This window comes from Xanthobacter sp. NM-59 (genome assembly GCF_021401125.1).
GTDB lineage: Bacteria > Pseudomonadota > Alphaproteobacteria > Rhizobiales > Xanthobacteraceae > Xanthobacter.
In genome coordinates, this window is the sequence record NZ_JACBFQ010000015.1 from 1 (window position 1) to 57,671 (window position 57,671).

A 57,671-nucleotide genomic window follows, 5' to 3' on the forward strand; every position below is an offset into this window, starting at 1 on the left:
CTGCGCGGCGCGGGCGGGCGGTGGTGCTGCCGGACGCGGAGGCGGAGCGGGGCGGGCCGCCGCCGGTGGAGGCGGCGCATCGGTGGGAACGTCACCTTGCACGCGCATGCCGCCCCAAGGATCGGCAGATTGCGCATGGGCCAGGGTGGCGGCCAGCAAACCCGCGGAAAATACCGTCCAGCTCGCGAAACGAGAGCGCCCTCGCCTCATGGTGTGGGCGTCCGCAGCAGGATTTCGATGCGCCGGTTCTGCGGTGCATTCGGATCGTCGGCGTTCTTCAGGTCGCGGTCCGCGACGCCTTCGATCTTCACGACCCGCTTCTCGTCCAGCCCGCCGCGCACCAGCATGTAGAGCGCCATGTGCGCGCGCGCCGAGGAAAGGCGCCAATTGTCATACGTCTCGGAGCGGAACGGACGGCCGTCGGTGTGGCCACGAAGACTGACGGCACCGGGCCGCTTTTGGAGTGCGCGCGCGATCTGCTCCATGGCCCGCACCAGCCGGCCGTCGGGAATGGCGGAGCCCACCGGGAACATGGTGTAGTCGATGTCGTCGGTGAGGTCGATGACCAGCCCCTCGGGCGTGGCCTTCACGCTGAGATTGGGGGCATGGGGGCCGTTGACAGCACCGGCGAGAACGCTCTTGAGCTCGCCCTCGAGCGCGTTGGCGGCATTGTCCTGGGCGGCCGCCTGCTGAGCGGCCTTGTCGCCGCCACGCGCCACGCCTTCGCCCTTCGCCTTGGAGCCGGTGCCGTCACGGCCGGCAGCTCCGGACGCGTCGCGCGCGGCCCGCTCCTGGGCAGCCTTCTGCTGTGCGTCACGCGCCTGCTGGGCTGCGGTAGCTTTCCAATAGGTGGGGTCGAACGGATCGCGCGTCACGTCACCGGCGCCGGTGCCCGGCGAGCCTTCACTGCCGGACGAGGGCGGGGGCTGGCCGCCGGGGCTGGGGTCGGAATCGTGGGCGAGCTGCTTGAGCACCGCATAGGGATCCTGGAACGCGGCGCGCTCCTTGTCGCCCTGCTGCCGGTCGTCGCCGGCCCCGGTGCCGTGACCGACACTGTTCTTCAGCGCGGACTGCTCTTTCCCGTCGGCGGATGTTCCCTTGTCGGAGTCATCCTTGGGGTCGTGAAGACCCTTCACGTCGCTGACATTCTCGGCAAGGTCGACGGGATTGAAGTAATTGGCGATGGCCTTGCGGGTTTCGCTGTCGGTGACGTTGATGAGCCACATGATCAGGAAGAAGGCCATCATCGCCGTCATGAAATCGGCGTGCGCAACCTTCCAGGCGCTCGAATGATGCTCGGATTCTTCCTCTTCATACCGCTTGATGATGATGAGGTCGCCGTGGTCCTTCTTGTCAGCCATGGGCGGCTCCTTCATCCACGGCCGTGTCGGGCTCTGCTGTCAGCAGGCGGGCCCAGGCACCCAGGCGCGTCTCGATCAGGGTATCGCCGCAGGTCGCCTCGATCTCCACCCCGGCGCCGGGGTGGAACGCGATTCCCTCGGGCGCGCCAAGGCGCTCCTTCAGCTCCGCGAGCAGATCTTCCGGGCCGCGCACGGTGATAACCGGCTGGTTCGCTTCAGGCGGCAACGGCCGGTTCAGCAGACCGCCAATGGCTTGCCGCGCCTCCTCGAGAGCACGGTTGCGCATGGCCTCGCCCACGAAGGGCAGCAGGATGCGCCCGAGCACGTCGCTGACCCGCTTTTCCAGGGCGCCGAAAGCATCGGTCATGGTCGCTGCGAGGCGGTCGGCTTCGGCCGCCGTCCATTCGGCGCGGGCGGTCGCCATGTGCTCGCTCATGGTGATCTCGAAGCGCTCGCCGTCTTCCCGCCGCGCGGCCTCGCTCGCGGCGAGCTCGGCCTTCAACTTCGCGGTTGCATCGCGCACCGCCTGCGACACGGCAAGGCTCACCTCCTCCTGGCTGAAGGTCGGGGCTGCCGGCTTGGGCTGTACGGCGGAAAGGGACGGTGCCTCGCCCCCGGGCCGCTGCCGCGGGGCGCCGCCCTGTCCATCAAGGAGTGCTGGCCCGGTGGTGCCGTCAACGCTGAAATGCGGGAGGTAGCGCGACAAGGTCGGCATGGTCAGGACCGGGCCTCTTGATGAAGCCACTGCCGCAGGATCGCAACAGCCTGTTCCTCGTCATATTCGACGATCTGCTCAAGCCGCTTCTGGGGCGAGCGATTCTTGCGGTTCGTCAGGTCGCCGATGAGGTTGACGGCCTCTTCGTCGCCGGGGGCCTCCAGAGCCGGCGCCGTGGGCGGCGCAGCAATGGCGGGTGCGCCTGCGGGACCGCCGAGCTCGGCCATCGGCTCTGCCGTCAGCATCGCGGTCTCAATGTCCGCAACCGCCTGCTCCACCTCGTCGTGCGGACGAGACAGGATCGCGCGTACCGCAGGGCGCAGGCCGAACCAGATGAGAAGGGCCGCCACCGCAAGGATCGTCAGAGCGTTGATCATGGTTCCGGCCTGACGCAGCAAGAGTTCCGTCCAAGGCAGCGGCGGCACGGGCTCCAGCGCGTGGCCGCCATCGGCGAAGGCGACGGCCGCTACTTTGAGCTTGTCTCCGCGATCCTTGTCATAACCGGCGGCCGAGGCCACAAGCTGCTCAACCTCATAAATCTGCTGTTCCACCGGGATCGCATCCGCACCGGGGGTCCCGGTCGTGGCGGGGGCGGTCAGCCGGTCCCGGTTCACCAGCACAGCGATGGACAGCCCTTTCACCACATAGGCGTCGCGCACCGTCTGCACCGTGCGGCTCGACACCTCGAAGTTGGTCAGCTCCTCGCGGCGGGAGGTGCTCTCATTGGCGTCGGTTGTGGGCTGGCTGGTGGTCTGATTGTTGGGAACGTTCTGCTGGACCGTCGTGGTCGGCTGCTTGGTGCGATTCTGGCTCTCGCCGAGCTCCTTCACCACACGCAACGAACGCTCGACCCGGGACTGGGGATCGTAGGTGGTTTCCTGGGTCGTGACCCGATCCGTATCGAGCCGCGAGGACACGCTGACCTCGAAATTGCCAAGGCCGAGATAGGGGGTCAGGGTGCGGCGGATCTTTTCCTCGACCTCACGGTTCACCTGCTGCTGCAGAGCAACTTTCCGGCCGGTCGAAGCATTGGCGCCATCATCGGAAGAGGAGAGCACCGCGCCCTCGGTGTTGAGCACCGTGACATCGTCGAGCTTCAGGCCCGGCACGGCGGACGCCACGAGGCGGCGAATGGCCTGGGCGGTGGAGGCATCCTCCGCATTCTCGGTCCGGATGACTACGGATGCGGAAGCCTGCTGCTGGTCACGGCGGAAGGCGGCGCGATCGGGCAGCACGATATGCACGCGGGCGGCCTTGACGCCCTTCATGGTCTGAATGGTGCGGGCGAGTTCTCCCTCTAGCGCACGCACGCGGGTCACCTCCTGCATGAAGGAGGTGAGGCCGAACGAACGCACGTCGTTGAAAAGCTCGTAGCCGGTATTGCCAGCCTGCGGCAGCCCCTTCACGGCGAGCAGCATGCGCGCCTTCGCCGTGTCTGAATGGGCGACCATCACCGTGGTGCCGTCTGTATTCACGTCGAACGGAATGCCCGCATCCTTGAGAGCGCCGCCAATGCGGTTCACGTCTTCGCGGGTGAGATTTGCGTAGAGCGGTTCCCGCTCCGGCTGGCCGAGATAATAGACCCCCACGCCGATGGTGCCGACGACGGTCAGGCCGATCAGGCCCAGAGCGACCAGCCGGCGCACACCCAGGTCGCGCAGATTTTGCCACAGGAGTTCGAGCTGCTTCTGGCCGATCATCCGCTGATCTCGTCCACTCCCGCTCCCGCCATGCGCGACGCGCGGCGGTTGCGATGTCCAGGTTCCGGTTGCCGGGGCGGAGTGACTCCAACCCTGGCCTAGCCTCAATGTCGGAGGTCAAACTTGCCTGGGCGTTGCAGAAGCGGAAAACGAAAAAGGCCGCGCTCCAAAGGAGGCGCGGCCGAAATTTCCATTCTGGGGAAGAATGTAAGTATCCGGATTGCCTGAAAGGGCTCCGGTGTTTGTGTAGCCGCCGCACCCAGGAGGGTTGGGCGCGGCGGCCGTTCGATCACTGGAAGAGACGCAGCACGTTGGAAGACGAGCTGTTGGCGATCGACAGCGACTGGATGGCCAGAGACTGCTGGGTCTGCAGGGCCTTCAGGCGGGTGGATTCTTCTTCCATGTCCGCGTCCACCAGGGTGCCGATCGAAGACTTGTTGAGGTCGATCAGGCTGGTGGCGAAGGTCTGCTGGGACTCCAGACGGTCAGCCGTGGCGCCGAGCGTGGCGCCGCCAGAGGTCAGCGACGTGATGGTCTTGTCGACCAGCTTCATGTACGCGGAGATCAGGTTGGTCTGATCGTCCGTGAGGCTCGACACGTCGATGGTCTGCAGGGAGATCGTCGCGGTCTGGGCAGTGCTGCTCGCGTCGACATAGTCGAGCGAGTAGGTGGTGTCCATGAAGCCCTTGACGGTCTCGCCAGAGGTGATGCTGACCGTGAAGGCGTTGCCAAGATCATCGGTGAACGACGAGTCGGTCGCGATGTCGGTGACAGTGTCGTACACGGTGCCGCTGGTGGTCGCAGAGCCGCTCTTGTCATACAGGCGGAACTCGCCGGTATCGAGAGAGGTCGTGGTCACGTTCACGGTAGAGCCGGTGCGCGAGAACGAAGCCAGCAGGCTCTTGCTCTCGGTGAACTCGGAGTCGTTCTGGGAGTCAACCGACAGCCAGTTGTCGCCGGCGCTGCCGGAGATGGAGCTGGTCGCAGCGGTCTTGATGTTCTCGATGGCGGCAGTGATGTTCTTCTGCGCGGCACCGCGGTCGGCGTTCGACGAGATCGAGGCAGCGAGCGCGTCCTTGATGGTCTTCAGGTCTTCGATGACCTGAGTCACACCCTTGGAAGCGGTGGTCACGGCGTTGCTGTCGAGAGCCATGGCGTCCGTCACAGAGCTCAGGGCGCTGTTGTCAGACGTCAGGGTCGTCGCGATCGTCCAGTAGCTGGCGCTGTCAGACGCGTCGTTGATCTTCTTACCGGTCGAGACGCGATTGTTCGTCATCTCGAGGTCGTTGTTGATCGAACGCAGGGTCTGGAGGGCGACCGTGGCGGAGTTGTTGGTGATAATGCTGGTCATGACAAGATGTCCCTCTTCAAAGGTACAACTGAAGATTTTCAGGGGGACATGCCGGATTTGCACCGGAATGGCAGGGCGGCATCATGCCTTTGAAGTTGGATCCGTAGGATCAGCGGCCCACCAGGGTGAACCAATCAACCTGCCATGAATAAAGAATTAGCATGCGAAGCTTGCGCGAAGCAAGCTTCCTAAAAGGCGCGGGCGAAAAAAAGCCGCGCTCCGGAGGGCGCGGCGTGGGGTGTGGGCGGTGACCGCAAGGCATTAGAAGAAGGAGCGCACAAGGCCGCTCACCAGCAGATTCCAGCCGTCGATCAGAATGAAGAAGAGAATCTTGAAGGGCAGGGAGATCACGGAGGGCGGCATCATCATCATGCCCATGGACATGACGAGTGTGGCCACGATCAGGTCGATCACCAGGAACGGAAGGACGATGAGAAAGCCGATTTCGAAGCCGCGCCGCAGCTCGGAAATCATGAAGGCCGGAATCAGCACGCGCATGGAAACCTTCTGCGGCTCCGCCCCGACACCCGGCGCGGGCGCGCCGTTCGCCGGCGGCGCGGCTGGCGTGAGGATGTTCTGGCGCACGGCGATGTCGGTGAACAATTGCAGGTCCTTGCCGCGAACGTGGTCCAGCATGAAATCGCGGAACGGATCCGAGATTCTCTCCAGGGCTTCCTGCTCGGTGATGCGGTTTTCCGTGAGCGGCACCACGCCGTCCTGCCAGGCGCGGTCGAACGTCGGCGCCATGACATAAAATGTCATGAACAGCGACAGTGAGATCAGGACCAGATTTGCCGGCGTGGAGGGAAGGCTCAGGCCGGAGCGCAGGAAAGAAAAGGCGATGATGAAACGCGTGAAGCTGGTTAGCATGATCAGCAGGCCCGGTGCGACGGAAAGCACCGTGAGCACGGCCATCATCTGAATAATGCGCGCGGCAGTGCCGCCCGAGAATTCGGGCAGTACTTGATCAAGGCTGGGAAGTGTCGCCGCCGAGTTCTGCGCGAGCACGGGGGAACTTAGCAGGGCGAGAAGCAGCGCAGATGCGGGAGCCAGCCATGCCGAAGCACGCAGCGTGTGCTGCACGACATTGCGCACCGTCCGCCACTCGTTCACTGCACCACCAGCGTTTCGAGAACGAGCTCGGTGATCTTGCCTTCCGTGCGCGTGCTGGCGCGATCATTCAGGTCTTCGCGCAGCTGCTGCAGGGCGCTCGGGCCCTCAAGCTGGCTGAGCGATAAGGAGCGCATATAGGCCATGATGTCCTCACGCACCTCTGCGGCCGTCACGTCCGGATTGGCGAGGGCGCCATTCTTGAAAACCAGCGCCGCCTCAACGCGGACGAAGGTGGAGGAGGGCGCGGCCAGATTCACCACCAGGGGCTTGAGCTCCTTGATGGTGAGGTCGCCGGAATAGCGCAGCGGCGGGCCTTCCTTATCACTCGTGGAGGACGCGATGCGCGCGCTGACGGAGGCCTCCACCGTGTTACCGAGGAGATAGCCGATGCCCGCACCGGTGATCGCCGCGATGAGGGTCAGCACGGCCAGCGCGATCAGGAGACCGCGACGGCCGCCACCGGTATTGCCCTCTTTATTCTCGTCGGCCATGGCGAATCTTCCTTACCAGGGCGCGGCGACGTCGTAGATGCGCTGGCCCCAGGCCGGCTGCTGCATGTCCATCTGCCGGCCACGTCCGCCATAGGAGATGCGTGCCTCGGCAATCTTGTCATAGGGGATGACGTTGCCAGAGGAGATGTCGAGCGGATTGACGATGCCCGCGATATTCAGCACGCGAACCTCGTAATTCACCTTGATTTCCTGAGATCCGCTGATGATCAGGTTGCCGTCCGGCAGCACTTCCGTGACCACGGCGGCGATGCTCAGGCGCAGCTTTTCAGAGCGGTCGATCGTGCCCTTGCCGTTGGTCTCGGTATCCGAGTTCACGGTGAAGTTGCCCGACGCCGCGCCCGCATTGGCGCCGCGGCCGAAGCCGGACAGGTTGAGCCCGGTGTCGAAGTCGAGGTCGCTCTTCGACTTGCGCGAGCGGTCCGTCGCATTGTCGAACTGCGCCTTGTCGTCGAGGGCGATGGACACGCGGATGACGTCACCCACCTTGGAGGCGCGCAGGTCGCGATAGAGGCTGCCCGAGCGGTTCTGGTCCCAGGTGGAGCGGAAGCTGCGCACCGGCTGCTGCTGGAAGGTCACCGGAACCGGCTCACGATTGGTCTCGAGGCCCGAGCCGAGAGGGCTCAGGGTCGGGCCGGTGAGAAGGTTGTCATGGTCGGTTTGGCAGCCGGCCAAGAGCAGTGCGGCACCGAAGGTCAAGGCAACGCGTATCATCCAGGCCGCCCTTCCTGAGCGCGGCGCGAAAGGCCGACCAGGGTGGAGGTGAGGCGCGCAGCGCGCGCGGGCTCGAACTCATTCAAGATGGCGCTCGCAACCCGGGGGTTCAGCTTGGACAGCAGCGCGGCGGCCATATCTTCGTTCATCGCCGCCATCTGGGCGGCGGCAGCGTCGGGGCGCATCTGGGAGATGACGGCGACCAGAGCTTCATCGGCCTTCTTGAGGAAAGCCTCACGGCGTTGCAGCCAGTCCTGATATTCGGCGCGCTTGGCTTCGAGCTGCGCAATGCGCGCTTCGATTTCCTTTTCCATCGCCGCCAGCGCTTCCTTCTGGCGCGCGAAGCGGGCATCGGCTGCGGCGTCGGCGATGCCACGGCAATACTGGGCCGCCTCGGCATCTCGCGCACCGGATTGCGCGGCCGGGGGCTGGGCGGGCTGGGCCGCCGCAGACCCCTGTGCCGGGGCGCTCTGGGCGTATGCGCGGTCAGCCCCGATGGCGCCGAAGAGGACGGCCAGGGCGAGCAGCGGCGCGCCCCGTTTGGCGACCCGCGCCGCGCGCCGGTCCACGGCGTCGCCGGTGCGGCGAGGCATCACGCCCGTGAACAGGGTGGGCAGCGTGAGGTTCATCATGCACTCCCTCCGTGCTGAGAGCGCCGCTTCTTCCGCAAAGGGTGAGCGACGGATGACTCGTTTTAGGAAGACTGTCTTGCGTGACGCTGACCTTTGGGCGCGTCGCCCCGCTGCAAGGCAGATAAGATGACGTGACCGCGCGCAGCGCCCGGCACGTCATCCTTATCTATTGGAACACAAGCTCCGCCTGCAGCGCGCCGGACGTCTTCACGGCCTGCAGAATCGAGATGATGTCCGTGGGCTTGAGCCCGAACCGATTCAACCCGTTGACCAGGGACTGGAGCGAGGTGCCGCGCACGATGCCGATGGGCCCGCCGCTCTCCTCCGCCGCGATGTCTGTCCGCGGCACCACCACCGTCTCGCCGAAGCTGTACGGCATGGGCTGTGACACCTCGGGCGTTTCCGTCACCTGCACGGTGAGATTGCCCTGGGTGACAGCGAAGGTGGAAATCTGCACATTGCGCCCGATCACCACCGTGCCGGTGCGCTGGTCCACCACCACGCGCGCCGGCGTGTCCGGCTCCACCTGCAGATCGCCGATCTCGGCCAGGAAGCGCGCCGGATTGACCTTGGAGGGGCGGTCCACCACCACGGTGCGCAGGTCCACCTCGCGGGCGAGGCGCTTGCCGTAGCGGGCCTGGGTATAGGCATTGATCACGTCGGCGATGGCGGTCGCGGTGCGGAAGTCGGGATTGGTGAGGTCGAGATAGAATTCCGGCAGCTCGCTGAGGCGCCCGGGCACCTGCTTTTCCACCAGCGCGCCGTTGGCGATGCGACCCGCGGTGGGCACGCCCTGGCTCAGCGTTTCGGCCTGCCCGGTGATCTGGATGCCGGACACCAGCTGGCCCTGTGCCACCGCATAGACGATACCGTCGGCGCCGTTCAGCGGGGTCACCAGCAGCGTGCCGCCGCGCAGGGAGGTGGCATCGCCGAGGGACGCGATCGTGACGTCGATGCGGGTGCCGATGGCGGCGAAAGCCGGCAGATTCGCGGTGACGGCAACCGCCGCCACATTCTTGGCGCGCAGCGCGATGCCCTGCACATTGATGCCCATGCGGTCGAGCATGGATTGCATGGCCTGCTCGGTGAAGGGCGAATTGCGCAGCGTGTCGCCGGTGCCCTGCAGGCCGATCACGAGGCCGTAGCCAACCAGCAGGTTGTCGCGCACGCCCTGGACCGAGGAAATGTCCTTGATGCGCGTCATCGCCGAGGCGGGCAGGCTGCCGAGCCCGCACAGGCCGGCGAGGATGAGAAACGCGAGGCGGAAAAGTCCGGTCATCTCATCTTGATCCTGACGGAACCGTCGGCCTGAACTTCGCCCACGATGATCTGGCCGCTATCCAAATTCTTGAGACGGACGATCGATCCGGCGGAGCCGGATTCGAGCGGGACGGCGTAGCCCGAGATCTGCAGCCCACCTTCCCTCAGCACCACGCGGGCGGTCACCCCCTTGGTGACCATGATCGCGTCGGTGACGGCGCTCATGGGGATCGGCACGCCAGCCGGCAGCACGCGGCGCGCCACCTTGCCGGCCAGGGCCTCGGCGCGTGGAGCGTACATGCCGCTCTCGATCACGTTGCGCGGGGCGGCGCGGTCCGTCAGCACCGCGGAGGTGAGGGCGTCGCCGGGATAAAGGGTGACGTTGGGAACCGGGAGCTTGAGATCCAGGGGCGCAGCTGCGCCGCCATTGCCATTGGGGGGGGCGGCAGGTGCCGCCGCCGGCGCAGCTTCCTTGCTTGCGCGCTCCGCTTCGGCCTGCGCGGCGAGCGCGGAGATGCTCTGCGCCCGGACGGCCGCGCCGCCCAGGACGAGCACCAGTGCGAGCCCGAGACAGGCCGGGAGAAGAGCGCGCGTCTGCATCAGCGGATGCCCTTGGAGACGACACCGGACATGTCGTCGGCGGCCTGGATCACCTTGGAGTTCATCTCATAGGCGCGCTGGGCCTGGATGAGGTTGGTGATCTCCTTCACCGGATCCACGTTCGAGCTTTCCAGGTAGCCCTGGATGACGGCGCCAAAGCCGACATCGCCAGCCACGCCTTCCACCGGCTGGCCGGAGGCGGGCGTCTCGCGATAGAGGTTGTCGCCCAGCGGCTCGAGGCCGGAATCATTGGCGAAGGTGGCGAGCTGGAGCTGGCCGAGCAGCTGCGGCGCGGTCTGGTTCGAGAGCTGGGCATAGACCTGGCCCGACTCGTTGATGACGATGGCGCTTGCATCGGTGGGCAGCGTGATGGCCGGGTTGACGGTGTAGCCGTCTGCCGTCACGAGCTGGCCCGTGGAACTGCGGTTGAAGCTGCCGGCGCGGGTGTAGAGCGTGTCGCCATTGGGGCTCGTGACCTCGAACCAGCCGTGGCCATTGATGGCGACGTCCAGCGGATTGGAGGTCTGGCTCAGCTCACCCTGCATGTGCAGGTTGCGGATACCGATGGTGCGGACGCCGAGGCCGATCAGCGCGCCTTCCGGCACCGGTTCGGCACCGTCCTGGTTCGGCACGCCACGGGCACGTTCGGCCTGGTAGAGCAGGTCGGTGAATTCGGCGCGAGCCCGCTTGAAGCCGGTGGTGCTGATATTCGCGATGTTGTTCGCGATCACCTCGACGTTCGTCTGCTGGGCCGACATGCCGGTAGCGGCGATTGCAAGCGCTCTCATGATGGCTCCCTCGAGACGTCAGATGGTCATCCGGCTGATTTCTTGGTACGCGGCGACAACCTTGTCGCGCACCGAAATGGCGGTTTGCAGCGTCTGCTCCGCATTCATCACGGCTTCCACGACCTGCTGCACGGAGGCGCGGCCGTTGATGCCGGAGATGGAGGCGGACTCGGCCGTCTTCAGCGTGTCAACCGCGTCGGACGACATGCGCGCCAGCATGCTCGAGAAGTCGGTGGAATCGACGCTCTGCGCGCCCTGGGTGGGGGTGGTCGACGAGGTCTCGGTCCGCGTGCTGCGGGTGAGCGAGAGGCCGGACGCCGAAGTGCTCGATGAGGTGAGGCCGATGGAATTGATCATGACGACGTCCTCAGCAGGTCGATGGTCATGGCGACCATGGACCGCGCTTGCTTGATCATCTGCAGATTGGCTTCATAGCTGCGGCTGGCCTCGCGCATGTCGGCCATTTCCACCAGCGGATTGACGTTCGGCACCAGCACCCGGCCCTTGTCGTCCGCGGCCGGATTGCCGGGGTCGTATTCGGTGCGGTAGGGCGCATCATCGATGCCGATATTCTTGACCTTCACCTGCGAGATGCCCATCGCCCGGTCGAGCTCCGAGGAGAACTGGACCGTTTTGCGCGCATAGGGCTCAGCCCCCGGTGTCGACCCGGTGGAGTTCGCGTTGGCGAGGTTTTCCGCAACGATCCGCATGCGGGTCGACTGGGCTTCGAGCCCGGTGCTGGCGATGCGGATCGCGGCCTTGAGGGGATCGATCGGGTTCATTTCAGGCCCGCCAGAATCATGCGGTTGAAGGAACGGACGATGGTGGTGTCGAGGGTGAAGGAGGTGTTGACCTCGTTCGCCTTCAGCATTTCCTGCTCAATGCTCACGCTGTTGCCGGAATTGTTGATGCCCCAGGCGTCCTTGGCGTCACGGGTGCGCGTCTGCGCTTCCGCGGCCGGGGTGCTGATGTGCGTTTCTGAGGTGCGGGCCATCGTCAGCTGTGTCTGGCCGAGCACAGCTTCGAAGGACGCCGTGTCCACGGCCTTGTAGCCGGGGGTGTTGGCATTGGCGATGTTGCCGGTGATGGCGGCTTGGCGCACGGTCGCCCATTGCGAATGGCGGGATGCAAGGCCGAACAAATACAGTGGCTGCATGGCGATCTCCGCGGAACGACTCCCGGTCCGATCTACGTTGATAAGCTCCGCGAACCTTTTGTCTTTCAGACAGGGGCCGCGAGTTCATCTTGATCTTCTACCGGTCGAGGCTTGCCCGAGGCTGATGGCCGAAGCCACCTATGCGGGCATGCGGGAGTCCGCAAGCGCAGCGCGCAGCAACCCGATACCCTCGTCGTGACCGCTGCAGGGCACACGAAAATCAATGCTGTCGATGGCCACGCCTACGGACGTCGCGTCGAACACCAGCTTGAAATAGATCGCGAGACTGTGATGGTGAAACTCAAGGTCCATGCTCACCGTGGGCGGCTGGCCCCAGTCCGAATGGGTCATGGCGTGGCGGCCATAGCGCAGCGAGCCCGGCTTCAGGGAGCGCTCCGCCGACGAGGCGACGATGTCCTCGATGTTGTTGGCCTGGCCAGCATTGATATAGCCGATCAGTAGCCCCGCATCGGTGAAAAAAAGCTCAGCCACGAACTCACGAAGAGCCATGGCCAGCATGGTTTCGAACGCCTGCGTCTCCAGCTGAGATCGCGTTTTCATGGCGAGAAGTTGTTGCCAGCTATTTGGAACCATGGGAGCGCTTCGAATAAATGAAGTGAAGAACCTGAGCTACCGGTCGGTAGAACTCACGTGGAATCCATTGATCGACTTCAACGACGTCGTACAAGGCGCGGGCCAGTGCCCGGTCTTCCACGACGGGAATGGCGTTCTGCTCGGCGATCTCGCGAATCTTGAGAGCCACGAGATCAAGCCCCTTCGCCACCACCAGGGGCGCGCCCCCCAGGTCGCGGTCGTATTTCAAGGCAATGGCGTAATGGGTGGGATTGGCGATGACGACGGTGGCCTTGGGCACGGCATTCATCATGCGCTGCCGGGCGCGCTGCCGGGCCAGTGACCGCATGCGCGCCTTGACGAAGGGGTCGCCTTCGGCCTGCTTGAACTCGTCCTTCACCTCCTGGCGCGTCATCCGCAGCTCGGTCTTCCAGTGCAGGCGCGACCACACGAGGTCCGCCCCCACCAGGACGATGGTCGCCACGCACACCGCCGACACCAGGCGCATCGCGAGCTCCAGCACCGCCGCGGGCAGCAGCAGCGGGTCGGTGAGCATGGCGTCGACCACCTTGTGCTCTTCCCAATAGAGCACCAGCCCCGCCACCAGCCCCACCGCGAACAGCTTGAACAACGACTTGCCGAATTCGATCTGCCCCTGAACGCCCATGAGGCGCTTGAAGCCGGAGCTCGGCGAGACGCGCTCCCATTTCGGCGTGATCCGTTCGAGCACCAGCGAGGGCACGTTCTGGAACACCGAGGCGACGATGCCCGCGATGGCCAGGATGATGATCATCGGCGTCAGGAAACGCCCGGCCACCAGCATGGTGCTCCACAGCAGCTCGATGGCGTCGCTGCCGCGCTCGAGGCTGAAGCCGGACGGATCGTCGATCAGCCGCGCCAGATCATCGGTGAGCAAGCGCGCGGGGGCGGCCACAAAAAAAGCGAGGCAGGCGAGAATCCCGAGGAGCGAGGCGAACAGCGTCGCCTCCCGCGAGAACGGCACATTGCCCTTCTCGAGGGCGTCGGAGATCTTCTTCTCCGATGCCTCCTCGGTTTTACTCTCTTTGTCCTGATCCTCAGCCATGACCCCCCAACCCCGTCAGCGCGTCGTCGCGTCTCGTCTCCCCAAGCCCGTCGGGCGATGCCCCGTGCGGATACGCGCGGAGCGGCGGTGGTCCATGCCAGCCCGTTCGGGATAACTCCGCGGCGCGCGGGAGGATCCTTTAGCGGCTCATGATGCCGAACCATTTTTCCAGCGGTCGAATACGCCCACCGCCCGAACACGTTTGAAAGCAGTTGGCGCAGCTCCCGGGGGTACGCGCCAGCGGCTGAATGGTCGCAGATCGCGCGGTCTAGATGCGCGATGGGGCGGCCTGCCGCCCCCCAGGTGCCCTAGCGCACATAGGAATCCTCATCACTGTCGCTGTTGAGCTCGATCTCACCGCGTCCGGCCATGTCGAGGGCAAGATCGGTGATCGAGCGCCGGGCCTCGGCGACCTCGCGGGCGGGCACCGGCTCGCCGGTGGCCATTTCCTGCTCCACCATGCGGCGGATACGGGCGCCGAGGGATTGCAGGATCATCTCGCGGAAGTCGTGGTCGGTGCCCTTCAGGGCCAGCACCAGCTTGTCGGTCGGCACCTGGTCGAACAGCGAGGTGCGGGCGCGGGGCGTGAGCTTCACGATGTCGTCGAAGGTGAAGAGCAGGCCACGCAGGATTTCGGCGGACTTCGGCCGCGTGGAGGCCAGGCTGGAGAGCACCGTCTCCATGTCGTCGCGGTCCATCTTGTTGATGATGTCGGCCATGCGGGCATGGGGATCGGCGCCGGCATTCCGCGAGAAATTCATCATGAAGTCCTCGTAGACCGTCTTTTCGATCACCTGCATGGTGGCATCGACGATGGGCTTGAACGTGAGCATCCGCCGCAGGATGCCGTTGCGGCGCTCCTCCGGAATGAAGCTCATCACCTTGGCGGCGCAGGCCGGGCGCACCTTCGAGAGCATCAGCGCCGCGGTCTGCGGGTGCTCCTTGGCGATGTAGGAGGCGAGCACGCTTTCCGACACCGTGGAGATGCGCTCCCAGATGGAGTGGTTCGCCGTGCCGAGCAGCTCGGCCATGATGTCGGCGATCTGCTCCGGCGGCAGCACGCCGGTGAGCAGCCGCTCCACGTCCGATGCGGTGCCCATGAGGCTGGCGCCGGACGCGAACTGACTGGCGAAGTCCTCGACGATGGATTCGATCTGCGTCGGGGTGATGGACTTCAGCTGGGACATCGACCGCGTGATGAGCTTGATCTCATCCGGATCGAAATGCTTCAGCAGACGGTTCGCCGTGGGCGGGCCCATGGTCATGAGCACCGCCGCAACCTTGTCGGTTCCGTGCAGGGGACGGGACTTGCCCTGGGTCGGCGTCGCCATCGGCTAATCTCCGTCAGGCTTCGTCGTTGCCGCCCGGGCCGACGATCTCCGTCAGCGACACGCCAAAGCGCGAGCTGTCGTCCTCGACCACCATCACCTCGCCGCGCGCGATGACGCGCCCGTTCACGACCACGTCCACCGGCTCGCCCACCCGGTGGTCGAGCGGCACAACGGCGCCGCGGCCGAGCTTCAGCAGGCTCGAAACCGGCATGGTGGCGGAACCCAGAACCACCTGGAGCTGCACGGGAATGCGCTTGACCGCGTCAAGGCCGGGCCCGTTGCCCAGGGTTTCTTCCGGTTCGGCGCTCTTGCTGCCGGAGAGCAGAGCTTCGTCGAGGGCGGTGCTGTCGTCGTCGGTGTCGGCCATGACATCCTCTGGAGCAGAAGAAGGAAAGATATCAGTGCTGCTTCATCTTGGAACTGGGCGTTCCGGTGCGCGCGTCGAGCTCGGCGATCACGCCGTGGGCATCGTCGATGCGGCTCGAGAGCTGGGTGAGCACCTCGCGCCCGTCGGCGCTGAAGGTCTGCAGAGAATCGCGCGCCGCCGTCAGGGCCTTCGCGGCATCCTCCAACGCCCGGCCATAGTCCGCGTTCAGCCGGTCGAGGCGGGCCAGGCGCCGGTAGAGCACCACCACGCTGACGGTGGTGGCCAGCAGGGCGACGAGCAGGAGAATATCAACGGGGGAGGATATCATCGATGAAGTCCTGGTTCTGGCTGATCTGTTCCTCGACGCGCACGACATAGGCGCCGTCCGATTGGCCGAGGCGGCACCAGAAGAGGGGTTGCGCGGCGCTTTCGAGCTTGACCCGGCTCGTCGGCGTCGCATTCAGCTTGATGACCTGTCCCACCTTGAATTCGGAAACCTCCCCAAGGGTGACCTCGCGCTCTTCCAGGATAGCGCGCAGCTTGACCTCGGTGCGGTTGATCTCCTGACGGATCTTCTGCGCCCATTGGGGGTCGCGGTTGTTGGTTTCGGTGATGGTGGTGTGGGCGAGGGCGCGCCGCAGGGGGGTGAGCGCCGTCTGCGGGATGAGCACGAACATCTCGCCGCCGCGGTTGAGGGCCTGGAGCAGGAACTTGGCCACAACGGCCATGTTGTTGCGTCGGCCAATCACCGCGAAGTCCATGCGCGTTTCCTGGCGCTCGAACTGGAAGGTGGTGTCGCTCACCAGGGCGAACGAGGCGCGAAGGGCCTTCGCCATCTGCTCGAACAGAAGCTGGGCGACCCGGCCCTCGATGTTGGTGAAGCTGCGCTCGTCTTCCACCGGCGGCTCGGAACCGTCGGAGCCGAACAGCACCTCGATCATGGTGAAGATGAAGTCGCGGTCGAAGCCGACGATGAGCTGGCTGTCCCAGGAGGGGGCGCGGAAGATGCCGGCGATGGCCATGCCTTCATAGGCTTCCAGCACCTCGCCGATGCGCCCGTTCTCGATGCTCAGGAACGAGTAATAGGCCTGGGAGGCCGCGAACTGGCGCAGCCCGTCGGCGCAGGCGGTGGCCATGCGGTCGAACATCACGTGCAGCATGGGCAGGCGGTCGAGCGAGAGCCCGGCCGCATCCAGAAGCATGTCGCGGATGTCGTGGTGCTTATGGGAGGACATGGATCAGGCCGCCTGCTGCGCGGGCGCGCCATTGGCCACGGGCGCGCTGTTGATGGCCTCGCTCTCCACCTCGTCGATGGTGGGGCGCTCGGCGGCGGAAATGGTCTTGCGGCCGTGTTCCAGCGCGATGGGCGGAAGCGCGCCGTTCATGAAGGCGATCAGCGTCTGCTTGACGATGATGAAGGGCTGGCACTGTTTCTCGCGGGTGATTTTAATCTTGTGGGCCAGCGGCGAGATGATCGCGTAGGAAGAATAGATGCCGAGGAAGGTGCCGATGAGGGCGGAGCCGATATAGTGGCCCAGCACCTCGGGCGACTGGTCAATGGCGCCCATCGCCTTCACGATGCCGAGCACCGCCGCGCAGATGCCGAGCGCCGGCAGCGCCTCGGCCACCGTGCTCATGGCGCTGGCTGGCTTGGTCTTGTGCTTGCGGATGGTGGAGATCTCCTGCTCCATCAAGCCTTCGATCTCGTGAGACTTGGCGTTGCCGATGAGGATGAGGCGCGCATAGTCGCAGATATACTGGGTCAGTTCCTTGTCCTTGAGGATGGTGGGGAACTGGCCGAACAGCGGCGAATTCTGCGGATCGTCTATATGGACCTCGACCTCGTTGCGCGGCTTCTGCCGCATGTCGCGCATCAACGCGTAGAGCAGGCTCAGGAGGGCGATGAAGTCCTTGCGCTTGGGGGCCATTCCCGTGGCGGCCTGAATGATCGCCGTGCCCGTGTCCTTGATGACCGGAACGGGGTTGGCGATGATGAAGGTGGAAAAGGCAATGCCGCCGATGATGACGTATTCAAACGGCTGCCACACCACGCTCAGGTGCCCGCCCATGGCGACAAAGCCGCCGAACGTGGCGCCAAGGCCGAGAATGATTCCAATAATAACCGCCAAGGCGCCTTCCTCCCGGGTAGAGGTGTCCCCAACCCTCAATTAGGTGAGCAGGATTGCGCGAGGCTGATCTCGCAGCCGGCTCGCCAGGCCGGCCTCACCGGTCCGTGAGCGGGCAGGGGCACCGGCGGCAGGCTCGCGCAAGCCACGATCCGGCATAGTGGCACCACGAACGGCCTTGCCCGTCATCTTGCCCGTCTCCACGTCCGGAACAGCTCGGGAGCAGACGTGTCTTCGAATCTCTACGTGGCCTTGTCGGCTCAAATGGCAACGGACAAGCGGCTCGCGACCGTCGCCAACAACGTCGCCAACATGAACACGCCGGGGTACCGGGCGGAGCAGGTACGTTTTTCCGAGCTGCTGTCGGACACGATCGGGGACAAGACGTCCTATGTGTCCGAAGGCGAAACCTTCACGTCGCTGCGCCCCGGCGCCATCACCCAGACCAGCAATCCCCTGGATCTGGCCATTGAGGGCGATGGCTGGTTCGCGGTGCGCACCGACCAGGGCGTGGGCTACACGCGGGACGGGCGTCTGCGGATGACTTCCGAGGGGGCGTTGCAGACCATGAACGGCGCTCCGATGCTGGATGCCGGCGGCGCACCGCTGATGGTGGATCCTAATGGTGGCGCGGTGCGCGTGGGTGTCGACGGCTCCGTCTATCAGCGCGGGCAGACCGTTGGCCGGGTCGGCATCTATGTGATGGCCGACGGCACGCAGATGACGCGCCAGAGCGGTGCGGTGATGACGCCGGACCGGGCCCCGGCCCTGATCCAGACCTTCAACCGCAACAAGGTGCTCCAGGGATATGTGGAGGGGTCCAACGTGGATCCGGTGATGGAGATGACGCGTCTCATCACCCTCCAGAGGGCTTTTGAGCAGGCGGCCAACGCCGTCTCGCAGAATGAGGATCTGACGACCAGCGCCATCAAGCAGCTGGGGCCGTCGAGCTGAATCGAAGGCGCCCGGGCGTAGGGCGGTACGCCGGGGTGCGTGAGAGACCGCGGAGTTGAGGGATGAACGGTCTTGAGCGCCTGGCTGCCGCCGTGGAGGCGGGGCTGGAGGAGAGTCCGCCACTGCGAGTGGGCGGCGTGGTGCGCGAGGTGGCGCCGACGCATTTCGATGTGTCCGGCCTGTCCCATGTGCTGCGTCTGGGTGAGCGCGTCGGCGTCGAGGGCGATGCTGGCGTGCGTCTCGGCGAGGTGGTGCGCATCGATGGCGCCTGCGCCGTGGTGAAGCCTTACGACAGTCAGATGCAGGTGGGGCTTGGCGAGAGGGCGTTTCGTGTCGGGCCGCTCGTCCTTCATCCGAGCGAGCAGTGGAAGGGGCGTGTCGTCAACGCCTTGGGCCAGCCGCTGGACGGGGAGGGGCCGCTGGCGCGGGGCCTGAAGGCCATGCCGCTCGACCGCGACCCGCCCGCCGCCATGGCCCGCGCGCGGGTGGAAAAGCCGCTGCGCACGGGCGTGCGCGCCGTGGATATCTTCACTCCCCTGTGCCAGGGGCAGCGCATGGGCATCTTCGCGGGCTCCGGCGTGGGCAAGTCCACGCTGCTGTCCATGCTGGCCGGGTGCACGGGCTTCGATACCGTGGTCGTGGCCCTGGTGGGCGAGCGCGGGCGCGAGGTTCGCGAGTTCCTGGAAGGGCCCCTTGCGCCCAACCGCGCACGCGCGGTCGTCGTGGTCTCGACCTCCGACGAGAGCCCCATGATGCGCCGCATGGCGCCGCAGGCCGCTCTCGCGGTGGCGGAGCATTTTCGCGATGCGGGCGAGAGCGTGTTGCTGATCGTCGATTCGGTCACGCGCTATGCCCATGCCGCGCGCGACGTGGCGCTGGCCGCCGGCGAGCCCGCCGTCGCCCGAGGCTACGCGCCGAGCGTGTTCTCCACCTTGCCGAAGTTGCTGGAGCGGGCCGGCCCAGGCGAGGAGGGCAAGGGATCCATCACCGGCATCTTCTCGGTGCTGGTGGACGGCGACGACCATAACGACCCGGTGGCGGACGCCATCCGCGGCACACTGGATGGGCACATCGTGCTCGATCGCGCCATCGCCGACCAGGGCCGGTTTCCAGCCATCAACGTGCTGCGCTCGGTGTCGCGACTGTCGGGCCTGGTGTGGAACGAGGGCGAGCGCGAGCTGGTGCGGCGCTTGAAGGCCATGATCGCGCGGTTCGAGGACACGCGGGACCTGCGCCTCATGGGCGGCTACCAGGCCGGGAGCGATCTCGATCTGGATCAGGCCATCGCCGCGGTGCCGCGCATCTATGACGCGCTGAGACAGAATCCGGGGTCGCCGCCGAGCCGCGATCCCTTCGCTGACCTTGCGGCGGCGCTGCGGGCTTGATGGCCGGCAGCTTCGCACAAGCCTTTTAGGTTCAATTGATCAACCACGGGCCGTATGGAGCGGCCATTGCCCTCGGGAGCCAAGCCAGATGAGCCTTTACGGAATGATGCGCACGAGCGTGTCGGGCATGAACGCGCAGGCGAACCTCCTCAGCACGGTGGGCGACAACATCGCCAATTCCGGCACCATCGGCTACAAGGCGGCCAGCGCCGACTTCTCCTCGGTGATGCTGCAGTCTGAAACCGGGAGCGGCGGCGACTATCAGTCGGGCTCGGTGAAGACCACCATCAGCTATGACATCTCGGCCCGTGGCGAGCTCGACTATACCGGCAAGGGCACGACCGATCTGGCGATTCAGGGCAACGGCTTCTTCCTGGTGACGGACACCTCCGGCCAGACTGTTCTGACCCGCGCCGGCAATTTCACGCAGGATGCCTCCACCAACAATCTGGTGAATGGCGCCGGCTACACGCTCATGGGTTACGCCGTGGCCGCAGACGGCACGGTCGACTCGACCCAGCTCGTGCCCGTGAATATCGACAAGGCGACGGTGACCGCTGCGGCCTCGACGGATGCCACCTTCGCGGCGAACCTGCCGACCAGCGCGGCCATCGGCGACACGATGACCACCTCGCTCACCGCCTATGACGCCCTTGGCTCTCAGCGCAATGTCAGCCTGACCATGGAGAAGACCGCGGTGGACGCCACCACCGGCGCTGTGACCTGGACGGTGACCGCGAGCGGGGACGTGGACCCGGCGACCTACACGCTCACCTTCGATAGCTCGGGTGTTCTGACCACCAGTCCGGCCACCTTCTCCCTGGCGGTTCAGAATTCGCTGAACGCGACCACCACCACGCCGGTCACCCTCGACCTGTCTGGCATGGTGCAGAAGGACATGGACTACACCCCGCTGACCACCGACATCAACGGCAGCTCGGCCTCGGTCCTGTCGGATATTTCCATTGATGGCGACGGCACTGTCTATGCGGTGAACGGCGATGGTGACCAGTTCGCCATCTTCAAGATCCCGCTCGGCTACGTCACCAGCCCGGACAACCTGACCCCCCTGTCGGGCAATGCCTACCAGATCAACAACTCCTCCGGTCCGCTGCAGATCGGCTACGCGGAATCGGCCGGCCTCGGCACCATGGTGTCCGGCGCGACCGAGGGTTCCACCGTCGACACGGCGAGCGAGCTGACCACCATGATCGTGGCGCAGCGTGACTACACCGCGAACTCGAAGGTCTTCCAGACCGGCACCGAGCTTCTCGACGTGCTGATGAACCTCAAGCGTTGAGCGGCGGAGCTGCTGGGGGATCGCTATGAGCTTGACCGCTGCCTTCAACACTGCCCGCTCGTCGTTGCAGGCCACGTCCACGCGGCTGTCGGTGTCGGCAAGCAACGTGGGCTCGGCCGACAGCGCTTCGGCTTCCAGAAAGATCGCCGTGGTCACCACGTCGGCCGATGGTGGCGCCAAGGTCGTCACCATCACGCGGGCGTCGGATTCTGCGCTGTTCGACAAGATGCTGTCGTCCACCTCGTCGAGCGCGCAGCTGAAGGCATTGGATGACGGGCTGACCGTCCTCCAGAAGACCGTTGGCGACACGGAGAGCGAAACCTCTCCGGCCGCGCTGCTGGGCACCTTCTCGAATGCTCTCACGGCTGCCGCCAATGCGCCCGATGACACAGCGCTCGCGGCGGCGGCGGTGTCGGCTGCGCAGGATCTGGCTGTGTCGCTCAATGATGCCTGCGACGCGGTTCAGCAGGTGCGCACCGATGCCGACTCGGCCATCGCAGCCTCGGTCGGCAATGTGAATGACTTGCTGTCGCAGTTCCAGGATGCGAACGACGCCGTGGTGCGCGGCACCGCGCTCGGGACCGATGTGACGAACGCCCTGGACCAGCGGGACAGTATCCTCGCGCAGCTGGCGGAGGAGATGGGGATCTCCACTCTCACGCGCGACAACAATGACATCGCCATCTATACGGACAGCGGTGTTACCCTGTTCGACAAGACCGCCCGCTCCGTTACTTTTGCGGAATCGGGCATGCTCGACGCTTCCAGCTCGGGCAATGCCGTCTATGTGGACGGTGTGGCTGTCGCGGGGCCCGGCGCCAGCACCTCGATGGCTCTGAAATCGGGCACGATCGTGGGTCTCACGACGTTGCGGGACGATGTCGCCGTCACATACCAGGCGCAGCTCGACGAGGTTGCCCGCGGTCTCATCGACACCTTTGCCGAGACCGATCAGAGCGGCCTTGGCGGGCCGACGATGGCGGGCCTGTTCACCGCCAGCGCCGGCGACACCTCTGTGCCGGGTTCCATGGTGGCCGGTCTCGCTGGGTCGATCACCGTGAACGCGGCCGTCGATACGGAGCAGGGGGGCACGCCCTTCGCGCTGCGCGACGGTGGCATGAACGGCGCCTCCCATCTCTACAACACCGGGGCCGAGGCGAGCTACGGCACGCGCCTGACCAGCCTGGTGGACACCTTGGCCCAGTCGCGGACCTATGACGCAACGGCCCAGCTGCACGACGGCACCAACCTGATGGGGTTTGCGACCAGCTCCGTGAGCTGGCTGGAGGGCCAGCGCTCAACGGTGTCCTCGCAGTTGGACACCCAGGCCGCGGTCCTGTCGCAGGCCTCCACCGCCCTGTCCTCGGCGACGGGCGTCAATCTCGATGAGGAATATGCCCTTCAGCTTGAGCTGGAGCGCAGCTACCAGGCGTCCTCCAAGCTGATCGGGGTGGTGAGCAACCTCTACGACCAGCTGTTCAGCGTGATCGGGTGACGGCAATGAAGAGCTCCTTTGTTTCCACCTTGACCTGGACCAGCAGCGCGCTGAAGTCCGTTGCCCGCCTGCAGAATGAGATGGCGAAGGCCACCACGGAGATTGCCACCGGGCGCTATGCGGATGTGGGGCTCAGCCTTGGACTCCGCACCGGGCAGAGCGTTTCGCTCTACTCGACCAAGGCGGCCATTTCCTCGCAGACGCTCAGCAATAATTTCGCCTCGAACATCGTCGGCACCTCGCAGACGGTCATGGCGAAGCTGATTGCCGACGGCGATGAGTTTCTTCAGGATCTCATCACGGCTCAATCTTCCAGTGCCGACCCGAAGACGTTGGTGACGCAGGCGGAAACGGCATTGGCGACGCTGACGGACAACCTAAATACCTCGGATGGCCAGCGTTACCTCTTCGCGGGCACGAACAGCTCCGTGCAGCCGATGGCCGCCTATGAGGACGGGCCCGAGGCGGCGGTCACAGCGGCTTTCACTGCGGCTTTTGGCGTCAGCCCCACCGATCCGGCGGTGAGCAATATCTCGGCGAGCGACATGGAAACGTTCCTGAACGGAACATTCGCGGACCTGTTTGCTGACCCCTCATGGGGCAATACCTGGTCGAGCGCTTCCGATCAGCCGCTCACCAGCCAGATCAGCAGCAACGCACGCGCGAACATCACCACCACGGCGAATATCGACGGGGTGCGCAATCTGACCATGGCCTTGACGATGGTGGCGAAGCTCGGGACCGCCAATCTCTCGGCTGAGACCAGGGCGGTGCTGGTGGACAAGGCGACCACCGTGGCGGGCGCCGCCATCTCGCAGATTACGACCGTCAGCGCGAGCCTTGGTGTCACGCAGAGCCGGATCAATAAGGCCAATGATGTCTTGAGTAGTGCCAGCACACTGGTTGAGACGCAGATTTCGAACCTTGAAGGGGTTGATACTGCCGAAGCCAAGACACGCCTGGATAATATGACGACACAGCTTGAGATGTCCTACTCGACGACGGCGACGTTGATGCAGTTGTCGCTTCTCAACTACGCTTGATCCCACGTAAGAGGGGTGCCATGTACAAATTCGCATATGCGGAAATTCTCGACGAGGCTGGGACCTCCGGGCGCGAGCGCGAACGCCAGGCGTTCGACATGGCCATGGATCTTCTGGTTCAGGCACAGGCAGCGGGCCCCGGAAGCCCGGAAATGCGCACGGCGCTGCTGACGGTGCAGAAGATGTGGCGGTTCTTCATCGCCGACATCGCGGACGCGCAGAACGAGCTGCCGGAAACCCTGCGCGTGAACCTGGCGTCGCTCGGCCTTTGGATCATCCAGGAAGCGGATCGCATCCTGAGTGATCCGACCCGGGATGTGGCGCTGCTGATCGATGTGAACCGCACTATTCGGGACGGCCTGAAATGACGAAGGCGATGCGTATCTCGCTGAAGGCCGGAGAGAAGATCTATCTCAACGGCGCGGTGTTCTGCGCCGACCGCAAGGTGACGCTCGAGCTGCTGAATGATGCTGTCTTTCTGCTCGAGGGTCACGTGATGCAGGTGGAGAACACCACCACGCCTTTGCGTCAGCTCTACTTCATCGTGCAGTCGGTGCTCATGTATCCGAGCAGTGCCGATGAGGCCCGGCGCCTGGCGTCGGGGCACCTGACCGCGGTGATGCGTGCCTACTCCAACCAGGAGATGCTGGTGCAGCTGGAGCAGGTGAAGTCGGCTCTCGCCGAGGATCGGTGCTTTGATGCGCTGCGGCAGCTGCGGCAGCTCTTCCCCCTCGAAGATTCGATCATCGAGGGCAACGCCCTGCAGCAGTGCGAAGTGGCCTGAGGGCGGCCTCGCGCAATCCTGATATGGCACGGTCCACGGTGGGAAGGATGCCGCAATGACTTCTGTTTCAAGCACCACGAGCGCCGCCGCTGCGACCAGCACGAAGAGCACGAGTTCGTCGGCCGCGTCGGCGACGTCCATCGACTATGACACCTTTCTGCAGCTCCTAGTGGCGCAGCTTCAGAACCAGGACCCGACGAATCCGATGGATTCCACGGCCTATCTGTCGCAGCTCGCGTCCTTTTCCCAGGTCGAACAGCAGATCACCACGAACAGCAAGCTCGATGCCATGCTGACGTCGTCCGCGCTGCAGTCGGCGGAGTCGGCCATCGGCAAGACGCTGACTTCGGCGGATGGCTCGGTTTCCGGAACGGTGGCGTCGGTTCAGATCACCAGCGACGGTGTCGTCGCGACGCTGACCAGTGGCAAGACCGTCGCCATCGAGGATGGCGTGACCCTGAGCGGCTCGTGAACGAGGCGGACGCGCTCGATCTGGTCAACTCCGCCATTTGGACGGTGTTGGTCGCGGCCGGGCCGGCCGTTGCGGCGGCCATGATTGTGGGCATTCTCGTGGCCCTCTTTCAGGCGCTGACCCAGATCCAGGAAATGACGCTGACCTTCATTCCCAAGATCCTTGCGGTCTTGGCGGTTGCGGCGTTGACGGCCTCCTTCATGGGTTCGCACATCATGGCGTTCACGGAAGAGGTCTATGGTCGGATTTCGAGCGGCTATTAGCGTGCGGCGGGCTTGGCCTCAGGCGGGGCGAGCAGGGCGGGGGCCTTCCGGTCATCTTGTCCGGGCAGAGTGGGGGAGGGGCTGAGGCACGGCCCCGGGATGTTAAACGGTAGACCCGCGTTTTGGCGGCTCTGGGAATGGTGATTGAGGATGTGGCGAGGGGCCTTGGTGTTGGGCGGAGCTTGAGAGCATGGCCGACATCCCAGCTACTGACAGCGTAGCGGCGCGCTCGCGTCGTGACATCGGGTTCGCCATGGGTATCGTGGCGATCCTTGGCGTCATGTTCCTGCCCATCCCGCCGATGTTCATCGACATGGGGCTGGCGCTGTCCATCGCGTTGTCCGTTCTCATCCTGATGGTGTCGCTGTGGATCAATAAGCCACTTGAATTTTCCTCCTTCCCGACGGTGTTGCTGATCGCGACCCTGCTGCGGCTGGGCCTCGGCATCGCCACCACGCGCCTCATCCTCTCGCACGGCAGCGACGGCGTGCACGCGGCGGGCTACATCATCGCCGGCTTCTCGCAGCTGGTGATGAGTGGTGACTTCGTTATCGGTATCGTCGTGTTCGTCATTCTGGTGACGGTGAACTTCCTCGTCATCACCAAGGGCGCGACGCGTATCGCCGAGGTGGGCGCCCGCTTTACCCTCGATGCCATCCCCGGCAAGCAGATGGCCATCGACGCCGACCTCAATGCCGGCCTCATCGATGACCGCGAGGCGCAGCGGCGCCGCTCGGAGCTTGAGGAAGAAAGCTCCTTCTTCGGCTCCATGGACGGTGCTTCCAAGTTCGTGCGCGGCGAGGCGGTCGCGAGCCTCATCATCATCGCGGTGAATATCTTCGGCGGCATCATCATCGGCGTGACGCGTCACGGCATGCCGATCGGGGATGCGGCCAACGTCTTCACGCGCCTGTCAGTGGGCGACGGGCTGGTGGCGCAGATCCCGGCGCTCATCGTATCACTGGCCGCCGGCCTGCTGGTGTCGAAGGGTGGCACCAAGGGCCGGGCGGAAATGGCGGTGCTGGGGCAGCTCGGCGCCTATCCGCGGGCTCTGTTCGTCGCCTCGGGTCTCATGTTCGCCATGGCCGTGGTGCCGGGCCTTCCGCTGCTGCCGTTCGCGATTCTCGGCGGCGTGCTGGCGTTCGTCGGCTATTCGATTCCCAAGCAGCTTGCCAAGAAGCAGGCGCTGGAGGCCGAGAAGGCCGAGGCGGAACGCCAGAAGAAGGAGCGGGAGCAGCGTGAATCGGTGAAGGAAAGCCTGCGTACGCCGGAAATCGAGGTGTGTGTGGGTAAGCAGCTGGCGGGCCAGGTGCTGCGCACGCCCACCGAGCTGACCAACCGTATCGGCAAGATGAGGCGCAAGTTCGCGGTCCGCTACGGGTTCGTGGTGCCCGAGATCCGCATGAGCGAAAGCCTCTCGGTTCCCAACAAGAGCTATCAGATCAAGATCCATGGCACGGTGGTCGCCACCCAGGAGATGCGCATCGGCGAGTTCCTGGTGGTGGTGGGCGACGGGCCGAAGCCGGATGTGCCCGGCGAAGAAGTGCGTGAGCCGGCCTTCGGCATGAAGGCGGTGTGGGTCGCGGAGGCCTATGGCAGCGAGGTAAAGCGCGAGGGCTACGCGCCGGTCGACAACCTCACGGTCATCCTCACCCATCTCAGCGAGGTCATCGCCAACAACCTGCCGCAGCTCCTGTCCTACAAGGACATGCGGGGTCTGCTGGATCGGCTTGATCCGGAGTATAAGAAGCTCATCGACGATATCTGCCCCTCGCAGATTTCGTCCTCGGGCCTGCAGGCGGTGCTGAAGCTGCTGCTGTCGGAGCGCGTCTCCATCCGCAATCTCAACCTGATCCTGGAGGCGATCGCCGAGATCGTGCCCCACGCGCGGCGCTCCGAGCAGGTGGCCGAGCATGTGCGCATGCGCATGGCGCAGCAGATCTGCGGCGACCTTTCCGACGGGGGCGTGCTGAACGTGCTGCGCCTCGGCAGCAAGTGGGATCTCGCCTTCCACCAGAGCCTGAAGCGCGATGCCAAGGGCGAGGTGGTGGAGTTCGATATTGACCCGCGGCTGGTGGAGCAGTTCGGGGCCGAGGCGGGGGCGGCGATCCGCGACCGCATGAAGAATGGAGCGAGCTTCGTTCTGGTGACCGCGCCGGACGCGCGGCCCTATGTGCGAATGATCGTGGAGCGCATGTTCCCCTCCCTGCCGGTGCTGTCCCATGTGGAGATCGCACGTGGCGTCGAGATCAAGTCGCTCGGAACCATCTCGTGAATGAGGCGGCCAGCCTCGCGGTCATCGTGGCCATGCTGGTCTTCTGCCGCATCGGCTCGTGCCTGATGCTGCTGCCAGGGGTGGGCGGGCGAAACATTCCCACCCAGGTGCGCCTGTTCCTCGCGCTCGCGCTCAGCTTCGCATTCGTGCCGGTGGTCTATGGGGTGGTGGCGCCGCGGGTGGAGCATGCGTCGGTGAGCCTGCTGGTGTCCGCCATCGTCGCCGAGATGCTGACGGGGGCGCTGCTGGGCTTTCTGGTGCGCATCTACATTGCCGCCCTTGAAACCATGATGAACTTCGCCTCCCAGGCGGTGGGCCTTGCCGGCATCGCGGGAATGTCGCTGGAAGACAACGTTTCGCTGCCGACGCTCGCCAGCCTTTTCACCATCACCGTCGTGGCGCTCATCTTCATGAGTGACCTGCACCTGGAACTGGTGCGCGGCATTTTGGAGAGCTATCGCCGGATGCCGCCCGGCGAGCTGATCAATTTCGGCGCGGCGCTGGCCAATGTGGTGGACCAGTTCTCCGAGACCTTCGTGATCTCCCTGCGCATCGCCAGCCCATTCGTGCTCTATTCCATCGGCGTGAATCTGGCCCTGGGCCTTGTGAACAAATTCACTCCGCAAATCGCCGTTTATTTCATTGCGGGACCATTCATCACTGCGGGGGGGCTGTTTTTGCTCTATATGAGTATCTCTCAGCTTCTGTCGCTGTTCATGCTCGCCCTGAGCGGGTGGGTGCGAACGCATTGAGGGCGCGATGAAGGAACGTCTCAAGAAAGCCGAGCGGATCCGAGCGGTGCGCGAGCAATTGCAGCGGGCCGCGGAGTGGCGCCTCGTGGCGATCGCACGCGAGAAGGAGGCGATCGAGGAGCAGCGTCGCGCGCTGTTGGAGACGCTGGCGGATGACCTGTTCGGGCCGCTGCTGCTCGAGCACGCGGGCCGCCGTCTGGGGCGCCTGGCCGTTGAGGCGGAACAGGCCAATGCCCGGCAGCAGGCGCAGGAGCAGCGCGTAAAGGAAGAGGCATTGGCGGTGAAGCGGGCCGAGCACATGGAAGAAGACGCCCGCCGCGACGCTCATGCGGCCGAGGAGCGGGCCCTGGTGGGCGAAATCGCGGAGGCGAGCGCGCTGCGTCCGCCACGGGATGCAAGCTTCACATAAGCATAGCGCTTCAGCATTATCCGGTAGTTGAGCATAGGGGGCGGCTGTCATGGGCATCAGCCCGATTTCCGATTTCGTCGTGGATGTGATGCAGAATGCCGAGACCTCGCGGGTGCGCCAGGTCGTGGGCAAGCTGAAGGCCCTGTCGACCGGCGGCGGCGCGGATTTCAGCGCGACGATGACGAAGACCGGCGCCTCGGACAGCGCCAAGGGCGCGGACACCGCCAAGGGTGCCGCGGGGCTCGACGAAGATGCCCAGGCCAAGTCGCTGGCGATGATTCCCGCCGGGGTCGCCTTTTCCGGCACCAGCCTGACCACGCTGCGCAACGCCCATGCGCTCAGCGGCCGGTCGGTGGACCAGTTCGCGGCGCGCCCGTCGCCACCGCCGGCAGCGCTGAAGAAGTTTGAAGGCATGGTGCTCGCCAACTTCCTCGACACCATGATGCCGCAGACGGACAGCGTGTTCGGAAGCGGCACCGCCGGCTCGGCCTGGAAGACCATGCTGACGGAGAAGATCGGTGATGCCATCGCCAATGCTGGCGGCATCGGTATCGCTCAGAGCATCGCGCGGGCCGCTGGCAGCCGTTATGCCGACGGCAAGACGGGAGAGAGCTCGTGAGTGCGGAAATTCGGTCAGCCGTGAATCCGTCCGTCGCCACCTTGCTGAGCGCCATCGATCACCTCGAGGAGGCGCTCGACGCGGAAACGACCGCGTTCGAAACCCGCACGCCGCTCGATATCGTGGAAAGCAACCGCCGGAAGAGCCGGTGCCTGCTGGAATTGAGCCGGGCCGCGCGGGCTCTGCCGCCGGTTGCCGATCCTGAGCTGCTGGCCCGGGTTGCCGGCCTTAAGAAAAAACTGGAGCGCAACAGCTACGTGCTTTCGGTTCAGCTCGCCGCCGCCCAGGAAGTGGCCTCCATCCTCGACCGCGCGATGCGCGATGCGGAATCGGACGGCACCTATTCGGCAACGATTGGACACGGTGAGCGTCGGAGATGATTCGCTTCATCATCATCGGCGTGTGGGTGTGTGTGGTGGCGCTGGCTTCGACCTACGCCGCCGCCTATTGGGTCGCCGGAACGGACCACGGTAAGTCCGAAGAGCCCTACATTTCGGGGCTCGAGTATCGCCGCCTGCCGGTCATCACCGTGCCTATGATCATCGACGGTTCGGTGAAGGGCTATGTGCTTGTGAAGCTGGTGTTCACGGCCGACGCCGCGCAGCTGCGCAAGATGTCCATCGACCCGGGCATCTTTGCGGTGAACGCCGCTTTTCAGGAAATTTACGTTAACGGCCGCGTCGAGAGCGGCAAGATGTCGAAATACAATCTTCCGGAAATGCTCGAACGCGTGCGCCAGACCACCAACGCGCAACTGAATGGGGATGTTGTGCGTGAGGTTCTGGTGGATTCCCTGAATTATGTCGATAAGACGGATCTGCGCAGTGGGCCGCCGCCTGGGGTGGGGGGCGGAGGCAAGTGAGTGGTTGCGTAAGCAATAATAGGGGCGGGGGCAGATGAAGATCGCGGGGAAAATCTATTCCATCGTCGCCGTGCTGGGGGTGGCCGCGCTGGCCATCTGCGTGGTGGCGGTGCTGGGCGTGCTGGCGGTGTCCGACGCCGCGGAGCGGCTCGACAATGTCTGGCAGCGCGCCTTTCTTACTGAGCGCGTGAACAAGGACGTGGCGATGGTCACCGTGTACACGCGTGGTGTCTACGTCTCCAAGACCGACACCGAGGTCCGGGTCGCCGCGAACGATACCGAGCGCTGGCTCGTCAACCTCAACAACGATCTCAACACCCTGAAGGGGTTGGCGCCCGCAGACGCCGCGGCCGACACGCAGCGTCTGAGCGACGATGTGCAGGCCTTCGCCGAGCTGGTCCGGGCCATCCTCAAGGCTTCGCTGGCGGAAGGGCCGCAGGCGGCGCTCACCGCGGGTGGTGGTCTGGCCGCCAACGTGGCCATTCGCACCGCTTTGCAGAAAAGCCTGGACCGCGCCACGTCGGAGATCCGCACCAAGCTCGATCCGCTGCGTGACGAGCAGGCGTCCACGCGTCAGCGGACCCTTTGGATGCTGATCGTCTTCACGGCGGTGGGCCTGGTGGCTGGCGTGGGCATCGCGCTCTATATCGGCACGCGCAAGCTGAGTCGTCCGCTGCAGCAGGTGTCCTCGTCGATCCAGAAGCTGGCGGACGGCGATCTCGACGTCGCCTTGGCCACCCAGCGCCCGAAGGACGAAATCGGCGACCTGTGGAACTCCACCGAGCGTCTGCGTGACGAACTGCGCGCCGCCGACGATATGCGGCGCGAGCAGCAGGTGGCCGCGACCCGCGCGAGCGAGGAAAAGCGCGTCAGCATGCACCGCCTCGCGGAGGAGTTCGATCGCGCGGTCGCTGGTGTCGTTCAGACGGTGTCCGATGCCGTGGGCGTGCTGGAGCGCAATGCCGGCTCCATGCGGTCTTCGGCGGAGGAAACCTCCCGTCAGTCCACGGTTGTGGCGGCGGCGGCCGAGCAGGCCACCAGCAACGTGCAGACCGCGGCTTCCGCGGCTGAGGAGCTGGCTGCGTCGGTGCGCGAGATTTCCAGTCAGGTGACGGTTTCGGCCAAGGTGGCCCGGGAGGCGACGACCCAGGCGAACGGCACGGCCGAAGTGGTGCGCGGCCTCGCCGTCAGCGCCGGGCGGATCGGCCAGGTGGTGAACCTCATCACCGACATCGCCTCGCAGACCAATCTGCTTGCGCTCAATGCGACCATCGAGGCGGCGCGCGCGGGCGATGCAGGCCGCGGTTTCGCCGTGGTGGCGCAGGAGGTGAAGAGCCTCGCGGAGCAGACTTCGAAGGCCACGGAGGAGATCTCCGGCCAGATCAGCGAAGTCCAGCGCGCGACCGACGAGGTGGTGCACGCCATTGAGGCCATCGGCGGAACCATCCGTCGGATCGACGAGATCTCGAGCGCGATCGCCGCGGCGATTGAGGAGCAGGGCACAGCCACGGGCGAGATTGCCCAGAATGTGCATCAGGCCGCGCAGGGGACGCAGGAGGTTTCGTCCTCCATCTCCAGCGTGAGCACCGCGGCTGCGGATACGGGGCGCGCCTCTGGCGATATCGTCAGCGCGGCCAGTGATCTGTCGTCCCAGGCAACTCACTTGCGCAGCCAGGTGACGGCTTTCATCGAGCGCGTCCGCGCCGCCTGATGGCGCGACGTCGGCGGAAACGGCCCGCGCCGAAACGGCGGCGCGGGACATTCGGCGAAGCTCAGACGGGCCAAGCCCGTCCTCCCGGAGTTGAGACCATGGACGACCTGTTGCAGGAGTTCCTGACGGAGACTAACGAAAGTCTCGACGTCGCCGACGTGGAACTGGTTAAGTTCGAGCAGGACCCGAACAACGCGGAAATCCTGAACAACATTTTCCGTCTGGTGCACACCATCAAGGGCACTTGCGGCTTTATCGGCCTGTCGCGCCTCGCAGCGGTCGCGCATGCTGCTGAAACTTTGATGGGCAAGTTCCGGGACGGCCGGCCGGTGACCGCCGACGCGGTGACGCTGGTGTTGAGCACCATCGACCGCATCAAGTGGATGCTCTCCGCCATCGAGGAGAACAACGGGCAGGAACCGGAAGGCAACGACCAGGATCTCATCAGCCTCCTGGAGGAAATGGCGGCCACCGAGTTGCCGCCGCCCGAGCCCGAGCCGGTTCCGGAGCCCCCGAAGGTTGAGGCTGCCCCGCAGACCCTCGAGCGGGACCTGCTTCCGGGTGAAATTCCCCTCGACGAGCTGGAGCGGCTGTTCCGGGAGACCGAGGTCGAGCTGCCGGCACGAGGCAAGGATAAAGCGAAGGAAGCTGCTCCGGCAGCCTCGGCCGCGGCGTCTTCCGAGACGACAGCGTCGGCGTCCTCCTCCAAGGGTGATTCTGCCAAGGGCGATTCCTCTAAGAGCGACGCTCCGAAGGCCGAGCCCCCCGCGGAGCCCAAGGCTGCCACGGCCTCCGTTCCCGCTCCAGTCACCACCTCCGGCGCGATCGCGAAGGCCGACGGGCGCACGCCGGCGACCCAGGGGGGGGCGCAGCGTCCCAGCGGCACGCCCTCTGGCGTGCCCGCCAATGCGGAGGAGGGGACGCACGCTTCCGCCCTTTCCGCGCAGACGATCCGCGTCAGCGTTGGCGTGCTCGAGCAGCTCATGACCATGGTTTCGGAGCTGGTCCTCACGCGTAATCAGCTGATGGAGATTGCACGTCGGCAGGGTGACTCTGAGTACAAGGTCTCCCTGCAGCGCCTGTCCAACGTCACCGGCGAGCTGCAGGATGCGGTCATGCGTGCGCGCATGCAGCCCATCGGCAATGCCTGGCAGAAGCTTCCGCGCATTGTGCGCGACCTGGGCCAGGAGCTGGGCAAGCAGATCGAGCTCGAGCAGATCGGCGCCGACACCGAGCTGGATCGGCAGGTGCTGGACCAGATCAAGGACCCGCTCACCCACATGGTGCGCAACTCCGCCGACCACGGGCTGGAGACGCCCGAGGAGCGGCGCGCGGCTGGCAAGCCCGAGCGCGGCACCATCCGCCTGTCCGCCTACCACGAGGGCGGCCATGTGATCGTCGAGATCGCGGACGATGGTCGCGGTCTCAACGTGGGGCGGATCAAGCAGAAGATCGTCGAACGCGGCCTCGCCACCGAGGCGGAAGTCTCGAAGATGCCGGACGTTCAGGCGTTCCGCTACATCTTCCAGGCAGGCTTCTCCACTGCGGAGAAGGTCACCAGCGTGTCCGGCCGTGGCGTCGGCATGGACGTGGTGCGCACGAACATCGAAGCCATTGGCGGCACCATCGAGGTTCACTCGAAGCTTGGCCAGGGCTCGGCGTTCGTCATCAAGATCCCGCTGACGCTGGCGATCGTGCCGGCGCTGATCGTGCGGGCGGCGGACGAGCGGTTCGCGCTGCCGCAGAGCGCGGTGGTCGAGCTGGTGCGGGTGCAGCCGGGCACGGACCATGCGGTGAACTGGTTCAACAACGTGCCGGTCCTGTGCCTGCGGGACAAGTTGTTGCCAATCGTCGCGCTTGGTACCCTGCTGGGCCTTGCGCCCGAGCAGGATGCCCACCAGGCGGACCAGTGGACGGATGCGCTGATCGTGGTGTTGCGCGTGGGCGCGGAAACCTTCGGCGTCGTGGTGGATGCGGTTTCCCACACTGAAGAGATCGTGGTGAAGCCCATGTCGTCCACCCTGCGGCAGGTGCCCATGGTGTCCGGCTGCACCATCCTCGGCGATGGCCGGGTGATCATGATCGTGGACCCGGCCGGTCTGGCCCAGGGGGCTGCCGCGCGCGGCGCGGAGGCGGCCGAGATGGATCTCAATACGGCGGAGGCAACCCATCGGGCTGCGGCGGCGGAAGAGCGCACGTCGCTGCTGCTGTTCCGCGCCGGCTCGCGGGAGCCGAAGGCGGTGCCGCTGGGCCTCGTTACCCGGATCGAGGAGCTGGAGGTTTCCAGCATCGAGCGGGTCAAGGGCTATCCAGTCATCCAGTATCGTGGCGCCCTCATTCCGGTGCTTTACGCCAACGAGGAGGTGGGGCGCGCGAAGAGCGGCACCCAGCCCATGCTGGTGTTCTCCGCCGAAGGTCGCGTCATGGGCCTGCTGGTCGACGAGATCGTGGATATCGTGGAAACCCCGCTCGACATGCAGCTGTCGCCTTCGGGTATGCCGGAAGTACTCGGCGCGGCCGTTATCTCCGGCCAGGCGACCGAGATCCTCGATGTGGGCTTCTACATCAACGTCGCGTTCGGCGAGCGCTTCGAGCAGCTGACGCGCGTGAGCACGCGCCCCAAGCTGCTGCTGGTGGATGACAGCGCGTTCCATCGTGACCTGCTGGCGCCGGTGCTGAAGGGCAACGGCTATGACGTCACCACATGCTCCTCGGCCCAGGAGGCGCTGGAGCGTCTGGGCGATGACGAGGAGTTTGACGCCATCATCAGCGATCTGGAGCTGCCGGACATGGACGGCTTCGCCCTGGCGGCAGCGGTGCGCGACGACCCGCGCAATCGTGACCTGCCCATCATCGCGGTCAGCGCATCGCGGGATCGGGATACCATCGAGCGCGGGCGCGCGGCGGGGTTCACCGACTATGTCGCGCGCTATGATCGCGCGGGCCTCATCGAGGCGTTGAAGGAATTTGCCGGACGACAGGGAGCAGCGGCATGAGCGAGCATGTTCCAGCTCTGACGGGGGCCCCGGTCGGCACCTATCAGCAATATGTCACGGTGCGCATCGCATCCCAGCTGTTCGGGCTTCCGATCCAGATGGTGCATGAGGTGTTCGCCCCCGATGCCATCACCCGCGTTCCGCTTGCGCCGCCGGCCATCGCCGGCGTGCTCAACTTGCGCGGCCGGATCGTCACCATGCTCAACATGCGCTGCCTGCTGGGCCTTCCGGCAGCCGAAGGCAAGGGCATGGCGGTCGGCATCGAGCATGATGGTGAGGCGTTCGGCCTCATGATCGACGACGTGGGTGAGGTGCTGGGCCTGGACACCGCGAAGCGGGAGGCCAATCCCGCCAATCTCGATGCCCGCTGGTCCGCAGTCGCCGCCGGTGTTCACCGCTTGTCCGGTGAGCTGATGCTCATCTTGAACGTCGAGCTGGTTCTGCGCGGCGCGGGCACCGTCAAGGCCATCACCGCATCGAGCTATTGAGCGCCGGCGCCGGTGGCGGCGGGGCGCGGAGCCCTGCGCGCCTCCGGCGGCGACTGCCCGATGTGCACATCTTAATCAGTCTTCGGTTTCAGCGGCGAGCGCGATCCATGTTTCAAATCCTGGTGGATCCGTTGGCGAGCCGGTGCCAATTTCAATCGAAGACACTCGAGGAGCTTCACGCATGAAGACCTGTCTCGTGGTGGATGATTCAGGCCTCGTGCGAAAGATCGCGCGACGTATCCTGGAGCGTCTCGGCTTCCTGGTCGAAGAGGCTGCCGATGGGCAGATTGCCCTCGACTGCTGCGCGAAGGCGATGCCGGATGTCATCCTGCTTGACTGGGAAATGCCGAACGTCAGCGGCATTGAGTGCCTGCGTCGTCTGCGCGCCACTGAGGCGGGCAAGGCGCCAAAGGTGATCTTCTGCACCAGCCTGAACGACATGGAACACATCGCCGCTGCCCTGGAGGCGGGGGCGGACGAATACATCATGAAGCCGTTCGACGACGACATCCTGCATGAGAAGCTGGAGGCGGTGGGTCTGGCGGAAAAGGATCTTCTGTGAGCCCAACGTCTGTTAATCCCGACTCCTCGACCCCAGGCCACACCATCCGCGTCATGGTGGTGGACGATTCGGTTTTCGTGCGCGGGATCGTGTCGCGATGGTTGGGCGAGGATCGCGCGCTCGAGGTGGTCGCCACCCATGCGAACGGGCGGCGCGCGGTCGATGACCTCGATCGCTCGCAGCCTGACGTCATCATCCTTGACCTCGAAATGCCGGAGATGGATGGGCTGACCGCATTGCCCCTCATCTTGAAGCAGCGTCCTGGGACGATGGTGGTGGTGGCTTCGACGCTGACGCGACGCGGCGCCGAAGTCAGCCTGAAGGCGCTGACCCTTGGCGCCGCCGATTATCTGCCCAAGCCCGAAGCCGGCCCCGGCATGTTCAATGCGGATGAGTTCAAGCGCGAGCTGCTTGCCAAGGTGCGCAGTCTTGGCGCCAAGGCGCAGCGGCGCAGGGCTGTGGCAGAGGCGGCGCGGTCCGGTACGGTGGCACCGCGCGCACCTGCAACGCCTGCACCTGCGGCGCGCCCGGTAGCCGGGCATCCGCCAGCGACGGCTCCCGCCGGTGCGTCATCCGCCGCATCGGCTGCGGCTCGCATGCGGCCTTATTCGATGGCGCCGGTGTCCATTCTTGCGGTTGGCAGCTCCACCGGAGGGCCGCAGGCGCTCACGCGCCTGTTCACCGAGATTGGACCGCATTTGAAGAACATCCCGGTCTTGATCACTCAACATATGCCGCCCACTTTCACCGCCATTCTGGCTGAGCATGTGGGCCGTGCCTCTGGCCTGCCAGCGGCCGAGGGCACAGATGGCGCTCCAGTGTTGCCGGGGCACATCTATGTGGCTCCGGGTGGCTTGCACATGCTGCTGGAAAAGTCTGGCGGAAATGTCGTGATCCGGCTTTCGGATGCGCCGCCAGTGAATTTCTGTAAGCCGGCGGTGGACCCCATGTTCGCGGCCATTTCCGCTGTGTACCGCCAGGGCATGCTCGCTGTGGTACTCACCGGGATGGGGAGTGATGGGGCCAAGGGCGCGGGGGTTGTGACCGACGCCGGCGGCAGCGTGATCGTTCAAGATGAAGAAACCAGTGTGGTGTGGGGCATGCCCGGCGCCACCGCCGCAGCCGGAAACGCCTGCGAAATCTTGCCCTTGGATGGCATCGGCCGCAAAGTGATCCGGTTGGTCGAGGGGGGACGGCGGTGATCAGTGCTTCGGATTATGAGTTTTTCTCCCGTTTCCTGAAACAGAGATCGGGCCTGCTGCTCACCGACGACAAGCATTATTTGCTCGAAAGTCGCTTGATGCCGCTGCTGCGGAAGTTCGACCTGGCGGACTTCTCGAAACTTGCGGCCGTTCTGAAGGATGGCTCATCAGCCATCATCTCCAGCGCCGTCGTGGAAGCGATGACGACGAATGAGACTCTGTTCTTTCGGGACAAGGCCCCATTCGAGGACTTCACCCGCACCATGCTGCCGACCTTGCATGCCGCACGGCCGGCGGGTCAGAAGCTGCGCATCTGGTGCGCAGCTGCGTCGAGCGGTCAGGAGCCGTACTCGCTCGCCATTCTGCTGCTGGAAAATCCCGGTCTCATTGGACGTCGTGACGTCGAGATCATCGGCACCGACCTCTCGAACGAGGTGCTGGAACGGGCGCGGGCTGGACGCTACAACCAGTTCGAGGTTCAGCGCGGCATGGGCGTGCAGATGCTGATGAAGTACTTCACCAAGGTCGGTGACCTCTGGGAGGTGAAGGAACCCGTCCGCAAGATGGTGCAATACCGCAAATTCAATCTGCTCGAGTCCTTCGCCAGCCTCGGTACCTTCGACATCGTCTTTTGCCGGAATGTGCTCATCTATTTCGATGCGCCGACGAAGGCGGACATCCTGGCGCGTATCGCGCGGGCGCTTACGCCCGATGGATTCCTCGTCCTCGGCGCGGCCGAAACGGTGATTGGCGTTGGCGATGCCTTCAAGCCGTTGCCGCAGCATCGCTGCACATATGTGCCCAACGTCACGCCCGCCGTACGGCCGGCGCCTGTTGGTATGAAGATCTGAGGCGGCCCGGCAGGGCTTGGGTGGCGGCGTCAGGAGGGAGCATCCTGATGCCGCGGATGGCGCTCTTTGAGCTTCTTTCCCTCTCGCGAAGTCCGGAGAGCGCGCGAGGCTATTGCTGCCGTGTGAATTGTTCGGCTGAACCGGTCAGCATCACTTCCGGCGGGATCGGGTCTGCTGAGGCCGCGAAGCTCTCGTAGGCACGGTCGAGGGCGCATGCCGCTCGCTTCGTCGCGAAAATTCACCGAGCCAAGTGAGGCCGAGCCGTCAAAATCAACGAAGGCCTCACAGGGTGCGTCGCAAGGAGTGACGCACCCTGGGCCAGTCGGTTGCTCAGCGGAAAAGGCTGTCGATGTCGTCCTGGGAGACGACGTTCTGATCGTGCGACAGCGCCGGGCCATTCAGCAGCGCAGTATCACCCTCGCGCTGCTTTTCCATCTCCTTGGCGCGTTCCACGAGTTCGCTGCCGCCCCAAATCTCGGTCATGCGGCTCACGCGCTCTTCAATGAAGACGAGCAGCTTCACCACTTTGCGGATGCGCTGGCCCGTAATGTCCTGGAAATTGCAGGCCTCAAACAGCTTCACCACTTCGTTCTGAATGGCGTGCGCCAGTTCCAGGTCGCCGTCCGAAAGGCGGCTGACCAGCTTCTGACTCAAGTTGTCGATGGCTTCAGCTGAGGACAGGATGGTCTCGGTGGCGCCTTCGGTGTCGCTGACGACCGCTTCGAGCTCGCTAGTGGCCGTGTGCAGGCGCTCGCCCCGCGAGCCCTCCGTGTGAATGGTCGCAATCTCGTGACGTGTATTGCGGATGGCATCCTGGATGGTCTCGATGCCGGACCAAAGAACGCTGCGATCACGCTCACGCGCGAGGGTCGGATCGCGCTCTTGGAACTTGCGGATTTCTTCGCGGACTTCAGCAAGCTGTCCGAGAATGCTGTTGATCTGGCTATCGAACGATGTCAGGGCTGTCATCCCCTCGGCGTCGCTCACTGCATTGCCCATGGCCGTCTCGATGCGGAACGGACGACGACGCGCACCCGACATGCAACTCTCCTGGAACGCTCGGAAATCACCGTTCCACCTCTATACGGCGGAAAAACGTCCCCCGAAAGCCCCTGGCTGTCGCGTCCGCAAGCTTCATGCAAGCTCCTGATTGCACAAGGGCTTGTGGTTTGGTGGCATGGTTGCCGCTGGAGAAGACTTGTTCGCCTGTTTGCGGAGTGTGAGATGGCGATTGATCTTTCGATGCCGGTCCTCGTGGTGGACGACTACAAGACGATGGTCCGCATCATCCGCAATCTCCTGAAGCAGATCGGCTTCGATGACGTGGATGAGGCTGCTGATGGAACTGAGGCCCTCGCGAAGTTGAAAGAGCGCAAGTACGGTCTCGTGATCTCCGATTGGAATATGGAGCCGATGACTGGCTATGAGCTGCTGAAGCAGGTTCGCGGCGATGACGCTCTGAGCGACATTCCCTTCATCATGATTACTGCTGAGGCGAAGTCGGAAAACGTCATCGCTGCGAAGAAAGCAGGCGTGAACAACTATATCGTCAAGCCGTTCAATGCGCAGACCCTTAAGGGTAAGATCGACGCTGTTTTCGAGAGCTGATCCGCCTGGCGCGGGGAGGCGGGCGCGCAAGATTCGGTGCGTGGTTCATGTCGCGTCGATGGTGTCCCTCACCGTCGCTCAGGCTGCGTTTTCTTCGCGGCCGAGCGTCCCGCTCATCGGCGGGTTCTCCGAACGACATCCGGGCGCTGAAGGTGTGATGTAACCTTTCGGCGTGTTGTCCCTTGCGCGACTGAGGTGGGTACCCGGATGCTGGTCAGTGTCGCGGGTGGGGCGGTCCGGTGGCGTCGGCAACTGCTCCGAATCGGAGCCTTCGACGCGGTGCCGAAATCGCTATTCTGGATTTAGATGGCGCCTCATCCCTTTGATTTTGATCAAAAATGATTCGTTTGAAGAGGTGAGTTCGGTCCATTTTCGCGGGCGTTTTGTGCAATGCACTCCAGTGTGGAATTATTAATATTGAGTTAACGTATTTGCGCGGATTGCCGCTTGGGGAATCGCGAATATGCTACCTTCCTATGGTTGGTGCCTCTGGGGGAACCGGCTCCGGCATTTTTACCGGGTCGGGCAGGGCGCACCCACCTTGAGTATGGAGGGTGGGATGTATGTGGTCGTGGACGAGCGGACGTCCGTTATCGAAAGCTATGTTGGGGCTTTTTCCCGCGAAGGGGTCGCTTCGCAGGGATTTACGCATAGTGAGTTCCGCGATTGGATTCTGACGACGTGCGAAGAGGATCTTGGTGCGGTCGAGAGTTTCCTGGTGGGGGACGTGGACGGGCGCACCGGATATCCAGACCTCATTCGAGGCTATTCGAGCGCTCCGATTATTGCGCTTGAAGATGTTAAATCCTTAACGCACACGCTTGAGTTGTTCACTGCGGGAATCGACGATGTCGTTCGTAAGCCCGTCCATGTGAAGGAGATCATGGCGCGCGCGGATGCTGTGTGGCGTCGTGTTCGCGCGACTGAGCCTCAGGTTCTAGAGTGTGAGCGCCTGAAGGTGTTCTTCGATGGTCGCGATCCCGAGATTGACGGGCAGGCGTTGGCTTTGCCGCGACGGGAGCGCCACATCCTTGAGTACCTGGTGAAGAACAGCAAGCGTCGCGTTACCAAGACGCAGATCTTCAATACGATCTACGGTATCTTCAACGACGATGTCGATGAGAGCGTGATTGAAGGCCACATGAGCAAGCTGCGCAAGAAGCTCCGCTTGAAGCTTGGTTACGACGTCATCGACGCTAAGCGTTATCTCGGCTATCAGTTCGTCGGCTGAACTGGGTGTGTCGAGGGTCTGTACAGCCGAGAGAGATTCCTCGGCTGTACAGGCGGCGCGATGACGTGTGGCTTGAGGCGCGTTATCTGTGCTGCTCGTGCATTAAAGCATGGTGTCCTGCGAAAAGGGGCATGAGCCGCTCGCGGTAGGCATTGAACGGGCGCGGTTAGCCGGGGCTCGCTGGCGACTGTTAAGCCATGGCCGATTTGTTCGCTCCCATTAGGTGTGGCGGTAGCACCCTTGACGCGCGTGTTGTGGGCGGCTGAGGCAAGTTCTCCCATTTTCTCCTGAACAGCGTCTGCAGGCTAGCGCAGTGGGCCGAGAAGGATCCGGCGCCAGTGGGCTCATGCGTGTTGCGGTGTAACGTGTCAAAATCGGCGCTGCGTGCCGTTTGCTGCCTCACTGCGGCGGTGGGCATTCTGAGTGCCTGTCGCGTCAAGGTGTTTCCGTTGGTCATCCGTGGTGTGGAGGGCAGTGCGGATTGCCGGCTTTCGGCGTACTCGCGCCGCGTGCGGCTCTTGCCGGCCGGCGGCGCTTTCTCGCTACATTTTTGCCGCATTTGTCAAGATTGGGTGACACCGGAGGGCCAAGGCGGTTGCGAAGTGCGGCAGTAACATGGCAGACCTAGACATTGAACGGGCGCGCGATGTCGATCTCCACCAAGGGCCTTCCCTCGCATTCGGCTGGGCTGCAGCAGCAGTCCCGTGCTGAAGGAATGAGCGTCTGCGATCCCGTGTCCGGTGCTCAGAGCCGCGGGGGCAAGGGAATGGGCAGTCAGGTACAGGGGGTCCCTCGTGTTTTGCTGGTGGACGATGATGCCCACCTCCTGGCCGAGCTCCATGAAGGTTTGCAGGCCCTTGATATCCCTACCTTAACGGCGCGATCGGCGATCGAGGCATTAGATCAGGTGAGGCGGAACGAGGGCTTGCAGGTCCTTGTCACGGATCTGCAGTTGCCGCGTATCGATGGAGCCGAGCTGCTGCAGAAATTGGCGCTGCGCCGTCGGCGGCGCCCGCTCGCGGCAATCGTCATGACCGAACACGCCTCGCTGGACCGCGCGGTCCGTGCGCTCCGCCTCCATGCGGTGGATTTTCTCCAGAAGCCGGTGACGGTGGAAGAGGTCGCGAATGCGATTACCCGCGCATTCTCGCTAGTGCGGGAGGCTGAGCCCGTCGCGGTGGAGGGGCCGGGGACCATCGGGCGATCGGAGTATCTGCGAGCGCTGGTGGCCGCGCGGGCGGATCGCGCGGCAATTTTCGACGCGAATCTTTTTTCGGATCCCGCCTGGGAGATGATGCTGGACCTGGCGGTTGCGGAAGCGTGCGATCGGCCCATCTCGGTGACAAGTCTGTGCATCGCATCCGGCGCGCCCACCACGACCGCCTTGCGGAGGATTGATGAGCTTCGGCAAGCCGGGCTGCTCGACAAGATGCCGGATGCCCGGGACAAGCGCCGCATTGTGGTACGGCTCACGCCCCTGGGGCGCGAGCGCATGGAGGCCTTCGTGGAGCGGCAGGCCGAGCGCATCGGTCTCAAGCTGGACTGAACGGCAGGGGCACCCCGTGCGGTGTGCGGTATTGGCGGAAGGTTGGCCTTGAAGCAGTGCTGCGACTGGCCTATTGTAGCGCATTGGATTCAGCGTGGCGAATGTCAGGCGTTTGATATTTCGGGCGCGAGAGGATCGCAGTCAGACCTAAGCGGTGCGGGGCGATGAGCATCTATCTCGGAACGACATACGCGACTTACAACTACTACGCGAAAAACAGCGACAAGATGCTGGAGCAGCAGGCTGCTGATCCGATCACCAAGAACGCCACCGCCTATTACGAAGAGAATATCGGCAAGGTGACGTCGGTTGACGATTTCGTCAGCAATTATCGGCTGTTCAACTATGCCATGACGGCCTATGGCCTCAGCGACATGGTGTATGCGAAAGCGTACATGGCCAAGGTGCTCGAAAGCGACCTGTCCGATAAGAACAGCTTCGCCAACAAGCTGACCGACACCCGGTTCGTGAATTTCGCGAAGGCGTTTGCGTCCCTCAATCCGGATGCGACCGACACATCGACGACAGCTTCCACTGAGAGCGTGGTGAACGCCTATATGGAGCAGTCGCTCGAAGACGATGTCGGGCAGACGGACGCCGGTGTTCAGCTGGCACTCTATTTCAAGCGTACGGCTTCCACTGTTTCCACGGCTTTTGGCCTGCTTGCGGACAGCGCCATGTGGAAGGTGGTTTCCACGGCTTATGGGTTGCCCGAGAGCCTGGGCAGCATGGATCTGGATACGCAGAAGACCGTGGTCGAATCGAAGCTTGACCTCACAGACCTGCAGGATCCGGAGAAGGTGGACAAGCTGCTGGCCCGCTTCGCCGCTCTCTGGGACATCACCGAGAATGCGAGTAGTGCTCCCATCCTCGCGCTGTTCGGAATGGATACGTCGAGCAGCTCATCCAGCGAGACGCTTGCATTGTTCTAGCTGGCGGGGCCGTGTTGGCGGCCGCGCGAAGCAGAAACGCTTCCAGACGCCTCGCAATCGCGGGGCGTTTTGCTTTTTTGCGGCTTCGCTCTCGCTCATCCATCGGGCGTTGGGCGGTCGATGGTCATGGCACAAGAGATCCACCGGCGTCTAAGGAATGGCAGATGTGCGCTCCGTTGGCTGCGTGGCGGAGGGGCGGGATTGTCGAGCCAGCCGCAGCTGCGGAGAAACCTTGGCTTGGCTTTGTCGGCCACAAAGTGCAGCAGTCCGTAGTGGTGCGTTCCAATCGTCGGCGCCGGTAAGGCGAGACGTCGCGTTGAAGGGGCGGGCTCGACTCTCCGCTTTCGCTCACTGATCGCGCAGCTCGCGCAATTTATGGTGTGCTTGTACCGGGAATGCAACGGCGCGTGCGCCGGTCGCATTTTTGTTGTTCAATGAGGCCGTCGAGCCCATTGGCGCGATCAAACGGGCGCCCCCTTGGAACGAGGAGGTAGAAGATGCTCCGCCTTGCAGCCCTGGTCGTGACGCTGGTGAGTCTGTGTCCCGCGCTGCCGGTGGTGGCTCAGTCGGTCATCGGCACTCCCGGTGCGCCAGACTCCACCACTGTCATTGACGGGCTGCAGCTGCCGCCGCCTCCGCAGCCGTTTCGCGGCGTCATCAAGGATCTGTCACAGGATTCGAGGCCCTATTGGCCGGCCCGCATTGTTCCGCCGTCGGGGGCGCCCAATGTCCTGCTGATCATGACTGATGATGTGGGCTTTGGCGCGCCCTCCACCTTTGGTGGGGTGATCCCGACGCCGACGCTCGATCGGATCGCCAATGATGGCCTGCGGTACACCAATTTCCACTCGACTTCCCTGTGCTCGCCAACCCGTGCCGCGCTTCTGACGGGGAGAAACCACCATGTGGCCGGCTATGGTGTCATTGCAGAAATGGCCACGGGCTATCCGGGGTATGATAGTGTCATCACCAAGGATAAGGCCACCATTGGGCAGATCCTGCTCGGCAATGGCTACCGCACGTCTTGGTTCGGCAAGAACCACAACACGCCAGCCTTCCAGGCGATTTCCACCGGGCCCTTCGACCAATGGCCGACAGGCATGGGCTTCGAGTATTTCTATGGTTTCATGGGTGGGGATACCAGCCAATGGCAGCCGGATAACCTGGCCCGCAACACCACCTATATCTATCCATTTGAAGGTCATCCCGATTTCAACCTGACCACAGCCATGGCGGATGAGGCGATTGCCTATATTAATAAGGTGAATACCCTTACGCCTGATCAGCCCTTCTTCATCTATTACGCGCCCGGCGGCACCCACGCGCCCCACCACCCGACACCCGAATGGATCGAGAAGGCGACACGCCTGCACCTGTTCGACAAGGGCTGGAATGTGCTGCGAGAGCAGATCTTTGAGAACCAGAAAAGGCTGGGCGTCATTCCGGCGCATGCGCGGCTCACGCCTTGGCCAGATGATCTCTTGAAGCGTTGGGATCAGCTTTCTGACGACGACAAGAAGATGTTCAAGCGGCAGGTGGATGTTTACGCGGCCTATCTCATGTACACGGACCATGAGATCGGGCGTGTTGTCGACGCGGTGGAGGCCGCCGGCAAGCTCGACAATACATTGATCATCTATATCAGCGGCGACAACGGCTCCAGCGCGGAAGGCACATTGGTCGGCACGCCGAATGAGGTTGCCATGTTCAATGGTGTCGATGTGCCGGTGGAGGACCAGCTCAAGTATTTCTATGATGTGTGGGGGTCGGACAAGACGTACAACCATATGGCAGTCGGCTGGACTTGGGCATTCGACACGCCGTTTTCGTGGACGAAGCAGGTGGCTTCGCATTTCGGCGGCACGCGTCAGGGTATGGCCATTTCCTGGCCGAAGGTCATCACGGACAAGGGCGGGGTCCGCAATCAGTTCCACCATGTGGTGGACATTCTGCCCACAGTGCTCGAGGCCACGGGCATCAAGGCGCCGGAGGAGGTGAACGGCATCCGCCAGGCGCCCATTGAAGGGGTGAGCATGGCCTACACCTTTGCCAAGGGCAATGCGAATGCGCCCTCGCGCCATGTCACCCAGTATTTCGAAATGATGGGCGACCACGCCATCTATCACGACGGCTGGATTCTCTCCAGCAAGGTCATGCGCCCGCCATGGGTTACGGTGAGCAATCCGGACCTCGATCCCGTCCATTATCCCTGGGAGCTCTATAATCTGGCTGACGACTGGACGCAGTATCAGGATGTCGCCGCCGAGAACCCGGAAAAGGTGCAGGAGCTGTCGGCTCTGTTCTGGGCAGAGGCGAAAAAGCACCAGGTGCTGCCGCTTGATGCAACGCTGACCACGCGCCTCATCACGCCACGTCCGAGCATCACGGCGGGGCGCAATGTGTTCACCTGGCGCTCGCCGCTCATCGGCACACCGAACGGGGACGCGCCCTCGGTACTGAACACCTCCTACACCTTCACCGCCGAGGTGGACGTGCCCGCGGGGGGCGGGGATGGCATGCTCATCACCCAGGGCGGGCGTTTTGCAGGCTATGGCTTCTACCTGTTGAAGGGCAGGCCGACCTTCACCTGGAACCTGGTCGGTTTGAAGCGCATCAAGTGGCAGGGGCAGGCGCCACTCAGCCCCGGCAAGCACACCTTGGTGTTTGATTTCAAATATGACGGCCTCGGTGCGGGCACGCTGGCGTTCGGCTCCACCAGCGGCATCGGCCGCGGCGGGACCGGTACGTTGAGGGTGGACGGCAATGTGGTCGCCACCGGCCGGATGGAGCATACCATCCCCTTCATCCTCGCCTGGGACGAAAACCTGGATGTGGGGGCCGACACCGGCACGCCGGTGGACGATGCGGACTATCAGGTGCCCTTTTCGTTCAACGGCACCATCGGCGAGATCACCCTCGCCATCGATGCGCCGCAGCTCTCTCCGGAGGATGTGGCGCGGCTGAAGGCGGCGCGCGCCAAGGCGGCGGACGGGCCCGTGGCCGGCGAGGCGGAGGCGGTGAATGCGCTGGGCGGGGTGAGCCCCGTCACCGCGCGGCTCGACCGGTTCAAAGCCTGCCGGGACGAGGCGCTGGCGAAAAATCTGGATCTGTTCGATCGCATCAAGTTCGTGCAGGAGTGCATGCACTGATAGGAGGGGAAATACCTCTTTTGGCTGTGGCCGAAGGGCCTCACCGCCGGCGCTGCGATGGCACCATGGGGAAGTTCCTCTGGCGTGGGGAGCCGTCACCGGGCAAGATCAGGCGAGAAAAATGAGCCGGGGCAACCTGAAGGGGCGGCCGGCGCCGGCAGAGGGAGCGAGGCTCAGGTGGGCGATCACGATCGGAGAAGGCGCACTCGCGTTGCCGCCAGCCATGGGGGGCAGAAGAAGCGCGCGCGCGCGGAGCTGGCCGCGGCCATCTGCGCGATGAGCATGTGCGTCGGCGTGCCAGCTCGTGCGGCTGATCTTGCGCCGGCGGCGCCGCTTGGTGGCCCTGGGACCGTCGGCGCGCCGGTGGAATCACGCTGGGAGTTCGAGTTCGCGCTCTATGGGTGGGCGACGGGCATTGATGGCAATGTGGGCGTGCGCCGCCTGCCGACGTTCCCGGTGGATGCCTCGTTCTCCGATGTGGTGTCGCACCTGGATGGCGCCTTCATGGGCACGTTTCTGGCCAAGAAGGATGGCTGGACGCTTTTCGCGGACATTGTCTGGTCGAAGCTGTCCGCCGACAAAAGCCTGGATTGGACGGGGCTGCCCCAGCTTTCCGCCACCCAAAAGCTGTTCATCGCCAGCGGCATCGCGGGCTATCGCCTGCCGGTGGGCGGGCCCGGCTTCGATCTCAGCGCCACTGCGGGCTTTCGCTACCAGCGCCTGACCTTCGACACGACCATCAGCTCCGGCCTGCTGCCGATTTCTTTTTCCCAGAGCGATGTCAAAGAATGGCTGGACCCGGTGTTCGGTCTGCTGCTGCAATACCGCATCAACGACAAGTGGTTCGTGAATGCGCTGGCGGATATCGGCGGCTTCGGCGTGGGCTCCAAGCTGACTTCGCAGGGGTTCGTGTCGCTGGGGTATAATTGGACCGAAGCATGGTCCACCGCCATTGGCTATCGGGCGCTTTATACGGATTATCAGTCAGTTACGAGTCCATCGGCGGATTTCCGCTACACCACCACCATTCACGGGCCCTTCCTCAGCGTCGCCTATCATTTCTGAGGACGGAGCAGCGGTCATCCCAGCATGCGCAAGCGTTTCATTCCGACCCTCCTCGCCATGACCGCGGGGCTCGCGGCCGCATGCGTGATCGCGTTGGGCACGCGGATGCCCGAGGGCCGCGCCCAGGCACAAACCGCCGTCATGGAGCTGGCACCGGGGGGCGTCGGCGGCTTGGACGCGGATGCCGCCCATGCCGGCGATGGCCATGGTAATGCCATGGGCCATGTGGGCTCGGCGGCTTGCGCCTCCTGCCATGCCGATGAGACGCGCGCCTGGCTGTCCTCCCACCACGCCGCGGCCATGGCCCTGGCCACGCCTGAGACGGTGAGGGGCGACTTCGATGATGTCCGCGTGTCGGTGAAGGGAGCAAGCGCCCGTTTCTTCCGCGATGGCCCCCGCTACATGGTGGAAACCGACGGGCCGGACGGGCGCACCGAGACGTTCGAGATCAGCCATGTGTTCGGCGTCACGCCGCTGCAGCAATACCTGGTGACGTTTCCCGATGGCCGGCTCCAGGCGCTGCCCTTCGCCTTCGACACGCGGCCGAAGGCGGACGGTGGGCAACGCTGGTTCCATCTCTACCCGGATGTGCCACCGGTGGCGTCCGACCCCATGCACTGGACCAAGCTGTACCAGAACTGGAACTTCATGTGCGCGGAGTGCCATTCGACAGCCGTGGCCAGGAATTACGACCCCGCCGCCGACACCTTCCACACCACCTTTTCGGAGGTGAGCGTTGGTTGCGAGAGCTGCCATGGGCCGGGCGCCGCCCATGTGGCCTGGGCCAAGGGTGGGGCGGATCCCAGCACTCCGCACAAGGGGTTCCCCACCGTGGCCGCTGCCCGGGCGGAGGCGGATTTCACGCCTGATCCGCACACCGGCAGTCCCGCCAAGGGCGCCTCCCGCGCCATTGGCGACGAGGTGGAGGGCTGTGCCCGCTGTCATGCCCGGCGCGGCATTTTCTCCGAGCACTGGCGGCCCGGCCTGTCCCTCACCGATACCCATTTGCCGACCCTGCTTTCCACCGGCCTGTTCGAGGATGACGGGCAGATGCGGGACGAGGTCTTCAACGACCACAGCTTCAAGCAGAGCCTGATGTATTCCAAGGGCGTGGTCTGCTCTGATTGTCACGATCCCCATTCCGGTCGGCTGAAGGCAGAGGGCGCGCAGGTGTGTTCGCAATGCCACCTGCCCGAGAAGTTCGAGACCACCGCACATACCGGCCACGCCCCGGGGCCCAAGGCGCCGGATTGCATTTCCTGCCATATGCCGGTGCGCACCTATATGGGCGTGGATCGCCGCCACGATCATTCCTTCCGCATTCCCCGGCCCGATCGCACCGTGTCGATCGGCACGCCCAACACCTGCAACGACTGCCACGCCGACAAATCCGCCGCCTGGGCGGCAGAGGCCGTGGCGCGCTGGCATGGCCCCGATCGTAAAGGCTTCCAGACCTGGGCCGAGCCCTTCCACGCGGCGCGGGCAGGGGACCCTGCGGCGCGCTCCGCCCTGCTGCGGCTGGCGCAGGATGCGGCGGTGCCGGGCCTGGTGCGCGCCACGGCGCTGGCGGAGGTCCAGCGTTTCCCCTCCGCCGCCACGGCGGCCGTGAACGGGCCGGCCTTGTCGGATCCCGATCCCATGGTGCGGGTGGTGGCACTGCGTTCGCTGGCGGGATTGCCGCCGCAGGCGCGCTGGCAGCGGGGCTCCACCTTGCTGGATGATCCAAGCCCCGTGGTGCGGCTGGAGGTCGCCTCGCTGCTGGCGGATGTCGCCCCCAATGCGGTGCCCGAGGCCGATCGTGACCGCCTGATCCGCGTTTTTGGGGAATATGAGGCGGCGCAGAAGGTCAATGCGGATCGACCGGAAGGGCGCGGCAACCTTGCCACCTTCCTGGCGCGTCAGGGGGATATCGCCGGGGCGGAACGGGAGCTCAAGGCCGGCTTGAAGCTGGACCCTTCCGCTGCGTCTCTGGCGGTGAACCTGGCGGACCTGTACCGCACGCAGGGGCGCGAGCAGGAGGCGGAGGCCGTGCTGCGCGACGCCATTGCCCACGCGCCCACATCCGGCGAGGCGCAGCATGCGCTCGGCCTGTCGCTGGTGCGCCAGAAGCGGCTGGTGGCGGCTCTGGATGCACTAGGCCGCGCCGTCGCCCTGGCGCCGGACACGCCGCGTTATGCCTATGTCTATGCGGTGGCGCTGCAAACGGTGGGGCGTGGAGACGATGCGCGGCGGGTGGCGCGCGAGGCGCTGGAGCGCACGCCCTTTGACGCTGATCTGCTCGCCTTGGCCCTCCAGGATGCGCTGCGCGCGCGGGATGTGGCGCGGGCGGCGCCCCTGGCCGAACGCCTGTCGCAGATGCGGCCGGACGATATGGAGCTGGCTCGCATGGTGCAGCGGCTCGGGGCTACCCCCGGGCCACGCTGAGCGGGCGCTTCAGACGCCGCGGAAGACCGGCTTGCGCTTTTCCAGGAAGGCGGTGATGCCTTCCTCGTAATCCGCGCTTTCGAACACCTGCCGGCGCATGTCCTGGATGCGCTCGAACACCTGTGCCGGGACCGGCTGGTCATCGGTCAGCACGCGCAGCTGCTCCTTCACCACCGCGATGGCGAGCGGCGCCTTCGAGGCCATCAGGGACGCGAAGGCTAGGGTGTGGGACTCGATCTCCTCCGCCGGCACCAGCCGGTTGATGATGCCCCACCGCTCCGCGGCGTCGGCGGCCAGGGGCTGGGCCGAGAAAAACATTTCCTTCACCAGGTTCACCGGCAGCCGGTGCAGGAAGTGCAGCAGGCCGGTGGTATTGTACGGCAGGCTGAGATTGGCGGGCGTGATGGCGAAGGTTGATGTCTCGTCGGCGATGATCATGTCGCAGGAGAGCACAAGATCGAACGCGCCACCCCAAACGGCGCCCTGCACCATGGCGATGACCGCGCCGGGATAGGTGCGGATGGCGCGCAGCACGCACTCCAGCGGATCGCGATAGGAGAGGGGGTCCTCATGTCCGCGCGGCAGCTCGTGGATGTCGTGGCCTGCGGACCAGACCTGCATGCCGGGGGCGGCCCGGATCACCACCACCCGCACCGATTGGGCTCGGCAGGTGTCGAGCGCCAGGAGCACGCCAGTCATCAGCTCCCGGCTCAAGGCATTGCGCTTGGATGGATTGTCGAGCGTGATGACGCCGACATGCTCCAGGATTTCGTATCTCACGAGGGCCGGGGCCGTGATCTGCTGGGAAACGGTCATGTCGCTGCTCCTGGCGCACCCGGCGCGTGATGCTTCCGCCTCGCCCTACCATTTCTGCGTTGCGTTCGGGAGACGCTTTGCTGCGGTGCATTCACTGGCGCGCCCGGGCCGTTGCCGCGGGAAACCATGCCGGGCCGGCTTTTGCGCGTTTCCTTCGCCCGGAAACGTTCTAGGTGGCGCTATGGGTGAAAGCCGAGAGCTTGGCGACGAGTTCGGCCTGGCGGCTGATGTTCAGCTTCTGGAACACGCGCTTCAGCACCACGCGGGCGGTGCCCTCAGTAATGTGCAGCTCGTGGGCGGCGTCCTTCAGGGTGGAACCGGCGCCCAGCAGGGCCGCGAGGCGCGCCTCGCCCAGGGTGAGTTCGAAAGCGTTGCGCAGCACGCTGGGGTCGATGACCCGATCCTGCTCCAGTGGCTGGGCAAGCACCAGAACATGCCCCCGGTGCTCGCCGTCGCTGAGATGGTGCGCCGACGCGCCGACCATGGGCAGGGTCCACACCACCAGGGGGGAGGCGCCTTCTGGGCCGGAAACGGTGGTGGGCTGGGGGGCGCCGCCCTGTTCCGCGAAGCCCTCGCGGGCCCGCTGCAGGGCGGTGGCGAAGGCCTCGTGCTCGTTCCGCTGCGCCGGCGTCACGCGCCCTTCAGCATGGTTGAAGTAGCTGCCGATGAGCTTGCGCGCGGTCTGGTTCATGAGCAGGGGCCGCTGTTGCTCATCAAGCACGAAGGCGGCGCGGTCCATGCTGTCGAAGGCGGCGGTGGCGGAATGGCCGGCCGTGCGCTGGGCCGCAAAGCGCGAGGAAATGCGCAGCGACTGCTCCAGGTGCCGCGAGACCAGGCGCAGGGTCTCCATTTCCTCGGCGGCGTAGGGCCCCTTGGTCTTCGCCCGCTGCACCACGAGGCCGGTGGGGGCGCCGAGATCGGCATGGATCACCGCCGCCATCTGCCAGCCCAGCCCCACCCGCGGCAGGAACTGCGCATAAAAGGGCTGCTCCTCGATCCGCGCCTCTCCGAGAATATCCTTGTCGCAATAGACGTCGCCGGCCTGGAAGGCGATCTCGATGGACTGGTCGAGCCAGGGATTGTGCTGCCACCACCCCTCGTCCGTGTAGATGCGCACGGCATCCGACAGTCCCGGCGAGAAGGTCGCGATGTCCCAGGAGCCGGAAGGCTTGCGCGCATAGACCAGCGCGCCGGTGGAGCCGGAAAGGGCGGCGATGGCGTCCATGGCGCCGTCCCAACGCTCCGGGCTGAGGGTCGCCTCGTAGATGCGGTAGAGCACGTCACTGAACGTCAGCAAGATCCACGCTCGCGCCTGATGAGGGAGGGAAGCGCCAGGCCGGAAGCCGGCGGGCAGGGTCGAAGGTATAGCGGGACGCATTCTGAATGTTCAAGGGTCTAGATGATGTCCGCTCGCTCCGGAATATCCCGTCTGGGAGATGACGGGCCGGCAGCTTTTATGCGAGCTCATGACCGCCCGAGGCGCGTGCATCGACCCGGTTGTGGCAGTCGTTTGACTGTCATTGCGGGGCGCAGCTGAGATGGAGATGTCATGGGACACGCGCTAAGATTTCCAGCCGGGGCCGGGCACCTTCAGGGAAGGCACTGTCCGCGCGGGTACAATCTCTACGGTCCTGCCTCACTTCTATCCTCTGCTGGCGAGGAAGGGGCCCGCGTCTGTCGTCGGTAGGCGGGGGCGGCTGACGGTGCGTCGGCTGGCGTCTCAGCGAGGCGAGCCGCTGAAGCCTTCTCCAAAACCCAGAAAATGGCCACGTCGAGCGGACGCATGTGGCTTGATCGTGAAGCGCGTAGATTTACGGGCTTGACGAGCAAGAGTTGCGGTTTCTAGCTGTGTCCCGTTCGAGAGTGCAGTGCATCACAGGTGCCGGCAGTCTGGATTGCGCGCTTGTGAGCATCGATTGGGCCGAGCTGAGCGAGGTATCGATGAGCAGCGAATCCACCCCCTCAACGCCTACTCCGATCCTTGATCCGCGCGCTTGGAGCGCTGCGGTTCTGCCTTGGGCGAAATCCTTTGGCGCTGGCGCGACGCCGTCGGCTTCGCCAGCCGCCTGGGCCGGCGCCTGGCCCGCAGCGGGCGCCACGGGCGGGCCCCTGGGCGAATATCTGCTCGATTCCTGGCAGCGCTCCGTGCTGTTCCTGGATCTGCTGCGCCAGCGCGGCAACGAGCAGGAGGCGATCACCTCGCGCCCGCAGGCGACGGTGCTCACCTTCGACCATGAAGTGCTGATGAGCGGCCGTGCTCTGCCACGCCCCATCAACTATTCCCTGTCCCGCATCGTGCCGCCGGCCGGCATGGAGGTGGACCCGCGCAAGCGCCCGGTGGTGGTGGTGGACCCGCGCGCGGGCCAGGGGCCGGGCATTGGCGGCTTCAAGACCGAGAGCGAGATCGGCGAGGCGCTGCGGAACGGCCATCCGGTCTATTTCATCGGTTTCGCGGCCATGCCGGAGCCGGAACAGACCTTCCTGGACGTGGTGGAAGGGCAGGTGGCCTTCTTCGAGCGCATCGTGGAGATGCACCCGGACGCGCCGCGCCCGTTCGCCATCGGCAACTGCCAGGCCGGGTACCAGACGCTGATGGTGGCGATGCTGCGCCCGGACCTGTTCGGCCCCTGTATGGTCGCCGGCTCGCCCATCTCCTACTGGCAGGGCGTGCACGGCAAGAACCCCATGCGCTATTCCGGCGGCCTGCTCGGTGGGTCCTGGCTGACGGCGCTGGTGAGCGATCTTGGCCGCGGCAAGTTCGACGGCACCTGGCTGATCCTGAACTTCGACAATCTGAACCCCGCCAACTGGCTGTGGGGCAAGCAATATGACGTCTATTCGGCGGTCGACACCCAGGGCCAGCGCTATCTCGAATTCGAGAAGTGGTGGGGTGATTTCATCACGCTGAACGGCACTGAGATTCAGTTCCTCGTGGACGAATTCTTCGTCGGCGACAAGCTGACCCGCAACGAGGTGCGCTCCACCGACGGCAAGGTGTTCGACCTGCGCAACATTTCCTCGCCGGTGATCGTCTTCACCTCCGAGGGCGACAACATTTCGCCGCCGCCCCAGACGCTGGGCTGGATCCTCGACCTTTACAAGGACGTGGACGACATCCGCGCCGAAGGGCGCACCATCGTCTATTGCATGAACCAGAAGGTGGGCCACCTTGCCATTTTCGTGTCCTCCAAGGTGGGCGCGAAGGAAGACGAGGAAATGGTCCGCCTGATGGACCTCATCGACTGCCTGCCGCCGGGCCTCTACGAGCTGGTGATCGAGCCGGCGACGCAAGCCGAAGCGAGCGCGGCGGGTGCGGGCAAGGCCCCGTGGCACAGCCGCTTCGAGGCGCGCTCGCTGGACGATATCCGTGCCTATGGGCGCAATACGGTGGAGGATGATCGGGCCTTCGCGGCGGTGCGCCGGCTGTCCGAGATCAACCATTCCCTCTACCGCACCTTCCTGCAGCCGACGGTGCGGGCTATGGCGACGCCGCAATTCGCGGACCTGCTCTTCAAGGCCAATCCGCTGCGGGCGAGCTACACCGCCTTCGCAGACTCCAACCCCTTCATGAAGGGCGTGGCCAAGCTGGCCGGCGAGATTAACAAGGCCCGCAAGCCCGCCGCCGCGGACAACCCCTTCCTGGTGGCGGAAAAGGCGCTGTCCGACCAGATCAACACCAGCCTCGACACCTTCCGCGATGCGCGCGACCAGTGGGTGGAGAAGGCCTTCTTCGCCATTTACGGCTCGCCGGTGGTGCAGGGCATGCTGGGCCTGAACCTGGACGAGAAGGTGCGCCAGCTTCCGGCCAACAGCCCGCAGAAGGAGGCCTTCCGCGCGCACAAGATGGAGGAGTTCCGCTCTCGCCTGAAGCAGGGCGGGTTCAACGAGGCGCTGGTGCGCGCCGCGCTCTTCGTCATCTCGGCGGAACGCACCATGGACGAATGCGTGGCCAAGTCGCTCAACGATGCGCGCGGCCGGCTGACGCAGCTCTCTCTCGACGAGTTCAAGGCGCTGGTGCGCGAGCAGTTTTACATCCTGCTTTTGGAGCGGGACGCGGCGGTGGAGGCTATTGCCGATCTCGTGAGCGAGCCGGCCAAGCGCCAGGAACTGGCCGCCACCGTGGCGTCCATTGCGGCGGCGGACGGCACATACACCCTGGCCGAGCAGCAGCGGGTGGAGCGGCTGGCGGCCATCCTCTCCACCGCCGTGCCCAAGGATCCCGCTTTGGCTCTCGCGGCGGACAATGTCCGCCAGATCGCGGCGAAATCCTCCAACTGAGGTGATGCGGACGGTGTCGCCGTCCGCCCATCCTCCTGCGGCCTTGGTGTCCGCGACCATGCCGTGCGCGGTCCCAGGTCCGCGCCGGCAAGGTGCCGCCGCGCGCCTGGGGGCCGCTCAGGTGTCGGGCGGGGCCCTGAAGTCGCCCCTGGAAGCATCCGGTGGGTATCCGCCGCCGGGGTGAGGTCGGGAATTTGCGCCTGCGCTTTGCGGTGAGCCACCTGCCGGCTCCCGGAAGACGCCCCAATTTGGAGGCTGAGGACGATGCCAACGGTTGCGAACCGTCTTTTCGAGGAGATCAAGCCGGGCGACAGTGCCGCGACCGGGCGCACCGTGCGCGGCTCGGACCTGAGGGCCTGGGCCAGCGCCTTCGGCGATGCGGGCGTCGTTGCCGGCATCGGCGAGGGGCAGGCGGTGGCAGGGATTTCGGCGTCGCTGTTCGCGGCGCTGGTGGGCTCGGCTTTGCCGGGGCCGGGCGGTGTCATCCGCAACAGCGCCGTGACGGTGTGCGGGGCCCTGCCGGTGGATGCTCCCCTGACCGTGAGCCTCGAGGTGAAGGAGACCCACGCAGCCGACAAGACGCTCCTGCTCGAAGGCCGCCTCGCCGGGCCGCATGGCGGACTGATCGCCACAGCGACCATCACGGTCGCCGCACCCACCCACGCGGTGAAGGTGGAGGTGCCGGAACATCGGCTGGAAGGGTTGCTGGAACGCTGCCGGGGCCTGAATCCCATGCCGACGGGCGTGGTTCATCCCTTGAGCCTGGATGCCATCGCCGGGGCGCTGGACGCGGCGGCGGCGGGCCTCATCCTGCCCGTTCTGTTTGGGCCGGAAGCGGATATCCGCCGCATCGCACAGGCGGGCAAGCTCGACCTTTCGGGCGCCCGTATCGTCTCGACCTCGGGAGAGGAAGAGTCGGCGGCCAAGGCGGCCGCCGCGGCCGGGGCCGGGGAGGTGGCGGCGCTGATGAAGGGCAGCCTCCACACGGATGTTCTGCTCCACGCGGTGGTGCAGAAGGAGGCGGGCCTGCGCACCGGGCGCCTGCTGAGCCATTGCGCCCTCATGGCCGTGCCCACCTATGCGCGGCGCGTGGTGGTGACAGACGTCGCCCTCAATATCGCGCCCAACACCGACCAGAAGCGGGACATCTGCCAGAACGCCATAGGTTTCGCCCGTGCGCTCGGGGTGGAGAAGCCGAAGGTTGCCGTGCTGGCGGCGGTGGAAATGGTGCGCACGCGCATGGCCGCCACCCTGGACGGCGCCATCCTGGCGAAGATGGCGGATCGCGGCCAGATCGTCGGCGGCATCGTCGACGGGCCGCTCGATCTCGACGCGGCGGTGGATCCGGAGGCGGCGCGGGTGAAGCACATCGTTTCGCCGGTGGCGGGTGCCGCGGACGTGCTGCTGGTGCCGAACATCGAGGCCGGCAACATGGTCTACAAGAATCTCGCCTTCATGTCCGATGCGCAGACCGCCGGTCTGGTGGTGGGCGCGCGGGTGCCGGTGATGCTGACCAGCCGCGCCGACAGCGCTGCCGCCCGTCGCTTCTCCGCCGCCGCCGCCGTGCTCTACGCGGATGCGCTGAGGCGCGAGCCGGAAGCCATCTTGCCCGTGACCGCCGACTGACGCCCCACGGGCCGGACGAGGTTCTGGCCTTCCCCCTGTCTTTCCGTCCCCTGTCTTGTCGTCCCCAGTCTATTCGTCCGCCGCGTCAGCGAGGCGCCCCGTCGACCGTCTCTTCCGGGAGCCAAGGAGCAAAGACCCATGACCGATGCCGTTCTGGTGGTGAACTCCGGATCCACGAGCCTCAAATTCGCTGCCTATACGACGGACAAGGACGCGCGGCTGCTGTGCCGGGGCGTGGTGGACAGCATGTCCACCGACCCCCATTTCATCGCCAAGGAGCCCGGCGGCAAGCCCATCGATGCCCATGAATGGGGCGAGGGGCAGGTGCTGCACCACAAGGCGGCGCTCAATTTCATCATCAGCTGGCTGGAGAAGCACGAGGCCAACATCAAGGTGACCTGCGCCGGCCACCGGGTGGTGCTGGGCGGCACGCGCTTTGACGGCCCGGCCCGCATCACGCCCGACGTGCTGGACTATCTCGACAGTCTCGCGGTGATGGAGCCTTCGCATCAGGCCTTCAACGTGCGCGGCGCGCGGGCCATCGCGGAGGATTTTCCCGGCCTGCCGCAGGTGGCGGTGTTCGACACCTCCTTCCACCGGACCATGCCCGAGGTGGCGCAGATCTATCCGCTGTCGAAGGCCCTGCGCGACACCGGCGTGCGCCACTGGGGCTATCACGGCATTTCCTACGATTATATCAGCCGCCAGGTGCCGAAGGTCGCGCCCGGGGCGCGGCGGGTGGTGGTGGCGCATCTGGGGGGCGGCGCCTCGGTGTGCGCCATGCTCGACGGCAAGAGCATCGAGACGTCCATGGCCTTCGCCGGCCTCACCGGCCTGCCCATGGCCACCCGCTCCGGCGACGTGCCGGCGGACGTGATCTTCTATCTGCTGCGGACCAAGGCCGGAACCGATGCCAGCCTTGAAAAGGAACTCTACGGCGATTCCGGCCTGCTTGGCCTTTCTGGCATCAGCAGCGACATGCGGGTGCTTCAGGAAAGCACGGAGCCGCAGGCGCAGCTCAGCGTGGATTACTTCGTCTACAGCCTCGTCAAGTTCATCGGCTCCTACACCGCGCTTCTGGGCGGGCTCGATGCCCTGGTGTTCACCGCGGGCATTGGCGAGAACTCCGCCCCCGTGCGCGCCAAGACCCTGGAGCGGCTGGAATGGCTGGGCCTGAAGCTGGACCCCGCCGC

55 protein-coding genes (1 of these 55 running past the window's edge) are annotated in these 57,671 nt (G+C 64.9%); 31 read left to right on the forward strand and 24 right to left on the reverse strand.

The window, feature by feature from the left end:
• Positions 1-206 precede the first annotated feature (206 nt).
• From L0966_RS20590 to motA, 21 genes are all read right to left on the reverse strand, one after another.
• A complete protein-coding gene (locus tag L0966_RS20590; RefSeq protein WP_234053948.1) occupies positions 207-1,361 on the reverse strand; it encodes a flagellar motor protein MotB in 1,155 nt (384 codons plus the stop codon).
• Positions 1,354-2,076, reverse strand: a complete 723-nt coding sequence (locus L0966_RS20595) for a hypothetical protein (protein WP_234053949.1) — start codon at positions 2,074-2,076, stop codon at positions 1,354-1,356. Before L0966_RS20595 ends, L0966_RS20590 begins: the two co-directional genes overlap by 8 nt.
• Positions 2,077-2,078: 2 nt before the next feature.
• Positions 2,079-3,776, reverse strand: a complete 1,698-nt coding sequence (gene fliF, locus L0966_RS20600; RefSeq protein ID WP_234053950.1) for a flagellar basal-body MS-ring/collar protein FliF — start codon at positions 3,774-3,776, stop codon at positions 2,079-2,081.
• Between the two features lie 289 nt (positions 3,777-4,065).
• Positions 4,066-5,127: a flagellin gene (locus L0966_RS20605; RefSeq protein ID WP_234053952.1), complete on the reverse strand. Its 1,062-nt coding sequence runs from the start codon at positions 5,125-5,127 to the stop codon at positions 4,066-4,068.
• Between the two features lie 261 nt (positions 5,128-5,388).
• Positions 5,389-6,222, reverse strand: coding sequence for a flagellar type III secretion system pore protein FliP (gene fliP, locus L0966_RS20610; RefSeq protein WP_370640795.1), 834 nt, complete (start codon positions 6,220-6,222; stop codon positions 5,389-5,391).
• Positions 6,223-6,236: 14 nt separating this feature from the next.
• Positions 6,237-6,731 (reverse strand): flagellar basal body-associated protein FliL, encoded by a 495-nt coding sequence (gene fliL / locus L0966_RS20615; RefSeq protein WP_234053953.1) that lies wholly within the window; start codon positions 6,729-6,731, stop codon positions 6,237-6,239.
• A gap of 12 nt (positions 6,732-6,743) precedes the next feature.
• Positions 6,744-7,463 carry a flagellar basal body L-ring protein FlgH gene (locus L0966_RS20620; protein WP_234053956.1) on the reverse strand — a complete coding sequence of 240 codons (720 nt, stop codon included), beginning with the start codon at positions 7,461-7,463 and terminating at the stop codon, positions 6,744-6,746.
• Positions 7,460-8,032 carry a hypothetical protein gene (locus L0966_RS20625; protein ID WP_234053957.1) on the reverse strand — a complete coding sequence of 191 codons (573 nt, stop codon included), beginning with the start codon at positions 8,030-8,032 and terminating at the stop codon, positions 7,460-7,462. Before L0966_RS20625 ends, L0966_RS20620 begins: the two co-directional genes overlap by 4 nt.
• A 229-nt stretch (positions 8,033-8,261) precedes the next feature.
• Positions 8,262-9,374: a flagellar basal body P-ring protein FlgI gene (flgI, locus tag L0966_RS20630; protein ID WP_234053960.1), complete on the reverse strand. Its 1,113-nt coding sequence runs from the start codon at positions 9,372-9,374 to the stop codon at positions 8,262-8,264.
• Positions 9,371-9,955 carry a flagellar basal body P-ring formation chaperone FlgA gene (gene flgA, locus L0966_RS20635; protein ID WP_234053961.1) on the reverse strand — a complete coding sequence of 195 codons (585 nt, stop codon included), beginning with the start codon at positions 9,953-9,955 and terminating at the stop codon, positions 9,371-9,373. The genes flgI and flgA overlap by 4 nt, the downstream gene beginning before the upstream one ends.
• On the reverse strand, positions 9,955-10,743 hold the full coding sequence (gene flgG, locus L0966_RS20640) for a flagellar basal-body rod protein FlgG (protein WP_234053962.1): 789 nt from the start codon (positions 10,741-10,743) through the stop codon (positions 9,955-9,957). The genes flgA and flgG overlap by 1 nt, the downstream gene beginning before the upstream one ends.
• 18 nt (positions 10,744-10,761) lie before the next feature.
• A complete protein-coding gene (locus L0966_RS20645) occupies positions 10,762-11,100 on the reverse strand; it encodes a flagellar hook-basal body complex protein FliE (protein ID WP_234053965.1) in 339 nt (112 codons plus the stop codon).
• A complete protein-coding gene (gene flgC, locus L0966_RS20650; protein ID WP_234054019.1) occupies positions 11,097-11,516 on the reverse strand; it encodes a flagellar basal body rod protein FlgC in 420 nt (139 codons plus the stop codon). Before flgC ends, L0966_RS20645 begins: the two co-directional genes overlap by 4 nt.
• A gap of 5 nt (positions 11,517-11,521) precedes the next feature.
• Positions 11,522-11,899 (reverse strand): flagellar basal body rod protein FlgB, encoded by a 378-nt coding sequence (flgB, locus tag L0966_RS20655; RefSeq protein WP_234053967.1) that lies wholly within the window; start codon positions 11,897-11,899, stop codon positions 11,522-11,524.
• Positions 11,900-12,037: 138 nt separating this feature from the next.
• Positions 12,038-12,460 carry a hypothetical protein gene (locus L0966_RS20660; RefSeq protein WP_234053968.1) on the reverse strand — a complete coding sequence of 141 codons (423 nt, stop codon included), beginning with the start codon at positions 12,458-12,460 and terminating at the stop codon, positions 12,038-12,040.
• 19 nt (positions 12,461-12,479) lie between these two features.
• The gene (gene flhB, locus L0966_RS20665) at positions 12,480-13,556 is read right to left on the reverse strand and encodes a flagellar biosynthesis protein FlhB (protein WP_234053969.1); all 1,077 of its coding nucleotides are present in this window, start codon (positions 13,554-13,556) and stop codon (positions 12,480-12,482) included.
• Positions 13,557-13,864: 308 nt separating this feature from the next.
• Positions 13,865-14,887, reverse strand: a complete 1,023-nt coding sequence (locus tag L0966_RS20670) for a flagellar motor switch protein FliG (protein ID WP_234053970.1) — start codon at positions 14,885-14,887, stop codon at positions 13,865-13,867.
• Between the two features lie 13 nt (positions 14,888-14,900).
• A complete protein-coding gene (gene fliN / locus L0966_RS20675) occupies positions 14,901-15,254 on the reverse strand; it encodes a flagellar motor switch protein FliN (protein WP_234053971.1) in 354 nt (117 codons plus the stop codon).
• 31 nt (positions 15,255-15,285) lie between these two features.
• A complete protein-coding gene (locus L0966_RS20680; RefSeq protein WP_234053972.1) occupies positions 15,286-15,582 on the reverse strand; it encodes a hypothetical protein in 297 nt (98 codons plus the stop codon).
• The gene (locus tag L0966_RS20685) at positions 15,563-16,489 is read right to left on the reverse strand and encodes a flagellar motor switch protein FliM (protein ID WP_234053973.1); all 927 of its coding nucleotides are present in this window, start codon (positions 16,487-16,489) and stop codon (positions 15,563-15,565) included. The genes L0966_RS20680 and L0966_RS20685 overlap by 20 nt, the downstream gene beginning before the upstream one ends.
• A gap of 3 nt (positions 16,490-16,492) precedes the next feature.
• Complete coding sequence (gene motA, locus L0966_RS20690; RefSeq protein ID WP_234053976.1) at positions 16,493-17,383, reverse strand: flagellar motor stator protein MotA; 891 nt, start codon at positions 17,381-17,383, stop codon at positions 16,493-16,495.
• A 225-nt stretch (positions 17,384-17,608) separates the two neighbouring features.
• On the opposite strand from motA, the gene flgF reads away from it, so the two are divergent.
• The 21 genes from flgF (at position 17,609) to L0966_RS20795 (ending at position 37,803) form a co-directional block, all read left to right on the forward strand.
• Positions 17,609-18,334, forward strand: a complete 726-nt coding sequence (gene flgF / locus L0966_RS20695; protein WP_234053978.1) for a flagellar basal-body rod protein FlgF — start codon at positions 17,609-17,611, stop codon at positions 18,332-18,334.
• A gap of 62 nt (positions 18,335-18,396) precedes the next feature.
• Positions 18,397-19,719, forward strand: a complete 1,323-nt coding sequence (gene fliI, locus L0966_RS20700; protein ID WP_234053979.1) for a flagellar protein export ATPase FliI — start codon at positions 18,397-18,399, stop codon at positions 19,717-19,719.
• Between the two features lie 88 nt (positions 19,720-19,807).
• Complete coding sequence (locus tag L0966_RS20705) at positions 19,808-21,019, forward strand: flagellar hook protein FlgE (protein ID WP_234053980.1); 1,212 nt, start codon at positions 19,808-19,810, stop codon at positions 21,017-21,019.
• A gap of 25 nt (positions 21,020-21,044) precedes the next feature.
• The gene (flgK, locus tag L0966_RS20710; RefSeq protein WP_234053981.1) at positions 21,045-22,514 is read left to right on the forward strand and encodes a flagellar hook-associated protein FlgK; all 1,470 of its coding nucleotides are present in this window, start codon (positions 21,045-21,047) and stop codon (positions 22,512-22,514) included.
• 5 nt (positions 22,515-22,519) lie between these two features.
• Positions 22,520-23,557 (forward strand): flagellar hook-associated family protein, encoded by a 1,038-nt coding sequence (locus tag L0966_RS20715; RefSeq protein WP_234053982.1) that lies wholly within the window; start codon positions 22,520-22,522, stop codon positions 23,555-23,557.
• A gap of 20 nt (positions 23,558-23,577) precedes the next feature.
• A complete protein-coding gene (gene flaF / locus L0966_RS20720) occupies positions 23,578-23,925 on the forward strand; it encodes a flagellar biosynthesis regulator FlaF (RefSeq protein WP_234053983.1) in 348 nt (115 codons plus the stop codon).
• Positions 23,922-24,341 carry a flagellar biosynthesis repressor FlbT gene (flbT, locus tag L0966_RS20725; protein ID WP_234053984.1) on the forward strand — a complete coding sequence of 140 codons (420 nt, stop codon included), beginning with the start codon at positions 23,922-23,924 and terminating at the stop codon, positions 24,339-24,341. The genes flaF and flbT overlap by 4 nt, the downstream gene beginning before the upstream one ends.
• Before the next feature lie 55 nt (positions 24,342-24,396).
• A complete protein-coding gene (gene flgD / locus L0966_RS20730) occupies positions 24,397-24,813 on the forward strand; it encodes a flagellar hook assembly protein FlgD (RefSeq protein WP_234053985.1) in 417 nt (138 codons plus the stop codon).
• Positions 24,810-25,076, forward strand: a complete 267-nt coding sequence (gene fliQ / locus L0966_RS20735; protein ID WP_234053986.1) for a flagellar biosynthesis protein FliQ — start codon at positions 24,810-24,812, stop codon at positions 25,074-25,076. The genes flgD and fliQ overlap by 4 nt, the downstream gene beginning before the upstream one ends.
• A gap of 190 nt (positions 25,077-25,266) precedes the next feature.
• Positions 25,267-27,351, forward strand: a complete 2,085-nt coding sequence (flhA, locus tag L0966_RS20740; protein WP_234053987.1) for a flagellar biosynthesis protein FlhA — start codon at positions 25,267-25,269, stop codon at positions 27,349-27,351.
• Entirely contained in the window at positions 27,348-28,103 is a 756-nt protein-coding gene (locus L0966_RS20745; RefSeq protein WP_234053988.1) for a flagellar biosynthetic protein FliR, read from the forward strand. The genes flhA and L0966_RS20745 overlap by 4 nt, the downstream gene beginning before the upstream one ends.
• 7 nt (positions 28,104-28,110) lie before the next feature.
• Complete coding sequence (locus L0966_RS20750; protein ID WP_234053989.1) at positions 28,111-28,512, forward strand: hypothetical protein; 402 nt, start codon at positions 28,111-28,113, stop codon at positions 28,510-28,512.
• Positions 28,513-28,561: 49 nt separating this feature from the next.
• The gene (locus L0966_RS20755; RefSeq protein ID WP_234053990.1) at positions 28,562-29,131 is read left to right on the forward strand and encodes a rod-binding protein; all 570 of its coding nucleotides are present in this window, start codon (positions 28,562-28,564) and stop codon (positions 29,129-29,131) included.
• Positions 29,128-29,511, forward strand: coding sequence for a hypothetical protein (locus tag L0966_RS20760; RefSeq protein WP_234053991.1), 384 nt, complete (start codon positions 29,128-29,130; stop codon positions 29,509-29,511). The genes L0966_RS20755 and L0966_RS20760 overlap by 4 nt, the downstream gene beginning before the upstream one ends.
• On the forward strand, positions 29,508-29,993 hold the full coding sequence (locus L0966_RS20765; protein ID WP_234053992.1) for a hypothetical protein: 486 nt from the start codon (positions 29,508-29,510) through the stop codon (positions 29,991-29,993). Before L0966_RS20760 ends, L0966_RS20765 begins: the two co-directional genes overlap by 4 nt.
• A gap of 34 nt (positions 29,994-30,027) precedes the next feature.
• The gene (locus tag L0966_RS20770; RefSeq protein ID WP_234053993.1) at positions 30,028-31,704 is read left to right on the forward strand and encodes a methyl-accepting chemotaxis protein; all 1,677 of its coding nucleotides are present in this window, start codon (positions 30,028-30,030) and stop codon (positions 31,702-31,704) included.
• 98 nt (positions 31,705-31,802) lie between these two features.
• Positions 31,803-34,700: a chemotaxis protein CheW gene (locus tag L0966_RS20775; RefSeq protein WP_234053994.1), complete on the forward strand. Its 2,898-nt coding sequence runs from the start codon at positions 31,803-31,805 to the stop codon at positions 34,698-34,700.
• Positions 34,697-35,188, forward strand: a complete 492-nt coding sequence (locus tag L0966_RS20780; RefSeq protein ID WP_234053995.1) for a chemotaxis protein CheW — start codon at positions 34,697-34,699, stop codon at positions 35,186-35,188. Before L0966_RS20775 ends, L0966_RS20780 begins: the two co-directional genes overlap by 4 nt.
• Positions 35,189-35,369: 181 nt before the next feature.
• Positions 35,370-35,750, forward strand: coding sequence for a PleD family two-component system response regulator (locus tag L0966_RS20785; RefSeq protein ID WP_234053996.1), 381 nt, complete (start codon positions 35,370-35,372; stop codon positions 35,748-35,750).
• 53 nt (positions 35,751-35,803) lie between these two features.
• Positions 35,804-36,952, forward strand: a complete 1,149-nt coding sequence (locus L0966_RS20790; RefSeq protein ID WP_234053997.1) for a chemotaxis response regulator protein-glutamate methylesterase — start codon at positions 35,804-35,806, stop codon at positions 36,950-36,952.
• Positions 36,952-37,803 (forward strand): protein-glutamate O-methyltransferase CheR, encoded by an 852-nt coding sequence (locus L0966_RS20795; RefSeq protein ID WP_370640794.1) that lies wholly within the window; start codon positions 36,952-36,954, stop codon positions 37,801-37,803. Before L0966_RS20790 ends, L0966_RS20795 begins: the two co-directional genes overlap by 1 nt.
• A 330-nt stretch (positions 37,804-38,133) precedes the next feature.
• On the opposite strand, the gene L0966_RS20800 is transcribed toward L0966_RS20795, so the two are convergent.
• Positions 38,134-38,844, reverse strand: a complete 711-nt coding sequence (locus tag L0966_RS20800) for a protein phosphatase CheZ (protein ID WP_234053999.1) — start codon at positions 38,842-38,844, stop codon at positions 38,134-38,136.
• A gap of 183 nt (positions 38,845-39,027) precedes the next feature.
• Between L0966_RS20800 and L0966_RS20805 the strand changes: the two genes are divergently transcribed.
• From L0966_RS20805 to L0966_RS20835, 7 genes are all read left to right on the forward strand, one after another.
• On the forward strand, positions 39,028-39,411 hold the full coding sequence (locus L0966_RS20805; RefSeq protein WP_234054000.1) for a response regulator: 384 nt from the start codon (positions 39,028-39,030) through the stop codon (positions 39,409-39,411).
• Between the two features lie 559 nt (positions 39,412-39,970).
• Positions 39,971-40,642, forward strand: a complete 672-nt coding sequence (locus tag L0966_RS20810) for a response regulator transcription factor (protein WP_234054001.1) — start codon at positions 39,971-39,973, stop codon at positions 40,640-40,642.
• Between the two features lie 646 nt (positions 40,643-41,288).
• Entirely contained in the window at positions 41,289-42,188 is a 900-nt protein-coding gene (locus L0966_RS20815; RefSeq protein ID WP_234054002.1) for a response regulator, read from the forward strand.
• Between the two features lie 164 nt (positions 42,189-42,352).
• Positions 42,353-43,120, forward strand: a complete 768-nt coding sequence (locus tag L0966_RS20820; RefSeq protein WP_234054003.1) for a DUF1217 domain-containing protein — start codon at positions 42,353-42,355, stop codon at positions 43,118-43,120.
• 497 nt (positions 43,121-43,617) lie between these two features.
• Positions 43,618-46,269, forward strand: a complete 2,652-nt coding sequence (locus L0966_RS20825) for an arylsulfatase (protein ID WP_234054004.1) — start codon at positions 43,618-43,620, stop codon at positions 46,267-46,269.
• Between the two features lie 363 nt (positions 46,270-46,632).
• Entirely contained in the window at positions 46,633-47,334 is a 702-nt protein-coding gene (locus L0966_RS20830; RefSeq protein ID WP_234054005.1) for a hypothetical protein, read from the forward strand.
• A 24-nt stretch (positions 47,335-47,358) separates the two neighbouring features.
• Positions 47,359-49,758, forward strand: coding sequence for a tetratricopeptide repeat protein (locus L0966_RS20835; RefSeq protein WP_234054006.1), 2,400 nt, complete (start codon positions 47,359-47,361; stop codon positions 49,756-49,758).
• Positions 49,759-49,767: 9 nt separating this feature from the next.
• Here L0966_RS20835 and scpB read toward each other — a convergent pair whose 3' ends face one another.
• Positions 49,768-50,574, reverse strand: a complete 807-nt coding sequence (gene scpB / locus L0966_RS20840; protein WP_234054007.1) for a methylmalonyl-CoA decarboxylase — start codon at positions 50,572-50,574, stop codon at positions 49,768-49,770.
• Between the two features lie 169 nt (positions 50,575-50,743).
• Positions 50,744-51,871, reverse strand: a complete 1,128-nt coding sequence (locus tag L0966_RS20845; protein WP_234054008.1) for a LuxR family transcriptional regulator — start codon at positions 51,869-51,871, stop codon at positions 50,744-50,746.
• A gap of 644 nt (positions 51,872-52,515) precedes the next feature.
• On the opposite strand from L0966_RS20845, the gene L0966_RS20850 reads away from it, so the two are divergent.
• From L0966_RS20850 to L0966_RS20860, 3 genes are all read left to right on the forward strand, one after another.
• Positions 52,516-54,852 carry a DUF3141 domain-containing protein gene (locus L0966_RS20850; RefSeq protein ID WP_234054009.1) on the forward strand — a complete coding sequence of 779 codons (2,337 nt, stop codon included), beginning with the start codon at positions 52,516-52,518 and terminating at the stop codon, positions 54,850-54,852.
• A 264-nt stretch (positions 54,853-55,116) separates the two neighbouring features.
• Positions 55,117-56,478 (forward strand): bifunctional enoyl-CoA hydratase/phosphate acetyltransferase, encoded by a 1,362-nt coding sequence (locus L0966_RS20855; RefSeq protein WP_234054010.1) that lies wholly within the window; start codon positions 55,117-55,119, stop codon positions 56,476-56,478.
• 138 nt (positions 56,479-56,616) lie between these two features.
• Positions 56,617-57,671, forward strand: the 5' portion of a protein-coding gene (locus L0966_RS20860; RefSeq protein ID WP_234054011.1) for an acetate/propionate family kinase. The gene runs 121 nt beyond the window's last position; the window shows 1,055 of its 1,176 coding nt (coding positions 1-1,055); it begins with the start codon at positions 56,617-56,619; its stop codon lies beyond the right edge, outside the window.

Coding starts and splice junctions, on each gene's coding strand:
- L0966_RS20750 (WP_234053989.1), top strand. CDS start 28,111: ATGAAGGAACGTCTCAAGAAAGCCGAGCGGATCCGAGCGGTGCGCGAG.
- L0966_RS20780 (WP_234053995.1), top strand. CDS start 34,697: ATGAGCGAGCATGTTCCAGCTCTGACGGGGGCCCCGGTCGGCACCTAT.
- flaF (WP_234053983.1), top strand. CDS start 23,578: ATGTACAAATTCGCATATGCGGAAATTCTCGACGAGGCTGGGACCTCC.
- fliI (WP_234053979.1), top strand. CDS start 18,397: ATGAACGGTCTTGAGCGCCTGGCTGCCGCCGTGGAGGCGGGGCTGGAG.
- flgA (WP_234053961.1), bottom strand. CDS start 9,955: ATGCAGACGCGCGCTCTTCTCCCGGCCTGTCTCGGGCTCGCACTGGTG.
- L0966_RS20775 (WP_234053994.1), top strand. CDS start 31,803: ATGGACGACCTGTTGCAGGAGTTCCTGACGGAGACTAACGAAAGTCTC.
- flgB (WP_234053967.1), bottom strand. CDS start 11,899: ATGCAGCCACTGTATTTGTTCGGCCTTGCATCCCGCCATTCGCAATGG.
- flhB (WP_234053969.1), bottom strand. CDS start 13,556: ATGGCTGAGGATCAGGACAAAGAGAGTAAAACCGAGGAGGCATCGGAG.
- L0966_RS20800 (WP_234053999.1), bottom strand. CDS start 38,844: ATGTCGGGTGCGCGTCGTCGTCCGTTCCGCATCGAGACGGCCATGGGC.
- flgG (WP_234053962.1), bottom strand. CDS start 10,743: ATGAGAGCGCTTGCAATCGCCGCTACCGGCATGTCGGCCCAGCAGACG.
- L0966_RS20805 (WP_234054000.1), top strand. CDS start 39,028: ATGGCGATTGATCTTTCGATGCCGGTCCTCGTGGTGGACGACTACAAG.
- L0966_RS20785 (WP_234053996.1), top strand. CDS start 35,370: ATGAAGACCTGTCTCGTGGTGGATGATTCAGGCCTCGTGCGAAAGATC.
- L0966_RS20660 (WP_234053968.1), bottom strand. CDS start 12,460: ATGAAAACGCGATCTCAGCTGGAGACGCAGGCGTTCGAAACCATGCTG.
- L0966_RS20605 (WP_234053952.1), bottom strand. CDS start 5,127: ATGACCAGCATTATCACCAACAACTCCGCCACGGTCGCCCTCCAGACC.
- flgI (WP_234053960.1), bottom strand. CDS start 9,374: ATGACCGGACTTTTCCGCCTCGCGTTTCTCATCCTCGCCGGCCTGTGC.
- L0966_RS20590 (WP_234053948.1), bottom strand. CDS start 1,361: ATGGCTGACAAGAAGGACCACGGCGACCTCATCATCATCAAGCGGTAT.
- L0966_RS20715 (WP_234053982.1), top strand. CDS start 22,520: ATGAAGAGCTCCTTTGTTTCCACCTTGACCTGGACCAGCAGCGCGCTG.
- L0966_RS20790 (WP_234053997.1), top strand. CDS start 35,804: ATGGTGGTGGACGATTCGGTTTTCGTGCGCGGGATCGTGTCGCGATGG.
- L0966_RS20825 (WP_234054004.1), top strand. CDS start 43,618: ATGCTCCGCCTTGCAGCCCTGGTCGTGACGCTGGTGAGTCTGTGTCCC.
- L0966_RS20765 (WP_234053992.1), top strand. CDS start 29,508: ATGATTCGCTTCATCATCATCGGCGTGTGGGTGTGTGTGGTGGCGCTG.
- flbT (WP_234053984.1), top strand. CDS start 23,922: ATGACGAAGGCGATGCGTATCTCGCTGAAGGCCGGAGAGAAGATCTAT.
- fliF (WP_234053950.1), bottom strand. CDS start 3,776: ATGATCGGCCAGAAGCAGCTCGAACTCCTGTGGCAAAATCTGCGCGAC.
- scpB (WP_234054007.1), bottom strand. CDS start 50,574: ATGACCGTTTCCCAGCAGATCACGGCCCCGGCCCTCGTGAGATACGAA.
- L0966_RS20705 (WP_234053980.1), top strand. CDS start 19,808: ATGAGCCTTTACGGAATGATGCGCACGAGCGTGTCGGGCATGAACGCG.
- flgD (WP_234053985.1), top strand. CDS start 24,397: ATGACTTCTGTTTCAAGCACCACGAGCGCCGCCGCTGCGACCAGCACG.
- L0966_RS20685 (WP_234053973.1), bottom strand. CDS start 16,489: ATGTCCTCCCATAAGCACCACGACATCCGCGACATGCTTCTGGATGCG.
- L0966_RS20755 (WP_234053990.1), top strand. CDS start 28,562: ATGGGCATCAGCCCGATTTCCGATTTCGTCGTGGATGTGATGCAGAAT.
- L0966_RS20670 (WP_234053970.1), bottom strand. CDS start 14,887: ATGGCGACGCCGACCCAGGGCAAGTCCCGTCCCCTGCACGGAACCGAC.
- L0966_RS20835 (WP_234054006.1), top strand. CDS start 47,359: ATGCGCAAGCGTTTCATTCCGACCCTCCTCGCCATGACCGCGGGGCTC.
- L0966_RS20680 (WP_234053972.1), bottom strand. CDS start 15,582: ATGATATCCTCCCCCGTTGATATTCTCCTGCTCGTCGCCCTGCTGGCC.
- fliL (WP_234053953.1), bottom strand. CDS start 6,731: ATGGCCGACGAGAATAAAGAGGGCAATACCGGTGGCGGCCGTCGCGGT.
- L0966_RS20810 (WP_234054001.1), top strand. CDS start 39,971: ATGTATGTGGTCGTGGACGAGCGGACGTCCGTTATCGAAAGCTATGTT.
- L0966_RS20595 (WP_234053949.1), bottom strand. CDS start 2,076: ATGCCGACCTTGTCGCGCTACCTCCCGCATTTCAGCGTTGACGGCACC.
- flhA (WP_234053987.1), top strand. CDS start 25,267: ATGGCCGACATCCCAGCTACTGACAGCGTAGCGGCGCGCTCGCGTCGT.
- L0966_RS20850 (WP_234054009.1), top strand. CDS start 52,516: ATGAGCAGCGAATCCACCCCCTCAACGCCTACTCCGATCCTTGATCCG.
- flgK (WP_234053981.1), top strand. CDS start 21,045: ATGAGCTTGACCGCTGCCTTCAACACTGCCCGCTCGTCGTTGCAGGCC.
- L0966_RS20770 (WP_234053993.1), top strand. CDS start 30,028: ATGAAGATCGCGGGGAAAATCTATTCCATCGTCGCCGTGCTGGGGGTG.
- fliN (WP_234053971.1), bottom strand. CDS start 15,254: ATGGCCGACACCGACGACGACAGCACCGCCCTCGACGAAGCTCTGCTC.
- L0966_RS20620 (WP_234053956.1), bottom strand. CDS start 7,463: ATGATACGCGTTGCCTTGACCTTCGGTGCCGCACTGCTCTTGGCCGGC.
- L0966_RS20820 (WP_234054003.1), top strand. CDS start 42,353: ATGAGCATCTATCTCGGAACGACATACGCGACTTACAACTACTACGCG.
- L0966_RS20645 (WP_234053965.1), bottom strand. CDS start 11,100: ATGATCAATTCCATCGGCCTCACCTCATCGAGCACTTCGGCGTCCGGC.
- L0966_RS20815 (WP_234054002.1), top strand. CDS start 41,289: ATGTCGATCTCCACCAAGGGCCTTCCCTCGCATTCGGCTGGGCTGCAG.
- L0966_RS20855 (WP_234054010.1), top strand. CDS start 55,117: ATGCCAACGGTTGCGAACCGTCTTTTCGAGGAGATCAAGCCGGGCGAC.